The 57,671-nt window shown below is 34.2% G+C and carries 42 protein-coding genes (1 of these 42 running past the window's edge); 19 read left to right on the top strand and 23 right to left on the bottom strand.

Going from position 1 to position 57,671, the window contains the following annotated elements; all coding sequences use genetic code 11:
• Nucleotides 1-63 precede the first annotated feature (63 nt).
• The 9 genes from QLS97_RS06105 to QLS97_RS06145 all read left to right on the top strand — a co-directional run bounded on the left by QLS97_RS06105 (nt 64) and on the right by QLS97_RS06145 (nt 15,536).
• Nucleotides 64-513, top strand: a complete 450-nt coding sequence (locus tag QLS97_RS06105) for a hypothetical protein (RefSeq protein WP_282715009.1) — start codon at nt 64-66, stop codon at nt 511-513.
• A 221-nt stretch (nt 514-734) separates the two neighbouring features.
• The gene (gene asnB / locus QLS97_RS06110) at nt 735-2,411 is read left to right on the top strand and encodes an asparagine synthase B (protein WP_282715011.1); all 1,677 of its coding nucleotides are present in this window, start codon (nt 735-737) and stop codon (nt 2,409-2,411) included.
• 154 nt (nt 2,412-2,565) lie between these two features.
• Nucleotides 2,566-4,191 carry an amidohydrolase gene (locus QLS97_RS06115; RefSeq protein WP_282715013.1) on the top strand — a complete coding sequence of 542 codons (1,626 nt, stop codon included), beginning with the start codon at nt 2,566-2,568 and terminating at the stop codon, nt 4,189-4,191.
• Between the two features lie 193 nt (nt 4,192-4,384).
• Entirely contained in the window at nt 4,385-6,001 is a 1,617-nt protein-coding gene (gene asnB / locus QLS97_RS06120; RefSeq protein ID WP_282715015.1) for an asparagine synthase B, read from the top strand.
• A 181-nt stretch (nt 6,002-6,182) separates the two neighbouring features.
• On the top strand, nt 6,183-8,126 hold the full coding sequence (gene gyrB, locus QLS97_RS06125) for a DNA topoisomerase (ATP-hydrolyzing) subunit B (RefSeq protein ID WP_282715017.1): 1,944 nt from the start codon (nt 6,183-6,185) through the stop codon (nt 8,124-8,126).
• 115 nt (nt 8,127-8,241) lie between these two features.
• Nucleotides 8,242-9,177: a malate dehydrogenase gene (gene mdh / locus QLS97_RS06130; protein ID WP_282715019.1), complete on the top strand. Its 936-nt coding sequence runs from the start codon at nt 8,242-8,244 to the stop codon at nt 9,175-9,177.
• Nucleotides 9,178-9,403: 226 nt separating this feature from the next.
• Nucleotides 9,404-12,376: a protein translocase subunit SecDF gene (gene secDF / locus QLS97_RS06135; protein WP_282715021.1), complete on the top strand. Its 2,973-nt coding sequence runs from the start codon at nt 9,404-9,406 to the stop codon at nt 12,374-12,376.
• A gap of 136 nt (nt 12,377-12,512) precedes the next feature.
• The gene (locus QLS97_RS06140; RefSeq protein WP_282715023.1) at nt 12,513-13,127 is read left to right on the top strand and encodes an acyloxyacyl hydrolase; all 615 of its coding nucleotides are present in this window, start codon (nt 12,513-12,515) and stop codon (nt 13,125-13,127) included.
• A gap of 141 nt (nt 13,128-13,268) precedes the next feature.
• Entirely contained in the window at nt 13,269-15,536 is a 2,268-nt protein-coding gene (locus QLS97_RS06145) for a T9SS type B sorting domain-containing protein (protein ID WP_282715025.1), read from the top strand.
• A gap of 52 nt (nt 15,537-15,588) precedes the next feature.
• On the opposite strand, the gene lgt is transcribed toward QLS97_RS06145, so the two are convergent.
• From lgt to QLS97_RS06170, 5 genes are all read right to left on the bottom strand, one after another.
• Nucleotides 15,589-16,515, bottom strand: a complete 927-nt coding sequence (lgt, locus tag QLS97_RS06150; protein ID WP_282715027.1) for a prolipoprotein diacylglyceryl transferase — start codon at nt 16,513-16,515, stop codon at nt 15,589-15,591.
• A 68-nt stretch (nt 16,516-16,583) separates the two neighbouring features.
• A complete protein-coding gene (gene yidD / locus QLS97_RS06155; RefSeq protein ID WP_282715029.1) occupies nt 16,584-16,832 on the bottom strand; it encodes a membrane protein insertion efficiency factor YidD in 249 nt (82 codons plus the stop codon).
• An 82-nt stretch (nt 16,833-16,914) separates the two neighbouring features.
• The gene (cysS, locus tag QLS97_RS06160) at nt 16,915-18,393 is read right to left on the bottom strand and encodes a cysteine--tRNA ligase (RefSeq protein ID WP_282715030.1); all 1,479 of its coding nucleotides are present in this window, start codon (nt 18,391-18,393) and stop codon (nt 16,915-16,917) included.
• A 123-nt stretch (nt 18,394-18,516) separates the two neighbouring features.
• Nucleotides 18,517-19,188 carry a GTP cyclohydrolase I FolE gene (gene folE / locus QLS97_RS06165; RefSeq protein WP_282715031.1) on the bottom strand — a complete coding sequence of 224 codons (672 nt, stop codon included), beginning with the start codon at nt 19,186-19,188 and terminating at the stop codon, nt 18,517-18,519.
• Nucleotides 19,189-19,419: 231 nt separating this feature from the next.
• A complete protein-coding gene (locus QLS97_RS06170; RefSeq protein ID WP_282715032.1) occupies nt 19,420-20,625 on the bottom strand; it encodes a pyridoxal phosphate-dependent aminotransferase in 1,206 nt (401 codons plus the stop codon).
• A gap of 127 nt (nt 20,626-20,752) precedes the next feature.
• On the opposite strand from QLS97_RS06170, the gene QLS97_RS06175 reads away from it, so the two are divergent.
• Nucleotides 20,753-22,084, top strand: a complete 1,332-nt coding sequence (locus QLS97_RS06175; protein ID WP_282715034.1) for a PDZ domain-containing protein — start codon at nt 20,753-20,755, stop codon at nt 22,082-22,084.
• Nucleotides 22,085-22,145: 61 nt separating this feature from the next.
• Here QLS97_RS06175 and QLS97_RS06180 read toward each other — a convergent pair whose 3' ends face one another.
• Nucleotides 22,146-22,532: a DUF1573 domain-containing protein gene (locus QLS97_RS06180; protein ID WP_282715036.1), complete on the bottom strand. Its 387-nt coding sequence runs from the start codon at nt 22,530-22,532 to the stop codon at nt 22,146-22,148.
• A gap of 160 nt (nt 22,533-22,692) precedes the next feature.
• On the opposite strand from QLS97_RS06180, the gene QLS97_RS06185 reads away from it, so the two are divergent.
• Both QLS97_RS06185 and QLS97_RS06190 read left to right on the top strand, forming a co-directional pair.
• The gene (locus QLS97_RS06185) at nt 22,693-25,326 is read left to right on the top strand and encodes a valine--tRNA ligase (RefSeq protein WP_282715038.1); all 2,634 of its coding nucleotides are present in this window, start codon (nt 22,693-22,695) and stop codon (nt 25,324-25,326) included.
• Nucleotides 25,327-25,585: 259 nt separating this feature from the next.
• Nucleotides 25,586-25,963 carry a hypothetical protein gene (locus tag QLS97_RS06190; RefSeq protein WP_282715040.1) on the top strand — a complete coding sequence of 126 codons (378 nt, stop codon included), beginning with the start codon at nt 25,586-25,588 and terminating at the stop codon, nt 25,961-25,963.
• A 180-nt stretch (nt 25,964-26,143) separates the two neighbouring features.
• Here QLS97_RS06190 and QLS97_RS06195 read toward each other — a convergent pair whose 3' ends face one another.
• From QLS97_RS06195 to QLS97_RS06240, 10 genes are all read right to left on the bottom strand, one after another.
• The gene (locus QLS97_RS06195) at nt 26,144-28,048 is read right to left on the bottom strand and encodes a S9 family peptidase (protein WP_282715043.1); all 1,905 of its coding nucleotides are present in this window, start codon (nt 28,046-28,048) and stop codon (nt 26,144-26,146) included.
• A gap of 339 nt (nt 28,049-28,387) precedes the next feature.
• On the bottom strand, nt 28,388-30,604 hold the full coding sequence (locus QLS97_RS06200) for a TonB-dependent siderophore receptor (protein ID WP_282715045.1): 2,217 nt from the start codon (nt 30,602-30,604) through the stop codon (nt 28,388-28,390).
• Nucleotides 30,605-31,060: 456 nt separating this feature from the next.
• Entirely contained in the window at nt 31,061-32,062 is a 1,002-nt protein-coding gene (locus tag QLS97_RS06205) for an FAD:protein FMN transferase (RefSeq protein ID WP_282715047.1), read from the bottom strand.
• 242 nt (nt 32,063-32,304) lie between these two features.
• Entirely contained in the window at nt 32,305-34,503 is a 2,199-nt protein-coding gene (locus QLS97_RS06210; protein ID WP_282715048.1) for a PepSY domain-containing protein, read from the bottom strand.
• Nucleotides 34,504-34,594: 91 nt separating this feature from the next.
• Nucleotides 34,595-35,077, bottom strand: coding sequence for a DUF2271 domain-containing protein (locus tag QLS97_RS06215; protein WP_282715049.1), 483 nt, complete (start codon nt 35,075-35,077; stop codon nt 34,595-34,597).
• Nucleotides 35,078-35,081: 4 nt separating this feature from the next.
• A complete protein-coding gene (locus QLS97_RS06220) occupies nt 35,082-36,578 on the bottom strand; it encodes an ankyrin repeat domain-containing protein (RefSeq protein ID WP_282715050.1) in 1,497 nt (498 codons plus the stop codon).
• Nucleotides 36,579-36,822: 244 nt separating this feature from the next.
• Nucleotides 36,823-37,968, bottom strand: coding sequence for a PepSY-associated TM helix domain-containing protein (locus QLS97_RS06225; RefSeq protein WP_282715051.1), 1,146 nt, complete (start codon nt 37,966-37,968; stop codon nt 36,823-36,825).
• Between the two features lie 63 nt (nt 37,969-38,031).
• Nucleotides 38,032-40,179: a TonB-dependent siderophore receptor gene (locus tag QLS97_RS06230; RefSeq protein ID WP_282715053.1), complete on the bottom strand. Its 2,148-nt coding sequence runs from the start codon at nt 40,177-40,179 to the stop codon at nt 38,032-38,034.
• A 190-nt stretch (nt 40,180-40,369) separates the two neighbouring features.
• A complete protein-coding gene (locus QLS97_RS06235) occupies nt 40,370-40,849 on the bottom strand; it encodes a DUF6265 family protein (protein ID WP_282715055.1) in 480 nt (159 codons plus the stop codon).
• Between the two features lie 141 nt (nt 40,850-40,990).
• Nucleotides 40,991-43,279, bottom strand: a complete 2,289-nt coding sequence (locus tag QLS97_RS06240) for a DNA topoisomerase 3 (RefSeq protein ID WP_282715057.1) — start codon at nt 43,277-43,279, stop codon at nt 40,991-40,993.
• Nucleotides 43,280-44,100: 821 nt separating this feature from the next.
• Between QLS97_RS06240 and QLS97_RS06245 the strand changes: the two genes are divergently transcribed.
• The gene (locus QLS97_RS06245) at nt 44,101-45,537 is read left to right on the top strand and encodes a glycosyltransferase family 2 protein (protein ID WP_282715058.1); all 1,437 of its coding nucleotides are present in this window, start codon (nt 44,101-44,103) and stop codon (nt 45,535-45,537) included.
• Between the two features lie 302 nt (nt 45,538-45,839).
• Here the strand turns inward: QLS97_RS06245 and QLS97_RS06250 are convergent, their stop codons facing one another.
• The 4 genes from QLS97_RS06250 to QLS97_RS06265 all read right to left on the bottom strand — a co-directional run bounded on the left by QLS97_RS06250 (nt 45,840) and on the right by QLS97_RS06265 (nt 49,524).
• On the bottom strand, nt 45,840-46,268 hold the full coding sequence (locus QLS97_RS06250) for a hypothetical protein (protein WP_282715060.1): 429 nt from the start codon (nt 46,266-46,268) through the stop codon (nt 45,840-45,842).
• A 480-nt stretch (nt 46,269-46,748) separates the two neighbouring features.
• Entirely contained in the window at nt 46,749-48,710 is a 1,962-nt protein-coding gene (locus QLS97_RS06255) for a hypothetical protein (protein ID WP_282715062.1), read from the bottom strand.
• 10 nt (nt 48,711-48,720) lie between these two features.
• On the bottom strand, nt 48,721-48,945 hold the full coding sequence (locus tag QLS97_RS06260; RefSeq protein ID WP_282715064.1) for a hypothetical protein: 225 nt from the start codon (nt 48,943-48,945) through the stop codon (nt 48,721-48,723).
• Nucleotides 48,946-49,002: 57 nt separating this feature from the next.
• The gene (locus QLS97_RS06265; protein ID WP_282715066.1) at nt 49,003-49,524 is read right to left on the bottom strand and encodes a hypothetical protein; all 522 of its coding nucleotides are present in this window, start codon (nt 49,522-49,524) and stop codon (nt 49,003-49,005) included.
• A gap of 430 nt (nt 49,525-49,954) precedes the next feature.
• Between QLS97_RS06265 and prfA the strand changes: the two genes are divergently transcribed.
• Entirely contained in the window at nt 49,955-51,031 is a 1,077-nt protein-coding gene (gene prfA / locus QLS97_RS06270) for a peptide chain release factor 1 (RefSeq protein ID WP_099714674.1), read from the top strand.
• Between the two features lie 107 nt (nt 51,032-51,138).
• Here the strand turns inward: prfA and QLS97_RS06275 are convergent, their stop codons facing one another.
• Complete coding sequence (locus QLS97_RS06275; RefSeq protein WP_282715068.1) at nt 51,139-51,408, bottom strand: hypothetical protein; 270 nt, start codon at nt 51,406-51,408, stop codon at nt 51,139-51,141.
• A 290-nt stretch (nt 51,409-51,698) separates the two neighbouring features.
• Between QLS97_RS06275 and pyrF the strand changes: the two genes are divergently transcribed.
• The 4 genes from pyrF to QLS97_RS06295 all read left to right on the top strand — a co-directional run bounded on the left by pyrF (nt 51,699) and on the right by QLS97_RS06295 (nt 55,384).
• On the top strand, nt 51,699-52,511 hold the full coding sequence (gene pyrF / locus QLS97_RS06280; RefSeq protein ID WP_282715070.1) for an orotidine-5'-phosphate decarboxylase: 813 nt from the start codon (nt 51,699-51,701) through the stop codon (nt 52,509-52,511).
• A 73-nt stretch (nt 52,512-52,584) separates the two neighbouring features.
• The gene (locus QLS97_RS06285) at nt 52,585-53,379 is read left to right on the top strand and encodes an ABC transporter substrate-binding protein (protein ID WP_282715071.1); all 795 of its coding nucleotides are present in this window, start codon (nt 52,585-52,587) and stop codon (nt 53,377-53,379) included.
• 251 nt (nt 53,380-53,630) lie between these two features.
• Nucleotides 53,631-54,416, top strand: a complete 786-nt coding sequence (locus tag QLS97_RS06290; protein WP_099714677.1) for an alpha/beta fold hydrolase — start codon at nt 53,631-53,633, stop codon at nt 54,414-54,416.
• Between the two features lie 311 nt (nt 54,417-54,727).
• Entirely contained in the window at nt 54,728-55,384 is a 657-nt protein-coding gene (locus QLS97_RS06295; RefSeq protein WP_282715073.1) for a VOC family protein, read from the top strand.
• A gap of 104 nt (nt 55,385-55,488) precedes the next feature.
• On the opposite strand, the gene purU is transcribed toward QLS97_RS06295, so the two are convergent.
• Together purU and QLS97_RS06305 are read right to left on the bottom strand one after the other, a co-directional pair.
• Complete coding sequence (gene purU / locus QLS97_RS06300) at nt 55,489-56,343, bottom strand: formyltetrahydrofolate deformylase (RefSeq protein WP_282715075.1); 855 nt, start codon at nt 56,341-56,343, stop codon at nt 55,489-55,491.
• Nucleotides 56,344-56,468: 125 nt separating this feature from the next.
• Nucleotides 56,469-57,176 carry a DUF4197 domain-containing protein gene (locus tag QLS97_RS06305; protein ID WP_282715076.1) on the bottom strand — a complete coding sequence of 236 codons (708 nt, stop codon included), beginning with the start codon at nt 57,174-57,176 and terminating at the stop codon, nt 56,469-56,471.
• A gap of 319 nt (nt 57,177-57,495) precedes the next feature.
• Here QLS97_RS06305 and QLS97_RS06310 point away from each other — a divergent pair, with 319 nt between their 5' ends.
• Nucleotides 57,496-57,671 carry the start of a methylmalonyl-CoA mutase family protein gene (locus QLS97_RS06310; protein ID WP_282715078.1) on the top strand. 3,277 nt of this gene lie beyond the right edge of the window, so 176 of the gene's 3,453 nt are visible here — the first part of the coding sequence; it begins with the start codon at nt 57,496-57,498; its stop codon lies beyond the right edge, outside the window.

Here is a 57,671-nt window from a genome sequence, read left to right on the forward strand (position 1 = left end):
ATTAAAAAAAAACTTCGTGAACATTGTGCTTTCTTTGTGAACTTTGTGGTTAAACTTTAATAAATGACTTTCAAACAAAAAATACATACCCATTATTTACAATTAGTTCAGGACAGAATCGATGTTTTTAAAGACATGATTGCCGCACTTACTGAAGATTCTAAGAACGATGCCAAAGGTTCTGCCGGAGACAAACATGAAACCGCTTTATCAATGATGCACATTGAGCAGGAAAAACTTAATCGTAAATTGACAGAAGTATTGGATCAAAAAACAGTTTTGGATAAAATTGACGCTACTGCAATTGCTGAGACTATTATTGTTGGGAGCTTGGTAAAAGCAAACGGAATCTATTTGTATCTGAGTGTGGCGCTTCCAAAAATTAATGTCGAAGGAATCAATATTATCGCATTATCACCGCAATCTCCTTTGGGAAATAAACTCATTGGAAATCAAGAAGGTTTTACTTTTGAGATTAATGGTACGAAATATTTGGTGGAGACTATTGAATAAAATCCCTTATAATTGCTGATGCTTGCATCCGTCTTATCTGCATCCCATTTTACAATCCTCAACTTCGATTCTGTTTTTATTCTCTTTTAATTACATTTTAAACACAAATGCTATTTTTTGGTTGTTATTTATAACTAAAAATAGTATTTGTGTTTTTCAATTAGAACTATAACTCCATCTTTGCCTTATCAAAATAAACAAAACATTAAAAATATATAGTTATGTGCGGAATAGTATGTGCCTTTGATTTAAAACAAAAAGCGGAAGTTTTAAGACCGCAAGTATTAGAAATGTCTAAAATTATCCGTCATCGTGGACCGGACTGGAGTGGAATTTTTAGTAATGAAAAAGCCATTTTGTCTCACGAACGTTTGGCGATTGTTGATCCTGCTTCAGGAAAACAACCGTTGTTCAGTGAAGACAAACAACTTGTTTTAGCGGCAAATGGTGAAATCTATAACCACAGAGAATTGCGTAAACAATTTGAAGGTAAATACAACTTTCAAACAGAAAGTGACTGTGAAGTAATTCTAGCACTTTACAAAGAAAAAGGACCTCATTTTATAGATGAAATGAACGGAATTTTTGGATTTGCCATTTATGATGTAGAAAAAGATGAGTATTTTGTTGCTCGTGATCACATGGGAATTATTCCATTATACATTGGTTGGGATGAGCACGGAACTTTTTATGTAGCTTCAGAATTGAAAGCATTAGAAGGATATTGTACCAAAATCCAATTGTTTCCTCCAGGACATTACATGACGAGCAAAGACGGTGAATTTGTACAATGGTACAAAAGAGAATGGATAGATTACGATGCCGTAAAAGATAACGTGACCAGCATTGACGAAATTAAAGTGGCTTTAGAAGCTGCGGTTCACAGACAATTGATGAGTGATGTGCCTTATGGTGTTTTGCTTTCGGGAGGTTTAGATTCTTCTATTACTTCGGCTGTAGCCAAAAAATATGCGCAAAAACGAATCGAATCTGGGGATGTTGCCGATGCTTGGTATCCGCAATTGCACTCTTTCTCAGTAGGATTAGAAGGTTCTCCAGATTTAGCAGCGGCTCAAATTGTGGCGGATCATATTGGAACTATTCACCATGAAATAAAATTCACTATTCAAGAAGGTTTGGATGCGGTTAAAGATGTAATTTACAACTTAGAAACGTATGATGTGACTACGATTAGAGCATCGACACCAATGTGGTTAATGGCGAGAGTTATTAAATCAATGGGGATCAAAATGGTATTGTCAGGTGAAGGAGCAGATGAACTTTTTGGAGGATATTTGTATTTCCATAAAGCGCCAAACGCAAGAGAATTCCACGAGGAAAACGTACGTAAATTAGGTAAATTGCACATGTATGACTGTTTGCGTGCGAACAAAAGTTTAGCAGCGTGGGGAATTGAAGGACGTGTGCCATTTTTAGATAAAGAATTTATGGATGTGGCAATGAGAGTTAATCCACAAGATAAAATGATCAATGCAGAACATCCAATGGAAAAATGGGTCGTTCGTAAAGCTTTTGAAGAGATGTTGCCGCCAAGTGTTGCTTGGAGACAAAAAGAACAGTTTAGTGATGGTGTAGGATACGGTTGGATTGATACTTTGAAAGAAGTGGTAGCTGTTGAAATTTCGGATGAACAATTAGCAAATGCTAAATATAAGTTCCCTTTACAAACGCCAACTTCAAAAGAGGAATATTATTATCGTTCTATTTTTCATGAGCATTTTCCAAGTGATGCAGCTGCTTTGTGTGTTCCGCAAGAAGCAAGTGTGGCGTGTAGTACAAAAATTGCCTTGGAATGGGATGAAGCATTCAAGAACATGAATGATCCATCCGGAAGAGCGGTAGCTAGTGTACATGATGATGCATATGTAAAAGCATAAACACTATTAAAATAAGATTTTAGAAATAGATTAAAACGCTCTCCATTTCGAGAGCGTTTTTTTATGGAAATTATTTTTATGGAGAAGGATACAATTTGAAAAAACGTTATAATTACGCAGAGTTTTTTATATTAGCATAACTAAATTGTTTACTATGAAATTTATTACATTATTTCTTGCTTTATTTTTATTGATTTCCTGTGATCAAAAAAATAAGATTTCCGTTGATACCATTATTACAGATGCCACTATTTACTCGGTCAATAACTCTTTTGCGGAGGCTTCGGCTATGGCAATAGATAAGGGAAAAATTGTGGCTATTGGTACAAATCGTGAAATTGCAAAACAATATGAATCCAAAAATACGATAGAAGCGGAAGGAAAATTTATTTATCCTGGTTTGATTGACGCGCATTGCCATTTTTACAGCTATGGATTGAGTTTGCAGGAAGCTGATTTGCGCGGTACCAAAAGTATGGGCGAAATAATTACTCGTTTAAAGGCTTTTCAAAAAGATAAAAATCCAACGTTTATTGTAGGTAACGGTTGGGATCAAAACGATTGGAAAGTCAAAAAGTATCCTACAAAAGCAGATTTAGATGCTGCATTTCCTGATATTCCAGTAGTATTGAATAGAGTAGACGGGCATGCAATTATCGTAAATAGTAAAGCATTAAAATTAGCTGGAATTACAAAAGATACGAAAGCTGTTGGTGGTCAGATTGAAATAGCAAATGGGGAACCAACAGGGATTTTAGTAGATAATCCGATGGAATTAGTGTTTAAAATAATTCCAAAACCGACTCGTAAAATACAAATAGCCGCTTTGCTGGATGCTGAAAAAGTGATGTTTGATTATGGATTGACAACCGTAAATGATGCAGGATTGGATCCGGACATTATTCATTTGATGGATAGTTTGCAAAAAGCAAAAGTGATGAAGCTTAATGTGTATGCTATGGTTACTGCCAATCAAAAAAATATCGATTTGTATCTAAAAAAAGGAATTTATAAAACGGATAATCTAAATGTACGGTCTTTTAAAATGTATGGAGATGGTGCTTTGGGTTCCCGTGGCGCTTGCATGCATAAACCGTATTCTGATAAGCCCGACCAATATGGTGCTTTGTTGGCACCAGTTCCAGAATTAAAAGAAGTAGCCAGACAAATTGCAGCTTCAAAGTTTCAGCTGAATACACATGCCATTGGTGATTCAGCAAATACGGTGATTTTGAAAATTTACGGAGAAGTTTTGGCAGGCACAAAAGACCGAAGATGGAAAATTGAGCACGCACAAGTTCTGCGTGAAGCTGATTTTGACTATTTCAAATTTGGAATTATTCCTTCGGTTCAACCCACGCATGCGACATCTGATATGTATTGGGCTGAAGACAGATTGGGAAAAGAAAGACTGAAAAATGCCTATGCCTATAAAAAATTGCTTCAAAAAGCGGGAATGGTAGCTCTTGGAACTGATTTTCCTGTGGAGGAAGTGAATCCGATGCTAACTTTTCATGCTGCAGTTGCGAGAAAAGACAGTAAGGAATATCCAAAAGGTGGTTTCCAAATGGAAAATGCGTTGACTAGAGCCGAAACTTTAAGAGGAATGACTATTTGGGCTGCTTTTTCTAATTTCGAAGAAAAAGAAAAAGGAAGTCTGGAAGTAGGAAAATGGGCTGATTTTGTAATGTACGATCAGGATTTAATGAAAGTGGAAGAAAATAAAATAGTGAAAATGAAACCAACGAGCACGTATTTAAAAGGTCAGAAAGTCAAATAAGTTTGTGAAATAACTTTGATGATTTACAGTTGTAACAAGATGTTTTGATTCGGTGGTATTTGAATTACATTTTTAATGTAAAATTTAATTTTTTGTTTTAAATATAAACTAAATAGTGTGTTTGTGTTTTGTATTTGTAACTGCTATCGCATATTTGTCGAGTTGAATTGGTAAAAAATAAAAATATAGTGTTATGTGCGGAATATTAGTCATTATTGGAAGAGCAAAAGATGAACAATTAGTTGGAGAACTTTCGAAAAGAATGTCGCATCGTGGCCCGGATGAAAGTGATTTGCATGTTACCGAAAAAGGACATATTTTAAGTCATGAACGGTTGTCTATAATCGATTTGCATTCCGGAAAACAACCGATACAAGGAACAAAAACGGCCTATATGGTTCATAATGGCGAAATATACAATCACCAGGAATTAAGAGATGGTGTTTTGAAGGACCATACTTTTAGAACGAAATCTGATTCAGAGGTTATTGTGCATTTGTACGAAGAGTTTGGCTACGATTTTTGTAATATGTTAGATGGAGATTGGGCTTTTGTAGTAGTCGATGGAGATGATTTTATTGCCGGTAGAGATCCAATGGGAGTAAAACCGTTGTATTATGGTTTGGACGAAAGAGGAAGAATCTATTTCTCCTCTGAAATGAAACCTATTGCGGATCAATGTAAAACATTTTCTACTTTTCCTCCGGGACATTTTTATACTCAAAAAACAGGTTTTGTAAAATATTACAAGCCGGAATATGAAGATTATTTAAAAGCAGATCAAGAATTAGATTTGGAATTAATCAGAGAGACTTTGACCGAAGCGACTCGTAAACGATTAATGAGTGATGTACCTATTGGGGTATTGCTTTCGGGAGGATTGGATTCTTCCTTGACTTCGGCAATTGCTTCCAGATTATTGGCGGAAACCGGTAAAAAATTACATTCATTTTCTATCGGTTTAGATGCGGATGCTCCGGATGCGTCAGCTGCCAGAAAAGTAGCGGAGTATTTAGGAACAGAACATCATGAAGTTCACTTTACTATCGAGGAAGGAATTAAAATCTTGGATAAATTAATCTGGCATTTAGAAACCTATGATGTTACTTCAGTAAGAGCAAGTACTCCAATGTATTTCTTATCTAAAGCGATTACGGATTTGGGAATAAAAGTGGTGCTTTCTGGAGAAGGAGCCGATGAGATTTTTGGCGGATATTTGTATTTTAGAAATGCACCTTCGATAGAAGATTTTCAAAAAGAAACAATCGAAAGAGTACAGAAATTATTCACTGCCGATTTATTAAGAGCTGATAAATCAACCATGGCTCATGGATTAGAGGCCAGAGTTCCGTTTTTAGACAAAGCTTTCTTAGATATGGCAGTTCGTATCAAAGCAGAAGAAAAGATGCCTAAAACGTACGAAGGAAAAGAAAAATACATTTTAAGAAAAGCATTTGATACTCCAGACAACCCGTATCTTCCAGAAGAAGTTTTGTGGAGGCAAAAAGAACAGTTTTCTGATGGTGTTGGGTACAACTGGATCGATAAATTAATTGATTATTGTGCTACTCAAGTTACTGATGAGCAATTAGCCGGAGCTGCAGCTGAATTTCCATATAATTTTCCCGCAACTAAAGAAGCTTATTTTTACAGATCAATATTTAATAAATATTATCCGCAAGTAAGTGCAGCTCAAACGGTTAGAAAGTGGATCCCAAAATGGCAGGAAAACCAAGATCCAAGCGGAAGAGCCAATGCAGCACACGTTCAGGCAGATACTGAAATTGCTAAAACAGGAGCTACGGTCTAAAATAATAATTTGATTTTACATAAATAGAAAACGCTCTCGATTTTGAGAGCGTTTTTTTTGCGGTTATATGAACAAATGTTAATAACTTAAGAGCTTAAAAAGGGAATTTAACGGTTATATAATTTGCGTTTTTATATATTTGCGTGTTAGACAAAAATTACATTTTTTTAGAATAAAATATATGAGCGAAGAAATCAAGAAGGACAATTATTCAGCGGATAGTATTCAGGCATTAGAGGGAATGGAGCACGTAAGAATGCGTCCATCGATGTATATTGGAGATGTAGGTGTTCGAGGACTACACCATTTAGTTTATGAAGTTGTAGATAACTCTATTGATGAGGCAATGGGAGGTCATTGTGATACGATTATAGTGGATATAAATGCGGATGGTTCTATTTCTGTTGAAGATAATGGACGTGGTATTCCGGTTGGTATTCATAAAAAAGAAGGTGTTTCGGCATTGGAGGTTGTAATGACCAAGATTGGTGCCGGAGGTAAATTTGATAAAGATTCGTATAAAGTTTCTGGAGGACTTCACGGTGTTGGGGTTTCTGTAGTAAATGCTTTGTCCAATCATTTGAGAGCTACCGTTCACAGTAGTGATGGAAAAGTATATGAGCAAGAATATGAAAAAGGAAAGGCGTTGTATCCGGTTAAACAAATTGGGGAAACGACTAAGAGAGGTACTATTGTAACTTTTTATCCTGATCCAAGCATATTTACGCAAACAATAGAGTATTCTTATGATACTTTGTCAGCTCGTATGCGTGAATTGTCATACTTGAATAAAGGAATTACAATCACCTTTACAGATAAAAGAGAATTAGATAAAGATGGGAATTTTGTTTCTGAAATCTTTCATTCTGATGAAGGTTTAAAAGAATACATCCGTTATTTAGATGGAAATCGTGAGCCAATTATTGCGCACGTTATTTCTATGGATCATGAAAAAGGAGAAATTCCAGTTGAGGTTGCGTTAATTTATAACACAAGTTACACCGAAAATATTTTCTCTTATGTAAATAATATCAATACACACGAAGGAGGAACACACTTGCAAGGTTTTAGAACTGGTCTGACCAGATCTTTAAAGAAATATGCAGATGCTTCTGGAATGTTAGACAAACTGAAATTTGATATTTCAGGAGATGATTTCCGTGAAGGATTGACAGCTATTATTTCTGTAAAAGTAGCAGAACCACAATTTGAAGGGCAAACCAAAACGAAACTAGGAAACAGAGAAGTTGTTTCTCCAGTAAGTCAAGCGGTGAGTGAGATGATTGAGAATTATTTGGAAGAAAATCCAAATGATGCTCGCATCATTGTTCAAAAAGTAATTCTTGCAGCACAAGCGCGTCATGCAGCTAAAAAAGCGCGTGAAATGGTACAACGCAAAACCGTAATGGGTGGCGGTGGATTGCCAGGGAAACTTTCGGATTGTTCAGAGCAAGATCCTGCAAAATGCGAAGTATATCTTGTCGAGGGAGATTCGGCAGGTGGAACCGCGAAACAAGGTCGTGACCGTGCGTTTCAAGCGATTTTGCCTTTGCGTGGTAAGATTTTGAACGTAGAAAAAGCAATGCATCACAAAGTTTTTGAAAACGAAGAGATTAGAAATATATTTACGGCTCTTGGAGTAACTATTGGAACTGAAGAAGACAGTAAAGCGTTGAATATTTCAAAATTACGTTACCATAAAGTAATTATTATGTGTGATGCCGATGTCGATGGTAGTCACATTTCTACTTTAATCTTAACATTCTTCTTTAGATTTATGAAAGAATTAATCGAAGAAGGGCACGTATATATTGCAGCACCACCTTTATATTTAGTCAAAAAAGGAAATAAGAAAGAATACGCTTGGAATGACGTACAGCGTGATCAGGCGAATGAAAGAATGGGCGGAAGCGCAGGAATTCAACGTTATAAAGGTCTTGGAGAGATGAATGCGGAGCAATTATGGGAAACTACAATGGATCCAAGTTTCAGAACGTTGCGTCAGGTAACTATTGATAGTTTGGCGGAAGCCGACAGAGTATTCTCCATGTTAATGGGTGATGAAGTACCGCCTAGAAGAGAATTTATTGAGAAGAATGCAGTTTACGCAAATATTGATGCTTAGTAAAGTTTAATTGTTTATTCCGTTCATTGTTTAGTGATAAACGAAGCGATTAACGGAATAAACAATTAAGCGATTAACCATAAAAATTAACTAATAACCGAATAAACTTTAAAATATGAAAGTTACCATTGTAGGAGCAGGAAATGTAGGTGCAACTTGTGCGGATGTAATTTCTTATAGAGGAATTGCCAGCGAAGTAGTGTTGTTAGATATCAGAGAAGGTTTTGCCGAAGGTAAAGCTTTGGATATTATGCAATGCGCTACCAATACGGGTTTTAATACCAAAGTGTCAGGCGTTACCAATGATTATTCTAAAACTGCTGGAAGTGATGTAGTTGTTATTACATCAGGAATTCCAAGAAAACCAGGAATGACTCGTGAAGAATTAATAGGTATAAATGCAGGAATTGTGAAAACGGTTGCTGAAAACGTATTGAAACATTCACCGGACACTATTATAGTGGTAGTTTCTAATCCTATGGATACCATGACTTATTTAGCATTGAAATCTACTGGATTACCAAAAAACAGAATTATAGGTATGGGAGGAGCATTAGATAGTTCTCGTTTCAGAACGTATTTGTCTTTGGCTTTAGATAAACCTGCAAATGATATTTCAGCAATGGTTATTGGCGGACACGGTGATACTACTATGATTCCTTTAACAAGATTGGCTTCTTATAATGGAATTCCGGTTTCTCAATTTCTATCGGAAGAAGAATTGCAAAAAGTAGCTGCAGATACTATGGTTGGTGGAGCTACACTTACGGGTCTTTTGGGAACATCAGCTTGGTATGCTCCAGGAGCTTCAGTTGCTTTCTTGGTTGATAGTATTTTGAATGACCAAAAGAAAATGATTGCTTGTTCTGTTTTTGTTGAAGGAGAATACGGTCAAGAAGATATCTGTATTGGAGTTCCTTGTATTATTGGTAAAAATGGAGTGGAAGAAATCCTTGACATTAACCTCAATGAACAAGAAAAAGCTTTATTTGCTAAAAGTGCTGATGCTGTTAGACAAATGAATGATGCCTTAAAATCGATTTTAGCATAAAAAAATACATATATAATAAGGAAGACTGCTAATATGCAGTCTTTTTCTTGAGATTAATTAATAAATAAATTGGTTAATCTTAACGTTAATTATATATTTGCTCGGTTTAAAAAAATGATGTAGTTCGAGATGTTCTTTTTTAAATTTAAAAAATCGATGTCAAGTCTTATTCTATAAGGTTTAAAGCAAAAATAAATAAATAAAAAATAATTAATTTTTAGTAATAATGCAGAATAAAGGACTTATTAAATTTTTCGCAATTCTATTTGCATTGGTAAGTATTTACCAACTTTCTTTCACTTTTGTTGCAAGCAAAGTAAAAAGTGATGCAAAATCTTTTGCTGGTGGAAATCCTGAAAAAGAAGTAAAATATTTAGATTCTATTGGTAAAGAAAAAGTATTTAATCTTGGTTTTACCGATTTTACATTCAATGAAGTTAGTGACAAACAAATCAATAAAGGTCTTGACTTAGAAGGTGGTATCAATGTTATACTTCAAATATCTGTAAAAGACATTTTAAAAGGATTATCGAATAATTCTAAAAACCCAGTTTTCAATAAGTCTTTGGCTGATGCCACTGCAGATTTACAAGGGAATAAATCGTATTTAGATAAGTTTTTTGATGCTTTTGAAGCTAATTCAAAAGGAACTGTAAAATTAGCGTCTCCTGATATTTTCGCAAACAGAAGTTTGCAAGGTGAAGGTGGTGTTGATTTTCAAATGACAGATTCAGAAGTTAAAAAAGTAATCAAAAGAAAAGTTGATGAATCTGTAGAAAGTGCTTTTGGCGTTTTAAGAAAACGTATCGATCAATTTGGTGTAACGCAACCTAATATTCAAAAATTAGGAAATTCAGGTCAAATTCTTGTTGAACTTCCTGGTGCAAAAGATGTGGATCGTGCTAAAAAATTATTATCAAGTACAGCTCAATTGCAGTTTTGGGAAACATATAAAATTGAAGAAATTGGTAACTTTTTAATGGCTGCTAATGAGTCATTGAAAAAAACTGAAATCAAAATTACTGAAGTAAAACCAGTTGTAAAAGATTCTTTAAGTGCTTTGCTTACGGATACTAAAGATTCAACGGCTACTAAAAAAGGAGAAAATCCTTTGTTTGATAAAATTATTGGTCAAGGTGGAGGTCCAGTCTTAGGGCTTTTCTCTCCAAAAGATACTGCTGTTGTAAACGGATATTTAAAAAGAGCTGATATTAGAATTTTATTGTCAGGTGACCAACGTTATGCAAAATTTGTTTGGGGTAAACCAATGATAATTAAAGATGCTAAAGCAAAAGATATTGATGCTGTAGAATTATATGCTTTAAAAGGAAACAGAGACAATGTGCCTTCAATGAGTGGTGGTGTGGTTACAGATGCTAGCGATACATTTGACCAATCAGGTAAACCGGCTGTTTCTATGCAAATGAACGGTCAAGGTGCAAAAGCTTGGGAAGAATTAACAGGTAGAGCGTATACTCAAAAAAGTAATATAGCTATAGTTCTTGATGATGTGGTTTATTCTGCACCGGGAGTTTCTACAGGTCCTATTTCAGGTGGTAGATCTGAAATTTCTGGAGCTTTTGATATTACAGAAACTAAAGATTTAGCGAATGTGTTAAGAGCAGGTAAACTTCCTGCTGCTGCAGATATTGTTCAATCAGAAGTGGTAGGTCCATCCTTAGGTCAAGAAGCAATTGATAATGGTACTAATTCTGCTTTGATAGGATTACTTTTAGTATCACTTTGGATGATGATTTATTATGGTAAAGCAGGTTGGTATGCTAATCTAGCATTAGCGGTTAACTTACTTTTCTTGTTCGGAATTTTAGCAAGTATAGGAGCAGTTCTTACATTGCCAGGTATTGCCGGTATCGTTTTAACAATGGGAACAGCAGTTGATGCGAATATCATTATTTACGAAAGAGCAAAAGAAGAATTACGTGCGGGTAAAACACTAGAAGAAGCGATTAAAACTTCATACAGTTGGAGGGGTGCGATGTCATCTATCACGGATGCTAACGTAACGCATATTTTGACTGGAGCTGTATTGTTTATTTTTGGTTCAGGACCAATTAAAGGTTTTGCTACTACATTATTGATTGGTATCGTAACATCATTATTCACTTCAATCTTTATTGCAAGAATCTTCATTGATTGGAACATAAGCAAAAAGAATAATTTGACGTTTGTTACAAATTTTTCTAAGAATATGTTTAATAACTTTCATTTTGATTTCTTAGGAATGAAAAAATGGACGTATTTATTCTCAAGTATAGTAGTTGTTATAAGTGTTATTTCTTTAGCAACAAACGGTCTGGATGAAGGGGTTGATTTTGTAGGAGGAAGAACATTTCAAGTACGTTTTGAAAAACCAATTGAAACTGAAACAGTAAAGGCAGAATTATCTAAAGTTTTTGATGGTAGTGCTGAAGTGAAAATTTTTGGTAGTAATAATCAATTAAAAATCACAACAAAATACAAAGTTCAAGAGCCAGGAATTAAAGCAGATGAAGAAGTGAATAAATTGTTATTTGCTACTTTAAAACAGCATTTTTCAGCTGATATGACTTATGATAAGTTTGTAAATTCTTATGATGGTAAAAAATTAGGAGTTTTACAAGCATCTAAAGTTGGTCCAACCGTAGCAGAAGACATTAAGACTAATGCATATTGGGCTGTTCTTGGAGCGATGGCTATCGTATTTTTATACTTGATGATCAGTTACAGAAAATGGCAATATAGTTTAGGTGCAATTGCAGCTATCGCGCATGATGTTATTTTTGTATTAGGAATTTACTCTTTATGCTATAAATTTATGCCTTTTGGTATGGAAATCGATCAGCACTTTATCGCTGCAATTCTTACCGTTATTGGGTATTCTATGAATGATACTGTTATTGTATTTGACAGGGTTAGAGAGTATTTAGCTGGTAAGACAAAAGGAACTTTTGCTGAGATTGTAAATCAATCTATTAATACAACGATGTCTAGAACAATCAATACTTCATTAACAATGATTGTGGTTTTATTAATCATGTTCGTTTTTGGTGGGGAATCTATCAGAGGATTTATATTCGCAATGTTAGTAGGTATTATCGTAGGAACTTATTCTTCATTGTTTATTGCAACTCCAGTACTTGTGGATACAATATCTAAAGAAGATAAAAACAAGGTAGAAAAAGCACATCAAGAAAGTTAAAAAAGCTTTTTACATAATTTTTTTAAAAGAGATTCAGCGAAAGTTGAATCTCTTTTTTTTTAATCTATAATGACAATTTTAAGTTTTTATTTGTAATTTAATGGTAAGGAAATCGATTGGTTTTAAAATAAATTTCATGTGTAAAAAAATATTTTTTATTTTGATTATTGTCTTTAGTTCTAAGACATTTTATGCTCAAGATAAATTGAGTAAAGTAAAATTAGGCTTTGATTATGGCTTTGGCAATGAATTGAAAAATACCGATTATACCTATACCAATAGTTATTATAAACTACAATTATACTATACAATAAAACAAACAAAAAACTTTGAGTATGAGATCTTGGTGCAACCAGAGCTAAACTTTGCAAAACATCAACTATTGAATTTTTATTTTGTTAAGCCTGATGACCCCAATTATATTGAAAAAAGGGAAAGATATACCAAGTTAAAAGATATAAAAGAATATGTCTTGAATATTGGATTTTTGATGCGAAAACCAATTTCTAAAACTGCAAGTATTTATGTTTTAGGTAGTGTTGGACCTCTGTTTACTGATACAGAAACAGAGCGATTATCAAAAGGTTTTGCTTTTTCGGATGTGCTAGCTATAGGCTTCACTTTTAAAATAAATAAAATTACATTTGACATAAGGCCTAATTTTCGTCATGTGTCCAATGCTGGATTACAAAGTTCGAATTCAGGCTACAATACTAAAAATATTGATTTTGGTTTTTCATTTCCTTTATAGAATTACTTCTGAATTTTCTATGTTATGTATAATCTATTAATATCTATGAACTTATAGATTATGAAAGTATAAAATTTATATATTTACTAAATATTTGTTAAAGCTCGCTGTTTTTTTGATGAAATTAAAACCTAACTAATAATGGAAAAATTTATTAAGTCTTTCGTTTTTATTTTTTTGATAACAATTTTATGTAATGCAATTCTTTTTGCGAAAAATGGTATTATTGGTCTTGAAAACAAGAGCCTTGGATTAGTTAAAAGTGGCTCGATTTTTACTTTAAAAACAAGTTCTAATTCTAAGGATGCTTTACTATTTCTTATATCCAGAAATGAAAATTCAGATATTTTAGCTTCCCCGCCAACAGTTACTACTCCTGTTTATTATTGCCAAAATGCTGTAGCAACTTCATTGACGGCCACAGTATCTTCCGGAGGAACATTAAATTGGTATGGTACAAACGCAACTGGGGGAACGGCATCAGCTACCGCGCCAACTCCTTCAACAGCTACCGTAGGAACTACTTCTTATTATGTTAGTGAAACTGTAGGAGGTGTTGAAAGTACTCGTTCAAAAATTGATGTTATTGTAGTTGCTAATAATGGCGCCACTATTCTTAATTTCAGATGTGACGCTTCGCAGATTTTACCAGCTGATAGAGCTTCTTCCGTATTTTTTGATTGGTCAAATAATCCTCTGATATCTAATTCTTATAATTACACCTATACAGTTCAAAGTGGTTCTCCTGTCACAGGAAATACTGGTGTTTCTCATGTTCAGGTATTTAATATGTTGCCTGGGCAATCGGCTACATTAACGTTGTCTTCTGCCACACATCCTTGTGTGCCTCCACAAACTATTACTTGTAGTGTACCTTGTGGAACTTCAACAGTAACTCCTAATTTTTCCGCTATAGCTCCTTTTTGTACCGGAACACCAGCACCAATATTAGGTCCAACATCTCCAAATGGAATCTCAGGAACTTGGATGCCAGCAATAATAAGTAATACGACTAGCGGAAGTTATGTATTTACTCCAAATTCAACTTTGTTTCCATGTGCTACCACACAAACTTTGAATGTGATTGTTACCCCATTGGTAACACCAACTTTTACGGGTATTCCCACCAATGTTTGCCAAAATGCGACTGCGCCAATTTTACCAATAACTTCAAATAATACACCGGCTATTTCAGGTTTTTGGAGTCCAGCTTCAGTTAATACGGCAGTTTTAGGTCCAGTTACATATACTTTTACACCTAATACAGGACAATGTACTTCAGCAACACCTACAAGAGTCACTATAGATATTGTACCTGTTGTTACGCCAAATTTCGCAAGTATACCACCGTTTTGTTCTGGAACTACTGCCCCTCTTTTGACTAATACTTCTCCAAATGGTATTGTTGGAACATGGGCTCCGTCAACAGTTAGTAATACAGTTAGCAGAAATTATGTTTTTACACCAAATCCAAATCAATGTGCGACTACACAAACATTAAGTGTGACGATTATACCAAAAGGAACACCTAATTTCCCCGCAATTGCTCCGTTTTGTTCAGGCTCTGCTGCGCCAATATTAGCAACAACATCTCCTAATGGAATCACAGGAATCTGGTCGCCATCAACAATTAGTAATACAACTAGCGGAAGCTATGTTTTTACACCAAATACATCTGAATGTGCAAATAACCAGATATTAACAGTAACGGTTACACCTCTTGTTCAACCTAATTTTTCTAATTTTTCAATCTGTATGGGAGGTTTGACACCTATTTTGAATACTACTTCTCCAAATGGAATTTCAGGAACTTGGTCACCTGCAATTGTAAACAATATGGCAAGTGGTGCTTATGTTTTTTCTCCAAATTCAAATCAATGTGCCACTTCACAAACAATTAATGTTACTGTGAATCCTTCAAATACTCTTTTAGATGTGGATTGGACAGTTTCAGAGGCTTTTGCAAAAAATCAAGTGGTGACTGTAATCGCTACAGGAACTGGAGATTATTTGTATCAATTAGACGATGGACCATTTCAGGAAAGTCCAGTTTTTGAATATGTTTCTTTAGGAACTCATTCCATTACGGTTAAAGATAAAAATGGCTGTAGTCTGCCAATAACTAGAACTAATGTTTTAGTAATTAATTATCCTAAGTTTTTCACGCCAAATGCTGATGGGTATAATGATACTTGGAATATTTTTACTTTAGAAGACCAATTAAATTTTAGAATTCTAATATTTGATCGTCATGGCAAATTTTTAAAAGAAATTTTTCCAAATGGTACTGGATGGGACGGAACATATATTGGACAGCCTATGCCAGCCAATGATTATTGGTTCAGTATTGAATACACAGAACAAGATATTCCTAAAAAATTCAAATCCCATTTTTCATTAAAAAGATAAAATAAAAAAGCTCCCACAATGCGGGAGCTTTTTTTATTAAATAAATAGGATGTTATATTTTAAGCGGTTTTTCGGCAGTAAAAATAAAATACAGTCCTATAAGTATAAAAGGAATACTTAGCCATTGTCCTGTAGAAAATAATCCTAAAGCACTTTCAAAGCCGCCTTGGCTTTCCTTAACCGATTCCACCACAAAACGAACAGAAAATAACAACACTAGAAACATACCGAATATATATCCTGTTTTATTTCTTTTTTCGGTTTTCCAATACAAGAAAAATAAAATAGCAAAAACAAAAACGTAACAAAATGCTTCGTACAATTGCGTAGGATGCCTTACTGGAACCTGCTCCAGCAATGATGCAAATTTTGGATCGGTTGCTATTGCTGTATAGGCATCTTTAGGATTGGCTATTTGAGTAGCATTGACCGCATCCATTGGGCTGAAATGATCTTTGATGAATTTTATTCCAAAAGGAGATGTGGTTTCATGACCTATAATTTCTGAATTGAAAAAATTTCCTAATCTCACAAAAATGGCTCCGCTGGCAACTGGAATTACCACTCGGTCTAAAATCCACATTTGTGGTTTTTTAAGCACATTTTTACTGTAAAAATACATCGCAATTATGATAGAAATAGCTGCGCCATGACTTGCTAAACCTTGGTAACCGGTAAATTCAAAATTTGGAGAAAAACGGAAAGGTAAAATGATTTCCAATAAATGATTTCGGTAATATTCCCAATCATAAAAGAAAACGTGTCCTAAACGAGCACCAATCAAAGTGGCAAGTACAGTCCAGATAAACAATGAATCTAATTTTTCTATAGATTCTCCTTCACGTTCAAATATATGTTTCATTATGTACCAGCCTAATCCAAAAGCAATTACAAACATTAAGCTGTAATATCGAATTATAAAAAAGCCTAAATCGATTCCTTCTGATGGATTCCAAACGATGTTTAAAGCGTGTGTCATTTAGTGTTAAATTTGTTTATTAGCCGTAAAAATAAAGATTTAAAGTAAAATTTCGTATTTAAAAAAAGTTAATGTTTATGATTACATACTTTTTTGGGAACAGGATCGTAACCTGTTTTCCCCCAAGGATGGCAACTCAAAATACGTTTCATTCCTAAAAATCCACCATAAAATAAGCCATGGGTTTGTAATGCTTCAATCATATAGGAAGAGCAGGTAGGCTCAAATCTACAAGCTGCTGGAGTAAAAGGGGAAATGGCAACTTGATAAAATCGAACCAATAGCAAAAATGGGTAAACAACTATTTTTGACAACATGACTTTAGTATTAGAATTTAAAACTTCACTTTTGTTAATCAAAATTATTTTACGGTATTAATCTGCGACTTGATATAGAAAACTAAATGCTAAAAGTAGTTCCTTCTTTTCCATCTTTCAATTGAATTCCCAATGCAATCAATTGATCTCTAATTTGGTCTGATAAAGCAAAATTTTTATTGTCACGAGCTTGTTTTCTCATTTCAATAAGCATGTTTACCGTTCCTTCTAATTTGTCATTACTGCTATCCGAAACTTTTTCATCTTCCAGTCCAAGGACTTCAAAAACAAAATTGTTCATTGCTTTTTCAAAAGATTTTAAATCCTCGTTATTCAATGTTTCTTTTCCATCTTTCAACAAATTGATAAAACGAACGCCTTCAAATAACTGCGCAATTAAAATTGGCGTATTAAAATCGTCATTCATGGCATCATAACAGAATTGTTTCCAAGCTGGAATGTCAATCGTACTTTTTGTGTCAGCAGTGATATCTTTTAACGAATTCATTGCTTCCATCAATCGTTTGTATCCTTTTTCTGCAGCTACAATTGCATCGTCAGAAAAATCAAGAATGCTTCTATAATGCGCTTGTAACATAAAAAATCGGGCGACCGATGCTGAAAAGGCTTTACTTAAAATGGTGTTGTCTCCAGTCAATATCTCTCGTGGTAAAATGTTATTACCGGTAGATTTCGCCATTTTTTTACCGTTTAATGTAAGCATATTGGCATGCATCCAGTAATTAACAGGAGTTTGACCAGTACATGCTTCATTTTGAGCAATTTCACATTCATGATGCGGGAATTTCAAATCCATTCCGCCTCCGTGAATATCAAAATGATTGCCTAAATATTTCGTACTCATTGCAGTACATTCAAGATGCCAGCCCGGAAATCCATCGCTCCATGGCGAAGGCCAACGCATGATATGTTGTGGTTCGGCTTTTTTCCAAAGCGCAAAATCCTGTGGATTTCTCTTGTCACTTTGACCGTCAAGATCACGGGTATTGGCAAGCATATCCTCAATATTTCTGCCGCTTAATCTTCCGTAATGATTAGTTTCATTGAACTTTACTACATCAAAATAAACAGATCCATTGGCTTCATAACCAATTCCTTTGTCAATAATGGTTTTAATAATTTCAATTTGTTCAATAATATGACCTGTCGCAGTAGGTTCAATGCTTGGTGGTAAAAAATTAAATTCATTCAAAATATCATGGAAATCTACCGTATAGCGCTGCACCACTTCCATAGGTTCCAGTTGCTCTAAACGCGCTTTTTTTGCAATTTTATCTTCACCTTCGTCCACATCATCTACAATATGCCCCACATCAGTAATGTTTCTTACGTAACGCACTTTGTAATCCAAATGCAAAAAATACCTGAAAATCACATCAAAGGACATGAATGTTCGCACATTTCCAAGATGCACATTGCTGTAAACCGTAGGTCCACAAACGTACATTCCAACATTTCCTTCATGTATTGGTGTGAAAATTTCTTTTTCTCCGGAAAGAGAATTGTATATTTTTAGATTTTGGCTACTATATAATGGCATTTTTTATTTTTTAGGAGCTTATTCCTGCTGTACGCTTAATCTTTTTATGGCAAAAAAGCCATAAAAAGGATACCGCTTCCATCAGGGCTAGGGCTTATCGGTACTATGAAATTTATTTATATTTTAGAACTTTGTTTCTAATTTGATATAATCCAAAAACTCTCTGCGAGTTACATTGTCTTTAAATTTTCCACCAAATTCTGATGTCACAGTACTACTCTCGATATCACTGATTCCTCTAGAATTAACGCAAAGGTGTTTGGCATCAATCACACAAGCTACATCTTCAGTACCCAAAGCAATTTGTAATTCCTGAACAATTTGCATCGTCAAACGCTCCTGAACCTGAGGTCTTTTGGCATAATATTCTACGATACGGTTCATTTTAGATAAGCCAATAACGGTCCCGTTAGAAATATAAGCGACATGCGCTCTTCCAATAATTGGCAATAAATGATGTTCGCAGGTAGAGTAAACGATAATGTTCTTTTCAACCAACATTTCGCCATATTTGTAATTATTGTCAAATGTAGATGCTTTTGGTTTCTTTGCAGGATTTAAACCTCCAAAAATTTCTTTTACAAACATTTTTGCAACACGATTGGGCGTGCCTTTCAAACTATCATCAGTCAAGTCCATTCCAAGTGTAATTAGAATGCTCTCAACGTCTTTTTTTATTTTCTCAATTTTTTCATCATCAGTAATGTCAAATGCATCATCTCTTACTGGATTTTTTGCGGATAAACTAACATGATTATCTCCTATTTCGTCTTGAAACTCTTCGTTTTTTATCATTAAAAGCAACTATTATTGTGGGTGTAAATATTTAAGCCGTAAAGATAAATAATAAAAATTAAAGAATTTCTAAAGCTCATACTATTTAATGATGACTTTATAGGCTACAAAGTCAATGGCTTGTTTCTATTGGATATAAAAATCAAAAGGCAATAACTCAATAGTTACTGCCTTTTGATACAATATGAATATTTTATAGCGTTAGTTTAGCACTAAAAAGCAAAGTTTAAATTAGCTTTTTGATTGGGTAGCATTATAAACTGGAATTGCTGCTTTCAAAATTGATACAGCACTAATTAAATCTTCTTTCTTTAGCACATAAGCTATTCGAACCTGATTCAATCCCATTCCTGGAGTCGAATAAAACCCTGCAGCAGGAGCTACCATAACGGTTTCACCATTTAAATCATAGGTTTCTAAAAGCCATTGTGCAAAATTATCAGCATTATCAACAGGAAGTTGTGCAATACAATAAAAAGCGCCTTTTGGTTTTGATACTATAACACCTTCAATTTTATTCAACTCACTTATTAAAGTATCTCTTCGCTCTCTATATTCTGAAATTACTTCATCAAAATAACTTTTTGGAGTATCAAGGGCAGCTTCACTTGCAATTTGTTCAATAGTTGGAGGGCTTAATCTTGCTTGTGCAAATTTCATAGCAGTCGCCATGACTTCTTTATTTTTAGAAACAATACATCCTATTCTTGCACCGCACATACTGTATCTCTTAGAAACAGAATCAATCATAATAGCATGCTCTTCAAGTCCGGGAACATTCATTACTGAATAATGGATGTCACCATCATAGGTAAACTCACGATATACTTCGTCAGAAATCAAGAATAAATCATTTTTTTTGACCAAAGCTGCCAGTTGCATAATTTCTTCTTTCGAATATAAATATCCCGTTGGATTTCCAGGGTTACAAATAAGGATAGCTTTCGTTTTTGGAGTAATCAGTTTTTCAAAATCTTCTACAGCTGGTAAAGCAAAACCAGTTTCAATAGTCGAAATTACAGGAACAACTGTAACGCCTGACGCTGTTGAAAATCCATTGTAATTAGCATAAAATGGTTCTGGGATAATGATTTCATCTCCTTGGTCCATAGTGCTTCCCATCGCAAACATAAGCGCTTCTGATCCACCAGTTGTGATAATGATGTCTTCAATATTTACTGAAATCCCTTGATTGATATAATAGGCAGATAATTTTTTTCTATAGCTTTCATTTCCAGCAGAATGACTGTATTCCAGGATAGTTAAATCAATATTTTTAACTGCATTCATGGCAACTTCAGGAGTTTTAATATCCGGTTGACCAATGTTTAAATGGTATACTTTATGTCCTTTTTTCTTCGCTATTTCTGAGTATGGAACTAATTTTCGTATTGGCGATTCTGGCATTTGTTTGCCTTTGTTTGATATTTTTGGCATAGTCTTAATTATTGAATTGCAAATTTGCAATTTTTTTTTCGAATTTATTATAATCAATGAGCGTATATATTGTTAAATCTGCATTTTTGATATGATTTATTTAGTATTTTTATGTAAAAGATTAACAATGAAAAAAACAATAGTTATTATTCTCATTTACCTGTTTGTTTGCCCTGTTTTTGCACAACAAGGATTTCAGTTTGAAAAAGACGTGAATAAAATTAGCGTTCCTTTTAAACTGATCAATAATTTAGTCTTTGTGCCTATAAAAGTAAATGGAGTAGAATTGAATTTTTTATTGGATACCGGTGTTGCCGAAACGATATTATTTAGTTTAGAAGATAAAAAGGAAGTTCGTTTTTTTAATACCGAAAAAATATTACTGAAAGGATTAGGAAGTCAAGAGGCTGTTGAAGGATTGAAATCAACGAATAATATTTTAGAATTCAACAGTATGAAGTATAGTAATCATATGCTTTATATTATTTTGGACCCTGAATTTAATTTATCGTCACATATTGGAATTCCGGTCAATGGAATTATTGGGTATCATTTTTTTCAAAATAATTTAGTTGAAGTCAATTACAGGAAAAAAAGAGTTATAGTTTATAAAGACAATGATGAAAACCGAAAAAAAATCGAAAAAAGTTACAAAACAATCCCTATTACTGTCGAAAAATCTAAACCCTATTTAAAAAGCACAATAATTCAGGATAATAAAGAAATTCCTGTAAAGTTATTGATAGATATAGGGAACAGCGATGCAATATGGTTGTTTCAAGATCGTTCAGAATTGATTAAAGTTCCTGCAAAAAATTTCGAAGACTTTTTAGGAAGAGGTTTTAGTGGAGATGTAAAAGGCAGAAGGGCCATAATTAAAAAATTTGAGATGGGAGATTTTGAATTTAATAATCCAGTAGTTGCCTTTCCTGATTCTGTATCTATTAGGAATGTAAATATGGTGCCAGATCGAAAAGGCTCAGTAGGAGGAGAAATTATGAAGCGGTTTACAGTTGTTTTTGATTACGAAAAGAACCAAATGTATTTAAAAAAGAATAGAGATTACAGCGCTCCTTTCAGCTACAATAAAAGTGGGGTTGAGATACAACAAAATGGATTACAGTGGGTTCAAGAGACCGTACGAATGGAAACGGTTCCGTTGCTTACAAAATATAATGAGTCCGGAGGTGCTAAGGTATTTACTAATGACTTTAAATATAAATTCCGATTAAAGCCTATTTATGAGATTGCCTATGTCAGACAAAATTCTCTGGCAGCTAATACAGGATTGCAAAAAGGGGATATAATCATTTCGATTAATAATCATCCCATTCATAAACATTCATTACAAGAAATCAATGCTCTTTTTAAGGCAGAAGAAGAAAAATGGATTACTTTAGAAGTGGAACGTAAAAGCGAAATCTTAAAATTCAGGTTTCAATTGTATAATATATTATAGACAAAAAACACTTTTGGAAATAGTATCCAAAAGCGTTTTTTTATTTATTTTAATTCTGAAATTAATTAGAAATAACTTCTCCTTTAATTTTCAGAGCCACTCTTCCACCTTCATAGTTCACTGCATTTGACTCAACAGTTAGTGTTTTTCTGATAGGACCGGGAGCCATATTGTATTTCACAGTTATTTTTCCTGTTTTTCCTGGCATAATTGGTTGGTCTGGTTTTGTAGGGACCGTGCAGCCACAAGTAGACAGTACATTAGTGATAATTAATGGAGCATTACCAGTATTTGTAAAGATAAAATCACGAGAGCCATTTTCATTCTTAGTAACCTTTCCATAATCAATTGTATTGTCTTTGGCTGCAAATTCAATTTTTGGGCCATTCTGAGCAAAACCGATACTGCTGATTAGTGCAAATGCGAATAAAGCTATTGTTTTTTTCATTTTCTTATATTTAAATTCATTTAGTAAATTTACTTTCTTTTAATTAACGTACAAATTTTTATTTCTCTTTTTATAGTGTACTTAATTATTTACTTTTGTTCCCAATTAGAATTACAAATATCAGACCAAAGTTTAATTTTGGTTTTAACAGTTGCTTTTTATGACAATTCCTGCACAATTTGACGCTAAAACCATTGAAAATAAGTGGTATGACTACTGGATGAAGAACAATTATTTTCACTCAGAACCAGACCATAGAACACCATACACCATAGTAATTCCTCCGCCTAATGTTACTGGAGTTTTGCACATGGGACACATGTTGAATAATACCATTCAGGATGTATTAATCAGAAGAGCGCGTCTTAAAGGATTCAACGCTTGTTGGGTTCCAGGAACGGATCATGCTTCCATAGCTACTGAAGCTAAAGTAGTTGCGAAATTAAAAGCCGAAGGAATCAATAAAAATGATTTAACACGCGAAGAATTTTTAGCTCATGCTTGGGAATGGACTGATAAATACGGGGGTGTAATTCTAGACCAATTGAAAAAGCTGGGTGCTTCTTGTGATTGGGAAAGAACCAAGTTTACAATGGATCCTGATATGTCAGCTTCGGTAATTCGTTCTTTTGTGGATTTATACAACAAAGGACTGATTTATCGCGGATACCGAATGGTAAACTGGGATCCCGAGGCGAAAACTACTTTGTCTGACGAAGAAGTAATTTATGAAGAACAACAAGGAAAATTATATTTCCTAAAATATAAAATTGAAGGAAGTGAAGACTTTCTGACGATTGCGACAACGCGTCCGGAAACTATTTTTGGAGACACTGCAATTTGTATTAATCCAAATGACGAACGTTTTGCTCATTTGAAAGGTAAAAAAGCAATTGTCCCAATTTGCGGAAGAGTAATTCCAATAATCGAAGATGAATATGTTGATATCGAATTTGGTACTGGTTGTTTAAAAGTGACTCCGGCGCACGATATGAATGACAAGGCATTGGGAGAAAAGCACAATTTGGAGATTATTGATATTTTCAACGAAGATGCAACTTTGAATAGTTTTGGATTGCACTATCAAGGACAAGATCGTTTTGTAGTTCGCGAGGCAATTGCAAAAGAATTAGAAACAACTGGCGCTTTAGCCAAAACAGAAACACACTTGAATAAAGTAGGAACTTCTGAAAGAACCAGAGCGGTTATCGAGCCTCGTTTATCAGACCAATGGTTCTTGAAAATGGAAGATTTGGTAAAACCAGCTATTAAATCGGTTTTGGAAGACGGCGAAATCAAATTGCATCCAGCACGTTTTAATAATACGTATGCTCATTGGTTAAATAACATTCGCGACTGGAATATCTCCCGTCAATTATGGTGGGGACAACAAATTCCTGCCTATTTCTATGGCGATGGAAAAGAAGATTTCGTAGTTGCTGAATCTATCGAAGAAGCTTTAATTTTAGCTAAAGAAAGAACCAACAACTTACAACTTACAACTTCAGACTTAACTCAGGATGTTGATGCATTAGATACTTGGTTTTCTTCTTGGCTGTGGCCAATGTCTGTTTTTGGAGGAATTATGGATCCCGAAAGTGAAGATTTTAAATACTATTATCCAACCAATGATTTAGTGACCGGTCCGGATATTTTGTTTTTCTGGGTAGCGAGAATGATTATTGCGGGTTATGAATACACAGGCAAAAAACCATTTACAAATGTATATTTGACTGGTTTGGTTCGTGATAAACAAAGACGAAAAATGTCTAAATCATTAGGAAATTCTCCGGATCCTTTAGATTTAATTGAAAAATTTGGTGCTGATGGGGTTCGTGTAGGATTGCTTTTGAGCGCTTCTGCAGGAAATGACATTATGTTTGATGAAGAATTGTGTAACCAAGGAAAAGCGTTTACCAATAAAATCTGGAATGCCTTTAAACTGATAAAAGGTTGGGAAGTTTCGGATACAATTCCGCAACCAGAATCTTCAAAAGTGGCAATTGAATGGTACGAGGCCAAATTGCAACAAACGCTTTTAGAAATCGAAGATAATTTTGAGAAATATAGAATTTCCGATGCGTTGATGGGAATTTATAAATTGGTATGGGACGATTTCTGTTCTTGGTTTTTGGAAATGATAAAACCGGCGTACCAACAGCCAATTGACAGCGTAACTTTGGCGAAAGCCATAGAAATGCTGGAAAATAACATGAAATTATTGCATCCTTTTATGCCGTTCTTGACAGAGGAAATTTGGCAAATTCTTGCCGAAAGAACTACAGAAGAAGCATTAATCGTTTCGACTTGGCCAGAAATGAAACCTTTTAACGCAGGTATAATTGCTGATTTTGAAAATACAATTGAAGTGATTTCTGGAATTAGAACGATTCGTAAAGACAAGAATATTCCGTTTAAAGATACAATCGAATTGAAAGCGGTGAACAATGACAAAGCATCGACTTATTTTGATTCGGTAGTGGCCAAATTAGGAAACATCACTTCGTTAGAATATGTTTCGGATAAAGTAGACGGAGCATTATCTTTTCGTGTAAAATCGAATGAATATTTCATCCCTATTACCGGAAATATAAATGTGGAGGAAGAAATTGCAAAACTGACCGCTGAGTTGATTTACACGCAAGGTTTCTTGAAATCGGTTCAAAACAAACTGGCTAATGAGAAATTTGTGGCGGGTGCGCCAGAAAAAGTTTTGGCAAACGAAAGACAAAAAGAAGCGGATGCTTTATCTAAAATTGAAACTATCGAACACAGTTTGGCCGGATTAAAATAAGATTTAGCTTTTATAGCAATCAAGATCCCATTCACCGCGGTGAATGGGATTTTTTTGTTGAAAAATTAAATACATAATTTTTTTTTTGGTAAAGAGCAGAATAGTTGTGTTTCATTGTAATTTGACAATTTTTCATCGATAAACGTCACTTGTATTGTGATTTAAAGAGTATTTTCTCCTTTAAACGATTTTTGTGCACTTACTGAAATATTGTTAATATGTTTGTAATGAGATTTTCAATTAATGCTTTAGTATAGAAATGAAGAAAATATTTAGTCCAGGGTATAGACAACATTATTTTGAAGGGTATTCAATTGGTTTGAATCCATTTTTGGAATTTAATTATGCAAAAAGGAATGAAGCTTTTATTGCTGGATTTGATTCTGGAAGATCAGATTATGAGAGGATGAACGGATGTATTAGTGATGGGATTCCACAATGTATTGTCACTAATAAAATTCTCGAAGATTTTCTTATGGCTGGTTTATTGGGCTTAAGTATAGATACCGAAGGCTATACTTCACATCAGATGAATTTGATAGCAAAATGGTATCAAAGCGGTGTAGAAAAATATGAACCAAATCAAAGTATCGCTCTTTTTGAATTACTTGAAAAGAACGGCATTCAAATAAATTAAACTTTTTATTAAATTATTCGCCGCTTCAATATATCCTTAATGTAAATGGGTTGCAATTCACGAAATTTCCCTTAGATATAAGTATTGAACTAATAATGATAGACTCAGAAGGTTTACATAAAAAAAAATCCATCTCATTTATAACGAGATGGATTTTTTTTTGAACTTACTTAATTATTTCTATTTCTTAGATTTTAGGTATTTATCCAAGAAGAGTAAGGTGGTTTTTGTTGTCGCAATTTGGTTTTCCTTTTTTTGAAATCCATGCCCTTCATCTGGATATACTACATATTGAACCGGCACTCCATTTTTCTTTACTCCTTCTACAATTTCATCACTTTCTACAGGCAATACTCTTACATCATTAGCGCCTTGGAAAACAAGTAATGGTTTGTTTATTTTATCGTAATTGTATAATGGCGATATTTTTTTCAATCGAATACTATCAGCAGTATACGGATCACCCATTTCATCATAGAGCGCTTTGCGGAATGATTCCCAATAAGGAGGAATACTTTTTAATGTTCTGGGCCAATTGGCAACACCAAATAAATCTACACCTACTTTAAATTCTTCGGGATGAAATGCTAATGCGCCTAAAACCATACAGCCACCATAGCTTCCACCATAAATACCAATAGCATTCGGGTCAATATAATCCTGTTCTGTTAGCCACTTTTTGCCCCAAATACAGTCTTTCAGATCTCCGTTACTGTGATCTTTATTATCCATTTTGTAAAATGTTTTTCCATACCCACTACTGCCACGATTGTTTACCGCCAAAACTGCATATCCTTTATTAACAAGGTATTGTATGGTGTTTGAATATCCAATACGACTTTGTCCGCCTGGTCCGCCGTGTACCCAGATTAACGCCGGAACTTTATTGCTTTTAGAAGCTTGTAAAGGCTTATAATAAATAGCCGGAATTTCTTTCCCATCAAAAGATTTGAATCGAATCACTTCGGCTTTTGCAAGGTCGTCCTGATTAATTTTTTTACTTAGAGTGGAAGTCAGTTGTTTTAGTTTTTTGGAAGGAATATCATAAAGATATAGGTTTGGCGAGCTGGTACTGCTTCCTACTGTCAGCAATAATTTATTTTCGCTGTTGGAAATGATTACATTTATGACATCACCATCGTCAAAGTCAGGTAATTTCAGCGGTTTTCCGGTAGCATGTTCAAAAAGGAGTACTTTATTTTTTCCGTCATTGTTCACAAAAATAATATGGTATTTTTCCTTTTCGCTTAAAGACATGTACATTACATCCCATTTATCTTTGAATATTTCTTCTGATTTCCCAGTATTGATATTATATTTGAGTAACGAACTGAATTCTTTATCCTCATTACTGGTATAATAAAAAATGCTGTCATTTTTTTCAAAAGCCATCGGACTCCAGTTGGCTTCTTTGTCGTTACTGAGACGTTTAGTAGTTTTGGTTTTGCTATCGTATAAATACATTTCGTTTTTATCCGTAGTAATTTCTTTGGTAAGTGCTATATAGCGTTCCGTTTTACTGATTACTGATGGGGTTAAACCGGATTCATTTTGGTACAAAATTGTTGGTTTCCAAGTTAGAGAGTCTAATTTTAAAATATCAAAATACTTTACGTCTCGCTTATTACTATTTATATACATGCTCTTTTTGTCTTGGCTCCAGCCAATAAAGCTATTGGCACTATTTGTCCAAGGAGTAATATCTTTTGGAGTATTACTTTTTCGATCCATTAGAAATAAATGATAATTTTCATTTCCTCCTTCATCTGCCGAATAAATGAATTTAGAACTTCCAGGTAAATAATCTACAGTATAAATACTTTCTTTAATTGACTTTGTCAATGCTATAGAGGTAGTATCAGCAATGGATAACTCATACGCATTGTAGATTCCGGTTGTGTTGTTGTTTATTAGAATTTTAGTTTCATCGTTATTAAACCCTGATGCACTTATCGATTTGGTGTTGTAAAAATCTTCCAAATCATACTGTTCAGGCAAACGTGCTTCTTCCTTTTTTTTCTCATCCTTACATGATGAAAGTACCATGATTAATAAAGCCCCAAATAAAATAGATGTTTTTTTCATAATTTAAAATTTGTTAAGTCATTATATATCAGTTATTACTATCAAATATATGAAAAAAATAGTGGTTTGATGAAAAATAGAAAACCCTGTCCATTTCTAAACGAGGTTTTTGAATTTTATTTCTTAATTTAAATTTTACCCCAATAAAAACAGCCTAAATCGCGGTGTAAATTTCTCAATTTTATTTTTTTATGATTTTTAATTCAATGAGGGAATCGTGTTTTTATTCTTTTATAAACACACTTTTTAGTTTGTTAAAATAACAAAAACTTTTTCTGCTTTTCAAAAAAATGAAATTGGCAGAAAAAGTTTTCAATGAAATAAAACCAAACTTAAGTTTTAGAATTTATATTTTAAACTTGTCAATATTTGACGCGGTGCAATTGGATTGATACTGTAGTTTTCGTGTACCGTATAATTCAACTCATTTGTAATATTTGACAACCTACATAAGATTGAGATTTTTTTCCAAGTATAACCTGCAGAAACATCGATTGTAGTATAACCACTCATTGGAATTTCTCTGTCATTGATTGTTTGAGCTCCAGTATTAGGATTAATTACTACTAGATTATTCCAACCTCCAAGACGGTCACCAATGTAGTTCCCGATTGCTCCAAAAGAAACACCTTTTAATGCTCCGGCTGGCAAGGTATAGAAAAAGCTTAAATTAGCGGTATTAGCTGGAGTTCTTACCACACGATCTCCTTCAATAGTACTTCCGTTTAATCCTGATGTTTTGGTATAACGCATATCGTTGTAGCTGTAACCGGCAATAATGTTTAAGCCTTCAGTAGGTCTGGCAGTAATATCAATTTCAATTCCTTTGCTAGTAGTTTCTCCGTTCAAGACTTTTATAGTAGTATCAGTATTGTTTGATCCATCAGCTTTAAATTCTGCTGTTTGTGCCAAATTGCTGTTTGTGATTTGGTACGCAGTAATATTTGTACTCAAAATACCTCTCCAGAAATCTTTTTTAATACCTGCTTCATATTGGTCTATGATTGAGGGTTTTATTGGTTTTAAATCAACTGTTGTTCCAGTATTTGGTGTAAATGAGTTAGAGTAGCTGGCAAACAAAGACATCTCTTTTGTTGGTTGATACACTAATCCAAATTTTGGAGAGAATGCCTCATCTTTACGTATTGGAGCTTGAGTTGTCAAGCTGTTGTTGATTACTTCTGCTTCTTGCCAAGACCAACGAATACCCGCTAAAAGCTTAATTTTTTCTGTAAATGAAATCAAATCTTGTGCATAAACCCCAAAACGGTTTGTATCAGTGCTTACTATTCGGGTAAGTGTAGAATTTGGCTCATCCATTCGCTGTGTTGCAGGGTCGAAAGTAAAGATATTTACTGTATCATAATTGGCAGGACTAAAAGCAAACGTATACGCTTGTGCGAAAGAGTTTTCAAAATCTACACCTGTAAATAATTGATGTTTTATTTTTCCGGTGTTGAAGTTTCCTTGTATGCTTAATTGATCTCCAAAAATTTGTTCGGTACCTTTATTCTGTCCTAATGGTCTATTGAAATTTCCATAAGGATTAGCTGTTGGAGATATTACAATACGTTCTGTAGCTTTTGATTCTCTATCGAAATTTTGAAAAGAAGCATTGAAATTTAATTTCCAGTTGTCATTGAAACTGTGATTAAGTAATGCGGAAGCACTTGCTGATTTTGTTTCTCCATTTGACCAAAGTGCACCATAATAGTTACTACGAGGTACCTCTACAATTTCTTTTCCAATTACTCCAGTTCCAAAATCTGGTGTCCAATTGCTTTTCAAGTAATCTCCTTGTACCGTAATTTGAGTTTTATCACTTACATTAAAAAGGAAAGAGGGGTTGATGTATAAACGTTCGTTTTTTACAACATCTCTAAAGCTTTCTGAATTTTCATATGAACCTGTAAAACGATATGCAATATGTTTATTTAATGGTCCGTAAAAATCAACCGATGGTTTATAATAAGCAAAACTCCCTGCTTGCATAGAAATTTCTCCCCCACTTTTGAAAGAAGGTGTTTTGGTAACTAAATTTAAAATTCCTCCAGGTGCTACGTTTCCAAATAATAAAGCCGCACTACCTTTTAAGAATTCTACTTTATCTAAAGAAGAAACTTCAGGCATTGACCCTCCATTGTAACGAAAACCATTTTTAAACATGTTGTTAGCTGACATATCATATCCTCTTGAATAAAAGGATTCTTGAGCGCCACCACGTGCGGAACCTACATATACACCATTTGCATTTTTCAGTACCTCACTCAAACGAATACTTTGTTGTTGCGCTATAATTTCAGATCCAATAACTTGTACACTTTGTGGAGTATCCATTGGTTTTAAACCTGATCTCAATGCAGAAACTGGCTTTTTCTCTTTATTGGCTGTAATAATAACTTCTTTAAGTATTCCTCCTTTTTTGTTTTTTATAGTATCAAATTCTGAAGAAATAGTTTCATCATAATTTTTATCACCAGAAGCATTTGCTGATTCTTGTGCTAAACACGATAGGCTAAATAAAAGTGTTAAAGTTGGAAGTAAAATATATTTCATGATTGTTTATTTGGAATAATTAAAAATAACGATGCAAATATAAAACTGAAGTATTGATTTGCAAAATTTATTTAGATTAAATATTAATGAAAATTAAAAATATATTTAACTATTTGTTTTTTAGATTTTTATGTTTTTTAAAATTGATTTTTTTTGTAGATAATTTCCTTTTTTTGACCTTTGTCTGGTTAAAATTGGTTTTTTGAGCCTATTAATTATCTGATTTTATCTCCAAAAGTAGTTTGAAGATCTTTTATGTTAAATTTTGTTAAAGGAGTAATCCAAATACTAGCGCTGAGGAGGGCATTTTTTGTGCTGCGGATTTTTAATAGAAATGCTTGATTTGTGAAATTTGTATTAAAGTAGGGGTATTCTAATTAACCATTTCTGACCACAAATACGAAATTTGTTTTTGTAGAAATAGTATTTAATTTCGGAAGTTTAAGCTTAGAAGAATTAAAGTCGTGCCTTAAATTTCTTCATTCGGAAGTTTTTTGATTGCACAACTTTTCCATTATCAGTAATCATGACGCAACTATAATCAGGGTATTTGTTGAGCAGAAGCAGTCCTGCTGTTTTTCCTAAAACCATTAAGGAAGTACTCAAGCCATTCGCCGTTTCAGCATTTGGTCCAAAAACCGTCACACTACATAATCCTGTAGCGGGATAACCCGTTGCCGGATTGATAATGTGTGAATAGCGTTTGCTATCAAACACAACAAATTTCTCATAGCTGCCTGAAGTGGTTACCGCATCTTGTTTTAATGGAACAACAGCCAGAAGTTTTTCAGGATGAAAAGGATTCGTAATGCCGATATTCCAATTCTTTCCATTGGGCTGTTTTCCCCACGTACTCATATCACCCGATCCGTTTATAATCCCGGCTTTGATACCTTTTGCAAGCATCATATCCCGGCATTTATCGGTGGCATATCCTTCTCCCAAAGCGCCAAAACCAATTTTCATCCCTTTTAGTTTTAGAAAAATGGTGGATTGAACACTATCCAAAATTATGTTTTTATAGCCCACTTTTTCAACCGATTTCCGAATGGCTTCCGCCGAAGGCATCGCTGTCATGGAACCGTCAAATTTCCAGATTTTATCCATTGCTGCAAAGCTGATATCAAAACCGCCATTAGTAATTTCAGAAAACCGAATCGCTCTTTGCGTTAATTCAAAAACTTCTCTATCTACTTTCACAGGACGAATACCCGCATTTTGGTTCACTTCAGATAGCTGTGAGTCCGGTTTCCAGTCGGATATCAAATTTTCGATTCGTGTAATTTCTGCAATAACAGCATCTATGTTTTGTTCTGCCAATAATGAATCTTTGGCAACGATGGTAATGTCAAATCGACCGCCCATAAGTAAGGTGGTTCTTTTTCGTACGATTTGTGCATAACTTCCTTGACTCACAAAAAGTATCGCAATCAGCAAAAAGAAGTATTTTCTAGACATAAAATTCAGTGTTAAAATAATTTGGGCGTGACCCTCCGTCTCGTCCCAAAAGACGAGACTACGGGTCGTGCTGTACGTTCCCGCTTTTTTATGAGAGGCAAAAAAAGCCTCTCATAAAAAGAGCTCCACTGCCATCACTCACGCATAGCAATATGCAATTCATTAATATTTACACAAAAAGTATTATTATAATTTTATCCAGTTTCGCCTCCCTCTCCTTTGGAGAGGGCTGGGGAGAGGACTTAATAACAATCCGTCAGCACTTGTCCATTAGCTTTATAGTCTGCAATTCCCATAGTTGCTCTTGCAAGACAGAGCGCATCAAGAGCCGCTTCCACGTCCTTTTGCATCGCAAGCGAACCGCAAATCATTACAACGCCTCCTTGTGACAGTAAATCCATAAAAAAACCAGCATCTCGTTTGATTAGATCCATTACATAGTGATGGTTCGCTTCGCGAGATAATGCTACATGAAAACTTTTAAGATGCTGTTTTTGGATCATTTCAGCAGCAAATTTTTCATACCCTAAAACAGTTTCAGTTGCTTTTCGAAAGCCACAATACAAATGAATTTCGGTTTTTTTCTTATTTTGTTCCATCATTCCCAGGAAGGGAGCAATACCGGTTCCATTTGAAATCAACGCTACTTTAGATGCTTTTTTCGGGAAGTGAAAAGAGAGATTTTTAATAATTCGCGCTTTGAAAACAGAGCCTTTTTCAACAGCATATAAATAGCCTGAACCCAAACCAGAAGGATGCAGTTTTACCACTAATTGTATGTTGCCGTTATGATTTCCGATGGAGTAGAGGCGTTCTTGGTTGTCGTTTGCAGGATAAATAGCCAAGAGGTCACCCGACGTAAATTTAGCGCTCATACTAGCTCGTAATGTGAGTAAAAAAGTATGTTCCGTATCAGAAATGGCAGTTTTATCGAGTACCGTCAGCTTTTGTAAACCTTTTGGAACTTCATTGTATAAGGATGGAGTAGCCGAAAGTGGAATTCCTGTTTTGGCACTCCATAATTTCACCCAACCTACAAATTCTTCTGCTGATTTGTCATTTACGGTTTGTAATTCTAACAAGCGTTCTGCCCAACTCTGTTTTTCCAATACGGTATCAATTTCACGGGCAAAACCGCAAAAATCTGGATACGCTTTCGACCCAAAACCGACTACAGAAATATTGATTTTTTGCTGTTGTTTAGTTTTGTTGACCAATGCTGTAAATTTACTTCCATTAGAAGGGGCATCGCCTAACCCGTGGGTTGAAGTAAATACGATAAGATGTTCTGCTTTTGGATAAACCGAATAATTATTCAATTCGGTAAGAAAGACTTTTTTTCCGTTGGCAAGCAATTGTTTCTGAATAGCATTGGCAAATAGTAATGAACTTCCATTTTCGGAACCAACCAACAATATGAATGCGCTGTCTTCGGCTTTGTACTTGTTTTTAATGCGACTCGCTCTTCGTTTTAACGTCATGGCAAAACCCGAGTAGATAAAAAAGAGAATATTTAAACTCGCGATTCCTAAAATTATGGCCCATAAAATACTTGCTCTCCCAGTATGCAAATCAAGACTCCAGTCCGATACTAAAGTTTGCAACGGAAAAGGAGTTTCGCTTACAATTGCTCCGGTAATCTGGTTGACTTCGATTTCTCGATCTTTTAATGTAATGATATAATATTCCTCGGGATCATCCGAAAAAGGGAATTCAATTTTTTGAACATCAGCCAGAAGCGTATTTTTAAAAAAAGAAGTAGCAGCACCTTTTTTTGCAATAGGCGCAGTTACAGTCATTTCAGTTTTTTCTTCAGAATCTGTTTTTTCAAGGAAAAAATTAAACTTTTCCAGGGTTAAATAGGTTCCGGAAAGTGCAATAATCAGAATCGGAATCAGCGATAATCGTCCTAAAAAAATATGGTAATATTGGGCAAAATTTTCTTTTACAATTTTAGAAAATAAACTGCGAAGACTTCTTTGGCGGTTTAGTATCAAAGCAAAACCCGAAATGGAAATCAATGCTAACAAAAAGGAAATAAAACCAACAAAAAAACGCCCTGTTTCTTTAAGGAATAAAGAACGATGGAGCGCTGTTGTCCATTGGATAAACTCACTTTTTTTGATGGGTTCTCCTAATGTTTTTCCAGTTCTTGGGTCGATGTAAGCGTTGACATCATTGTCTTCCTGATCAATACCTTGCAGCGTCACAAATTGATTGTGGTCAACACTCAATTCCGTTATTTCAGGATACGCTTTTTTTAGTACAGGTAAAGTTTTTTCAAATGTTATTTTTTCGAAATTTTCTACTCGGTAGGGCGGTGTTTTCTCCTGTATTGCATCGACTGCAAGTATAACGCCAGTTACCGATGCCAATACTAAAAATGCTGTAGAAAATACAGCCAAGGCCAAGTGTGAGTAACGCCAAAAAGAAAGAGTCATTGATAATAAATTTTAACATATAAGTCATATAAGTTTTACGTTTTGTAAAAGCTTATATGACTTATTTGGTTTAATGTGAAAGCTGTTTATTTTATATTTTGTTTAATCTTACGTAGCGAATATAGCCTTTACCTTCTGTTTTTGCAGCAATTCCTTCGGTTGTGAGCGGAATTTCTAAATCAGCGGTATAATATTTATGATCTTCTACCGCTGTTTCAAAGCGCAATTTAAATCCCTTGTTGATTTTAGCATCTTCAATTTCAATTGTGGTGATGCTGCGGTCGCCGCCAGTTACGGAAGCTCCCGTTTTTGCACTTATGTTTTCTGGTTTTTTAGAGTAGAATTTGTGCCATTCTTTTATGGTTTTGTACCATTTTTTATCGTCACCCATTACATATAGTGTTTTCACATATTCGCCTTTTGCGTTTACAAGTGAAACTACAATATAAGCGCCTTCTCCCATGTAATTTGACATTTGGAGCATGCATTTATATTTACTGGTTTGTGCGGCAGCTTGAAACGATAAAAAGCATAGTAGCACAGCTATCAGACCGAATTTTAGTATTGATTTCATACGATTATTTTAAAAATTCTAGAGATACGTTATTTTTTGTTAAAGATTCATTTTCTTTTGCTAAGGCGTAGGCACTTTCGTAAAAATCAGTGGTAATTTCTTTTTTGGCACCAATAGACACTAGGTATTTCAAAATAGCATCGTCTTTAGAAATCATAGCTGCTTTGTGCAACGCTGTTAAACCATCTTTGTTTTTGGTATTGATATCGATGTTTAAAGCGGCGATTTTTTTCAATAAAGCCAAGTCGTTTTTAATTATAGCGAAATGATATAATGTATTCCCGTCTTTTTGAGGAGTGCCCAAGTTTAAACCTTTATCCTGAAGTAATTTTATTTTAGTCTCAAAAGGATCTTGAGTGGTTGCCTCTGGTCCGCGACCTGATGGTCTGTAGGATTGAATCAGGTAATACCCTAAATTGTTTCCTTCTTTGTCCAGTACTTTTGCATCAGCTCCTTTGTTTAAAAGTACTTTTATAGCCTCAGGAATTCCTGCTTTTACAGCTATTGTCAATGCCGATTCTCCTTTTAGATTTTGAACATTGTTGTTTTTTACTATTGGTAATAACAGTTCTAATACTGCAATATCTCTAGCTGAAGCAGCCGCCATTAATGCCGTATTTCCCTCGTTACTGGCTTTATTAGCATCTACGCCTTTGGACAAAAAATAGTTGATAATTTCGGTTTGGTTGGCTTTGCTTGCCAATAAATGAAGCACCGTTTCACCCGATTTGCTCGTAGCAGTTGGTTTGATTTTTAAATCTTCAACTAAATATTTGTAGGTTTCAAGAGAAGTCACATCTCTACGGGAACCTTGTGCTGCAAACAGCAGTGCATTGTCAGTATATTTTACTCCTTTTTCTAATAGGGATTTTAATAATGGTAGGTTGCCTGATTTTGCAGCGTAATTAAAAGCTGTGTTGCCGTCACTATCAGTATCCTTAATTGACATTCCTTTAGTGGTGAAATAGGTAGTAAGCGCTAGGTTTTTGTCGGATGCGATCGCCATTAATAACAGGTTGACACCGTCTTTGTATTTTTTCTTAGGATCAGTTCCAGCTTTAAAAAAGGCATCATACAGTGCGGTATTGCTTTGACTTCCAACAGCTGCAAAGGTTAGCGGAGTTTCTCCTTTGCTGTCTTCTAGATTAAGATCAGCCCCTTTGCTAATAAGGTATTCTACAATTGCTACATTTCCTTTATTGGCGGCCCAGTGTAAATAAATACGATTGTCGTGTGTCAATTTGCTGACTTCATTCCCGGGTTGCTCCAGTAAGAATTGTATTGTTGCTGTAGGCGCATCATTATTAATTGCCATAACGGTTACATCAAAAGCATTTGGGGTTGATGCTGATGGGCTGTTTCCTTTTGCTATTTCTGCTTTAACCGCATTTACATCTGGTGTTGTTTTCCAAAAAGATTGCTCCAAAAGGGTGTTTTTTTGCTGCGCACTAACAAATAAAGTAGCGACTAAAGCAAAAGAAATAAAAAGATTCTTTTTCATAAATTTTTTATCAAGGTTCTTATTAATAGAGGATGTGTGTTTGTTTAATTTAGTTATTTAGAATAAATAAAAATAACGCAAATGTAAAAATAAATAGCATAATACCAATTATTATTTATGCCATTAAATAAAATTTTTATTGTTTTTTTATGCTTGTTTGCACTATTTAGATATAAAAAGAATTGAAAGGTTTAATGCAATTGCTTTAAATTATTCAACTTTGCTTTTTTATATCGATTTATGCCTAAGCTTTTGTTGTGTTTGTCTTTTTTTTATTTCGTCCCCACCAAATGTAGCATCCGGATATTGGTAGACTTGCAATGAGTAAACTAAATAAACAGGCGAATATTTTTCCGGGTAATCCTAATATGGCTCCCGTGTGAATGTCATAATTCATTTTCATGAGGTTATCGGCAACTTTATCCGCTGTTTTTCTGCCCCAAATATGGGAAACAGGCATCTCTTTCAAACTGTATTGATCAAAATACCGATAGTCAATTTTCCAATACGTTCCTTTGTCGCTATTCGCATTTGCGGCTATCGGTGATAGATTCGTTTCAGGCGGATGAATTTCAATTGATTTAGCCAATGGATATTCTTTTTGCATTTGAAGCCAAACGGCATCTAATGGTTTTACGGTTGAAGTAGTTGCGGTTTTCTGGTTTTTTTTCGAAAGCGGTTCTTCATATAATAATGATTTTTCACCACCGGATACTTTATAATACGAATACGCAAACCATTGAAATCCCCATACTAATCCTGTAATGGCGAAAATAATTCCGATTATCAAGATGTAAAAACCGGTGACATTATGTAAGTCATAATTTTTTCTTTTCCATTTCGTTCCTTTTTTCCATTTGAACCAAAAGCGTTGTTTTGCTGCACTTTTATTTTTTGGATACCAAAGAATTAATCCCGAAATCAACATTATCAGAAATACTATTGTCGCTGATGCCACAACAGTTTGCCCAATTTGATGTGGCAGCCAAAGATAGAAATGCCCTTCGAGTATAAATGGAAAAAAACCTTCCTCATTATTGATCGTTTTCAGCACTTTTCCCGTGTAAGGATTAAGGTAAGTCGTATAATGATAACTGGGTTCGTAATGAAAAAATATAGCCTCAACAGAATTATTTTTTTCGTTGTATTTGATGGCGTGAAGCACCTTATTAGGAACTTCTTTTCTGGCGATGGTTTCCAACTGAGATGGAGGTAGAAAAGATTTATTTTGTGTTTCCACAAAACGATATTCTTCTGTGATGTTTTGTATTTCCTCTTGAAAGGCATACAAACATCCCGTGATGGCGATTATAAAAACAATTAAACCAGAGGACAAACCAAGCCAAAGATGGATTTTTCGAGTTGCTTTTTTGAAGTTATTATTTTTCATTTAAAAAGGATAAAACTCCCCACCGAAATGAGGAGTTTAGTGAAACAAAACCAATTATGAAACTTAAAATTTATAGGTTAAACCTGCTGTTACACTTCTCAAACGCTGAGGTGTTACAGTAGACCATCCTGAATAATATTTTTCGTTTAAAGCATTATTTAATTTCAATGAGATGTTGAATTTATCACTCGAATACGATAATGCTGAATTTAAAACGGTATAACTTGGTAAGGCAAAGGTTCCTATATTCGCTCTGTTCAATGTTTTGTATTCGCTGGCATAATTTCCACCAAATCCTATTCCGAAACCTTTTAATTTTCCTGAAGTCAACGTGTAATTAGCCCAGAAATTAACTAAGGTTTCCGGTCCTGCTTCTTCAGGTCTTAATCCTAAATAACCATCTCCGGGATTGTCTTTTGTGACTTCACTTTTATTGTTACTGAATCCTGCAATGATGTTAAATCCTTTGACTGGATTTGCCGTAAAACTCACCTCGACTCCTTTACTGTTTACTTCGCCGCCTTGAATGGAGTTGTTGATATTATTGGGATCAGTCATTATTCTATTTTTTACATCAATGTTGTAATAGCTAATCGATGCCGAAATAATATCCTTGTATAAGTTTGTTTTTAATCCAACTTCATATTGATTGGCTTGCTCCGGGTCAAAAGATTCCATTCTCGGATTAGAACCATCCACTTCAGAAACTTGTCTTGGAGTTACATTTACAAAGCCATTCATATAATTTGAAAAGACAGAAACTTTATCTTTAATAAGCATATAAACCAGGCCAAATTTTGGAGAAACGGCCGCTTGACTGTTTTCTTCGTCTGCCGTTGTAGATTTGAAATGATCAATTCTCAAACTCGCCATGGCAGATAATTTATCGGTAATATTCAGCACATCCGAAGCATAAGCACTAATTACTTCAACTTCAGCAGTTGAATTTCCTTCAAACGAACCTACTAAAAGATTATCAACTCCCGCTTGGGTCAAATCTCCGGTATCAGATCCATCGACTAAGGAAACTATTCCATTTCCAACCCAACCAGTACCTCCGTTTATAATATTTGATTTATAATAATCGACACCTGCGACCAATCGGTTTCTTAAACTTCCAATTTTAAAGTCTCCAATGAAATTCTGCTGAATATCAGTCGCCAAAGTTTCTCCGTTTCTTTTAGAAATGGATCTTGAAAAATCATTTCCGTTTGAAGCATCAAATAAATACGAATAATACCCGCTGGTTTTGCTGTTACTTCTGGACAATACTGTTTGAGAAGTCCATTGATCAGAAAGCTTATAAAACATTTGAGCCTGTAAACTATAGGTTGGATTGCTGATTGATAATTCGTTGGAAGTAAACGATTTTTTATAATTTCTTTCGAATAATTCGATTGAATTAAACGATAGAGCAGAATATCTGCTCAAGAAAAGCATGGGCGCATTAGCAGAATTTCTGTTAGTAAATTCTGTATTGATTAAGAACGAAAGTTTATCGTTTACTTTATAACTCAACGAAGGCGCAAAGAAAAATGATTTGCCAAAACCTGCATCTTGAAACGAATTCTCTTTTTGATATGCAGTATTTATTCGTACGGCAACATCTTTATTTAAAGGTAGGTTTACATCGGCTGTAATTCGGTCTAATCCATAGGATCCTGATAGGTAACTTATTTCTCCACCAAATGTTGAGTATGGTTTTTTAGTCACAGTGTTTATTAAACCTCCGTAAGAAATCAAACTGCTTCCAAATAATGTTCCTGATGGCCCTTTTATTACTTCAATATTATCCACATTTGCAGGATCGATACTTCCATTATTGATTCCCGGAAGTCCATTAATCATTGTGGGCTGAACGGCAAAACCTCTCATAGAAAAATATTCTGCTCCATCGCCGCCACGTCCGGTTGATTCCCAAAGACGCGTTATACCAGTTGCATTTTTTAAAGCATCATTAAAATTGGTTACCAATTGCTCTTTCAATAATTCGCTGGTAACAGTATTGTACACTTGAGGATTTTCAATATTGTTCAAAGGCATTTTAGAAACTGTAGTGCTTTTTTCTCTTTTGTACTTGAATTTGTTGGTGTTAACAATAACTTCTTTCAGGGTTTTAACAGAATCTTTTTCTTGCTCTTTTTTTTCTTGAGCGCTAGCTGTTATACCAATTAATAAAACGGACAGGTAAAATGTATGTATCGACTTCATTTATTTAGATTAATTAAAAATAATAATTGCAAATATAATAGTGCTTTTTGTTTTAACAAAACTTATTTAGACTAAATATAAATAATATTAAAAAATAATTTTCAGTAATTTGAAAGTCAGTATTTTAACAGCATAAAAAAACCTTACTTATTTAGAGCAAGGTTTTGATTATAACAGAAATGTTAAAGTTTTATTTGATTTTTTTCATCGAAAACTGTTCTGAACTGGGTTTTCCTTGTTGGATTCCCGAAATTTTAGCTGCCAAACTGTCTGGAGTAATTTGGGTATAACTAATTTTTTGAGGATAGTCGTGTTTCAGATTTTCAAAAGCCAATTGTTTCTCTGTTCCGATTGTTAATTTGAAAGCAACTGGTTTGTCATTATTTTGACCTTTTACGGTTGCAGTATACGTTAAGTTTTCTCCTTTTTGTTGTAATGTGATTGATTCAAAATGTAACGTATCTTTTTCTTTAATGTAATAGGATTGTGCTTGATAGGTGCTGTCGTTCACTTTCTCCCAATTTTCCGTTAGATTACCATCGGCTGATTTGTTTTCCCAATTCCCCAAAAGCCAACTTGCCGCCTTGATTTTTTCGTTTTTATTTGAATCAGAATTTTTGCAGGAAACAATGGCTAACAAAAGTAGTATAAGAGTTGTTTTTTGAAACATTAGTGTAAATATTAAGTTTTATTTTGAATAAGCTAAAGTATGAAAAAATAAAATAGAAAGATTTTTGATTTCAGATATTGTAGACCTCTTAAATCGAAAATCTAATATTTATTGACCTCAAATCAGAAATCAGCAATTATTTTAGCTTTCTTTCAAAATAGTATAAACCAATTCTTTCGTGGGTTTTTGATCTTTTAGTTTCGCTCGAACCACATCAAAAGTCACTTTAAAATCACAACCCAATTTATAATCGCTGCAACCATAAGCGGTTTTCCCCTTGAGAACAGTTCCTTTTTGACATTTCGGACAGATTAATTCGTCCGGAATGGCTTTCGCCAAAGTTTTCTTAGGCTCTAATTTAAGCTTGAAATTTTCATCAAAGCGAAGTAAACCTTCCACAATACCGGCATCGGTTTTAAAGTCTTTCAAATTTACAGTAGATCCTTTTTGTAGTAATCGTAAGTATTGGTTCTCTGATATTTTTTTCTCTGCAAAACTATAGGGCAATAAAAACGTGCAACCCGTTTTATAATCTGCACAACCATACGAAGATTTTCCTTTGATAAGTGTCGCTTTTTTGCATTTAGGGCAGGCTTCCGCCAAAATTCCTGCTGCTTTCTTTTTCTCCACTTTAGCGACTTCTTTCTGAATGCTTCCTGCATGCGAGATATTGGCGCGTCTGGTTTCACTGCGTACTTCATACACCAAAACTTCTACCATATTTTTCATGTTCTTAATAAACGCGGCGGCGGTAAAGGTTCCTTTTTCAATATCTTTCAATTGCTTTTCCCAGGAACCCGTCAATTCTGCCGACTTTACCAAGTCATTTTGAATCGTATCAATAAGCTGAATCCCAGTTGGTGTTGGCAAAACCTGTTTTTTGTTTCTTACGATGTATTGCCGTCTGAAAAGAGTTTCAATAATATTGGCTCGTGTTGAAGGACGACCAATGCCGTTTTCTTTCATCAATTCGCGTAAATCTTCATCATCGACCTGCTTGCCCGCAGTTTCCATTGCGCGTAATAAGGTGGCTTCCGTAAATTGATTGGGTGGTTTGGTTTCCTTTTCTAAAAACGAAGGTTCGTGTGGGCCTTTTTCACCTACAACAAAACTCGGTAATATATCGGCTTCTTTTTCTTTGGCGTTTGGGTCTTCAAAAACTATTCTAAAGCCTTTTTTTAAGATTTCTTTTCCGGTGGTTTTGAAAGCTACATCGGCAGCTTTCCCGATAACGGTAGTATTGGCAACCAAACAATCGTCATAAAATACGGCAATAAATCGCTTGGTAATTATGTCATACACTTGCTGCTGATTGTATTGCAAGTTGGTTTGAATCCCCGTTGGAATAATCGCGTGGTGATCCGTAACTTTTTTATCATTGAAAACTTTGGTCGATTTTTTAATCTTTTTTTCCAAAAGTGGTTGCGTCAACGCCGCATAATTCGTCAAGTTTTTCAGAATTCCGGGTACTTTTGGATAAATATCATTCGGCAAAAACGTGGTGTCGACTCTGGGATACGTGACTACTTTTTGTTCGTACAAAGTCTGGACAATTTTAAGCGTTTCATCTGCCGTAAAGCCAAATTTGGTATTGCAATACACTTGTAATCCTGTTAAATCAAATAGTTTTGGTGCAAACTCATTACCATTCTTTTTTTCGACAGAGACAATTTCGAATTCACTTTCCTTGACTTTATTGGCTAAAATCTCTCCATCTTCCTTTTTCAAAAAGCGTCCTTCCTCATAACTAAAAAGCGTCTCTCGATATAAAGTTTGTAATTCCCAATACGGTTGCGGCTTGAAATTCTCAATCTCTTTGAATCGGTCCACGACCATGGCCAAAGTTGGGGTTTGTACTCGACCGATAGACAATACTTGTTTGTATCCGCCGTGTTTTACGGTGTACAAACGGGTAGCATTCATACCGAGTAACCAGTCGCCAATGGCTCTGGAAAATCCTGCATAGTATAAATTATCGTAATTGGCGGATGGTTTCAAGTTCTCAAAACCTTCTTTGATGGCTTCTGTGGTCAGGGATGAAATCCATAAGCGTTGTACCTCGCCTTTGTACTGGGCTTCGTTCATGACCCAGCGCTGAATGAGTTCTCCCTCTTGCCCGGCATCCCCGCAGTTGATGACCAAGGTCGCTTTGTCGAATAGGCTTTTTATGATTTTGAATTGCTTTTGAATACCCGAATTTTCCACCACTTTGGTCTCAAATTTGTCGGGAAGCATGGGCAGGTTGTTCAAATCCCAACTTTTCCAGTGGGGCTTATAATCGTTCGGTTCTTTCAAGGTGCATAAATGCCCAAAAGTGTACGTTACCTGATAACCATTGCCTTCGTAATACCCGTCGTGCTTGGTATTGGCTCCTAAAACGGATGCGATTTCGCGTGCTACACTTGGTTTCTCGGCAATACAGACCTTCATTTTCTCCTACTGATTTTGAAGCCGCAAATTAGGAATTTAGAAATTGGTATTAAAAAGAAATCTTTAGGAGTTATGAACGGGTAGGGTTTGCTGTTTTTTAGGAGCAGAACGAATAGTTTTTCAAGGATGAAACTTCCTGCTGTCCGCTGTATCTCTACGCTACGCTACGAGGATGCCACTTCCATCAGGGCTAAAGATTTCGTTTTGGTTTCATAATAACGAAAGAAAAAAATCTTTAAATATTAGAAACAGATTTTTCTAGTAAACGCTCTTGATAGCTGGGATTGGCAGGATGAGACCGGTTAATTCATTGCCAGGCACAAAGTCTATTGTTTTACTCGTTCCTCTTTCTGTGAGGAACGTTATTTACAGGTAAAGTACACACTTTATACACGCTGCGGTTATGCTCTAAATTACAATTGAAACTCGTTGCAAACGAGCGCCCAATGTCATTAAGTTAAGCTGTTTTGAAGGCTTCTCGATACAATTTTAAATAGTAAAGCTTTCGCATTAATGTTCAAAATTACTCGAAGTGACGGTTAAAACAGCTTAACTTAATAACATTGAACGAGCGCCAGTGGGGAAATGGTTGTGTAAATAAATTTCAATTGTGTAATAATTACTCACTTTTTTTTTCTGAGTTTTTCGTAATGAGCTGATTATCATTTTAAAGGGATCTTGGAACAAGTATTGCTAAATCGAACTGTATAATTCTCCTGTTCATTGTATAGTAATATTTATTGGTGTAAGCTATAAGTAAATTAAAAATGAATAATGAGATTTTAATAAACCAATAGCCTATAATTTTTAGTAGTACAATTATGAAAAGTGAAACGAGTATTTTAAAACAATTTTATTCCCCCAGCCCTGATATCAGTTCTATTTTTCGAATTAATTTCAGGTCATTAAAAATAGGATTTAAGAGAAACAGTAGTCCATTAGCTGCTTTAGTGCTGATTGGTACTTTTTTATTACTGATAGCGGGAGCGTTTTTAGTTTATAATTTACAATCTGATTTTGAAGCCTTACATATTGACAGAGTCAATTCTGCGTGGGGAATTTCATTTTTGATTCTAACCACTGTATTATTTTTCTTTTATGGAAGTGTTTTTATATACAACCTATATCACTATCTAGCCTATAAACCTATCAAATCCGTTACGGACGAATTATTGCCTACTTGTACCGTAATTGTTCCTGCCTATAATGAGGGAAAATTGGTTTGGAATACCTTGATTAGCTTAGCTGCTAGCGACTATCCGGAACATAAATTGCAGTTATTAGCCATTGATGATGGTAGTAAAGATGATACGTGGTATTGGATGCAGGAAGCAAAATTGAGATTAGGAGACCGTTTGTCCATTTATCAGCAACCTAAAAATCAAGGAAAACGTCAGGCATTAAATCGTGGATTTGAAATGGGTACTGGAGAGATTTTTGTAACAGTAGATAGTGATTCGATTGTCAAAGTAGATACCTTGCGAAATCTTGTGAGTCCGTTTGTTACCAATAAAGAATGTGGTGCTGTTGCTGGAAATGTTCAGGTATTGAATAATCAAAAGGCTATATTGCCTAAAATGTTGAATATCAGCTTTGTAATGAGTTTTGAATTCATACGTTCAGCAGAAAGTAGTTTAGGTTCTGTTTTATGTACTCCAGGAGCCGCAGCGGCTTATCGTAAATCAGCAGTTCTTGCTTGCCTTCCGGAATGGATTAACCAAACCTTTATGGGAAAACCTTCGGATATTGGTGAAGATCGAGCGATGACAAATATGATCCTGAAACAAGGGTCTCAGGTATTATTTCAAAGCAATGCATTGGTTTTGACTAACGTACCGGAAGAATATACCGGTTTGTATAAAATGTTTATCCGATGGGGCAGAAGTAATGTTCGCGAAAATATTATGATGGCTAAATATGTGTTCAAGGATTTTAGAAATGGATCTAAATTTGGAACCAGGCTTTTGTTTTTAAATCAGTCGCTAAAGATCATTATGGCTATTCCATTTCTGCTATTTATGGTGTTTCTTGTCCTCACACATCCCCTTTTATTGATTAGTTCTACGCTATTAGGAATATTGATTTTATCCAGTTTTCCTGTTTTATTTTATGCTAAGCGATATTCAATTCTGGAATCCTTTTGGGCGTATTCGTACAGTGTTTTTTATACTTTTAGTCTGTTTTGGATCATGCCTTATGCTATTTTTACGGCTAATAAAAGTGGGTGGTTAACGCGAGGTTTATCTCAAAAAGAATAAGCCATTGTTCAGGGATTAAATATAAAACGACTTGAAATATTGTAGCGGATATTTCAAGTCGTTTTTTTGCTTAGTCATTTTTGTCAGAGTAATCGGATTGACAATTTATTCCTGTAAAGTTGATTTTCTGTTTATAAAAAAAATCACATCAAGTGCGTCATTACGAGGATCGAAGCAATCCCATCCAGTTGGTCTATTATTTTATTTGCTCATTGTTGCGGGCACAGTTTGTAAAACTGCGCTATCGATTATGGATAATCGGGTTGTAAACGAACACCAGTGAGCGGGGCTATAATGCGAATTTATATCTTAAAAACATCCAGTCTTTGCATCCAGGGAATTTCGGACTCTACAAACGTAAGTTTGGTCTTGATTATTCGCTCCGTTTTATCTCTAGGATTTTTAGTGACAAATCTCGCCTTGGAATTATTAAAATCCAATGTATATTTTTCATCAAAGTCTTCTTGTTTGTTGGAAGAAAAAGTAATCACATTGTCTTTCGCGCTCCATTTCCCTTTTCCGTATTTATTTACTTCGGGTGGAATTCCGTTTTTAATATTCGAATGATAATAAAATAGGAATGTTCCATCTTGATTTAAAGTTAATTTATAGTCGAACATATCATTTCCTGGCGTATTAAGTGTACGATTATAATCACCAGCAAATGAATTTGATTGCGCGAATACTGTCAAGTTGGAAATTAAAAGGAATGTGGCAAGTAGTAGTTTCATCGGTATGTTTTATACCTTTTTTGCTGCTTGGGATTGGTTGCGTTGGGTCGAGCAGGTGTTTACAAAGTCTCTCGACTTCATCTTGCTGTGCGAAGTCTCCTGACTTCGTACCCATTGCTATATGCCGTTCTAACTTTAGCAACCTTTATTTTCCTGTGTTTATTGATTATTGGAATTGCTATGAAGTCGTGAGACTTCGCAGAGCAATCACAATTATATTTTGCTGTTACGACTTATATATACTTCGTGGAGCGGGCGGCAGTGAGATATGCAGTCTTCTCGAAAATGAAAATAGTATTATTAGCATGCTGAGCGAAGTCTCCTGACTTCGTACCCATTGCTATATGCCGTTCTAACTTTAGCAACCTTTAATTTCCTGTGTTTGTTGATTATTGGAATTGCTACGAAGTCGTGAGACTTCGCAGAGCAATCACGATTATATTTTGTTGTTGCGACTTATTTATACTTCGCAGAGCTGGGTTATTCATTTGGTCTAATAGTTTTGTCTTCTATTAATTCGGTGTAGATTATAATTTTTTGGAAAACATTATTAATTTCATTTGTATACCAAGTAATTTTTTTGTAATTTTTATCAAATGTTATAGTTTGTCTATAGTTATCTAAATAAAAATGTCTTTGTGAACTTTCATCATAATTTTGATAAGTCCAAGGTGAATGTAGCCAATTATTTTCGCCTCTTTTAAAAGCATAATTATCTAAATCAAAATATAACTTCGATTGAACATTCAATTCGTTTGTTAAATCATATTCTTTGGTTAAAGAATTGTAAGTGTATTCTAAAATTTTGTTGGTTTTATAACCGCCAGTTATATGATTAGAACTTTTTAATTTAACTTTTTGAATTGTTTTATTTTTTAATTTTTCTATTAGTTCGCACCCTTCATTTGATCCTAAATCACAACTCTTTAAAAAATCACTTTTTGCATTTTCTAAATTGTTTTTGTAATAATTATTCAAACCTCTAGTTATGTATGAATTTGGTAATTTTGGTTTTCTCTCAATTAATGTGTTTATGTATTTTGTAGATAAATCATAGTCTTCTTTTTGTTGATAAAGATTTGCTAGTGATAAATAAACGTCATTGGCTTTGTCATAATTAATGTCATACATAAAGTAATTTTGTTCACTTTTATTAATTTCTATAAAAGCCAAATATTGTTCTAAAGCCTTTTCGTAATTATGTTTCTTTTCAAAAATTCTACCTAAATAAAAATATGGTAAAGCTAATCTTGGATATTCTTTTGGGAATAATTTTTTTGCTTCTTCAAAGTATTTTTCTGAATATTCTAAATCGTTAGTTTCATAATATGATAATGCTTTGTAAAAAAAAGCATCTCCGATAGAAAATTTTTCTAATTCGGAATTATTAATATCATCATCGGTTAATTGAAATTCATAAGCTAATTTTGCAGACTGATAATTTCTATTTAAAGTTTGGCTTTCAGCAAATCTCATTAAAGCAATTTTGTCTTTTTTGTTTAGTTCATAAGCCTTATAAAAGTCTTTTGAAGCTTTTGAAAAATCTTCCATTTTTGCAAATGTAACTCCTCGATTAAAATATAAAAAATCTCCTATAGCTAAACTGTCATTGATCTTTATATTTTCTAACTTTTTGTAATCATTTATTGCTTGAGGATATAATTTAGCTTTTGAATAAGCTATTGCTCTTAATGCAATAGGAAAGAAATTATTTTCTTTATTTAATGTTATTGATGTTGTAAAGTTGTCTATTGCATCTTCAATATTATTATTTCTTAAATCTTCTTGTCCTTTCATATAATATTGAACAAAAAGAGTATTTAATAATTCTGATTTTATTTTAGAAATGAAATAATTTTGCTTTTTAGTAGTAATTTCGTAGCCTTCTTTAATCGCTAATAACCTTTTTAATTTGTCTGGATGTGTTTTGCTAAATGTTTGTGGCAAACTATTTATTGCTTCTTGAGCTTCCATTAATGAATAACCAAATTTTGCCATAACAAAACCAGAAAATTTATCCGCTTCAATTTCACTTAATTTATTATCATTTTCTGAAATGTTTTTTAGAGTATGTCCTTGAAGGTGATGACCAATTTCGTGAGCCAAAACAGAAATATAGACAGATTGCTTTATGTTTTTATTTTGTGAAAGCTTATTTAAAAAAGACTTGTCATACAAGATATATCTGAAACCTTCATAATTCAATGCTACACAATTATTAATTCCTGGACTATTAACGTAAACAAAATTTTTTTCTAAACCAATCAATGTTGTGATATCAAATATGATTTTATCAATTTGATTGTCATTTTCAAAATTACCTTGTAAATATCTATAATAATTATTTGGAAGTTTTTCTGTATTGTAACTACAATGATCTGATTGACAATAGCAAAAAAAAGAAATAAAAAAAACGATAACTGTTTTGAAAGATGATTTCATAAAAAATATTTTATTTTAAATATGTAGTTTCAATAAGTAGAGTTGTTTCCCAAGGGAAATTAGGAATGTATGGTTGGTTTTGATCATAGTGCTTAATTAGGCTATTCATATAATCTTCAGCGGATTTTAAATTTTTGGCTAAAAATTCAAATTTAATTAAGGTATGTGGTGAGCTTTTGTCTTCTATGCTTCTAAGAGTTCTAATTTCAAAATTGTATTTTTTAAGATTTACCATATGTTTTTTCTTTTGTTAATGTTGTTGCGATTATTGTGTAACTTTTTAGATTATTTACTAAAACATAATTTTGTCAAATTCTTCGTAATTATATTTTTTTAAATTATGTTTTAGTAAATGATTAAAAACATCATTAATAGAATTCGTAAAAAAATACTTTTCCTTAATATTATGAATCGTAGAATTAAAATCTATTTCATGAAAATCTTTTTTAAATTCTTTCAATTCGTTTTTATTCAATACAGCGAAACCAAGAAATTTAGATTCATATTCATATAAATAATAAGGTTCATTTATTTTTTTTATTTCTCCAATTAAACATTCCCAAATCGTAATATTTCCAAGAGTATAGATGAATCCTTCCTTTTTAAAACCCAATTTATTAAGTAAATTTTCAGAAATCCATTTTTTTTTGTAACCATAATTTAGATGGTAGTCATAAATTTTAATTTCTTTAGAGTTTGGAAGTAGTATAGCATTGTAACCATTTTCATTTTTATTCAAGATTCTAATTTGTACATAATTGTTTTTCACAGGATTGTAAATTTCAATATACTCGTTATTTTTAAATTCTATCATGGTTTTGTTATATTTTGTTCTTTGTTACATATAATTTTATATGCCTGAAAATATATGGATATCGTTAGTTTAGTCAGAAAAATCAATGTTTATTTCCTTCAAATATATACCTTTCTTCCGAAAATACGGACAAAAAAATATTAAGTTATCTTTCGTTTTCAAAACTAACTCCTTTTGATTCAGCAATTTTACGGAAAACCGTAAACGCTGTCTTTTTAGCACAAATGCCCTAGCCCTGATAGCAGCGGCATCCTTTTTCTGGTCTCGTTTTTTCTAACGAGACCAGAAAAAGATACAGCGAATAGCAGGAAATAGCTCCTGATTGTCACACAATTCGTTCCTTATTGTTCGCAATGACAATCTCAATTAGGAGCCTTGCAAACTGAATAGTTTTTTCGTATTTTTGCACTCCAATAAAAGGAATAAGAAAATGTTAGATAGACTTCAAATAGTAAAACAACGTTTCGATGAGATATCGGATTTAATCATCCAGCCGGATGTTATCTCTGATCAGAAACGTTATGTGCAATTGAATCAAGAGTACAAAAGTTTAAAAGCTTTGGCCGAAAAGCGCGATGAATACGTGCTGATTATGGCGAATATTGAAGAAGCAAACGAAATAATAGCCGATAACAGTGATGCAGATATGACCGAAATGGCCAAAATGCAACTGGAAGAAGCAAAGGAAAGATTACCGGAACTGGAGGATGAAATCAAATTTATGTTGATTCCTAAAGACCCGGAAGATGCCAAAAATGTCATGGTGGAGATTCGTGCCGGAACGGGTGGGGATGAAGCGAGTATTTTTGCAGGGGATTTATTCCGTATGTACACGAAATATTGTGAGAACCGTGGTTGGAGAACTTCAGTTGTGGATATGAATGAAGGAACTTCGGGTGGTTTCAAAGAGGTGATTTTTGAAGTTACCGGTGAAGATGTGTACGGAACCTTGAAGTTTGAAGCGGGTGTTCACCGTGTGCAACGTGTACCGCAAACAGAAACGCAAGGACGTGTTCATACATCAGCAGCGACTGTTATGGTATTGCCGGAAGCAGAGGAATTTGATGTACAAATTGATATGAATGATGTACGTGTGGATTTCTTCTGTTCGTCAGGACCAGGTGGACAATCTGTAAATACAACAAAATCAGCGGTTCGTTTGACGCACATTCCAACTGGATTGGTGGCGCAATGTCAGGATCAAAAATCACAACATAAAAATAAAGACAAGGCATTTGGCGTTTTGCGTTCCCGTCTATACGAACAGGAATTAGCTAAAAAACAAGCGGAAGATGCTACCAAACGTACGTCTCAGGTAAGTTCTGGTGACCGTTCTGCTAAAATCCGTACCTATAATTATGCACAAGGTCGTGTAACGGATCACCGTGTAGGTTTGACTTTGTACGATTTAGGAAATATCATGAATGGTGACATTCAGAAAATTGTTGACGAGCTAGCGTTAGTCAACAACATGGAAAAATTGAAAGAAGCCAGCGAGGTATTCTAAATAAAAAAAAGTGAAATTCGTTTCACTTTTTTTGTGTTCTTCGGGACCTCAAAAGGAAATAATTTTTATAAAAATAAGCTATTGAAGCCTATATTTAGTTTTAAAAACTATTTATAGGCTTCAACGATTCTATACGTCACTATATCATTTGTAGCCATCAATTTTATCGTTTTTAATGCTTTGGCTTCAGAAAGCGTATAACCACTTGCATAACCAGTTGGGGTGTTTACTTCCCAGAAATATACCGTTTTATCTGTTGTTTTGCTAATTGCAATTTTTTGTTGTTTTGAAATTGCATTTTGATCAATTTTTTCTTTTGCGTTTGCAAACAAAATTGTTGTTGCAAGTAAAGATGCTGATAAGATAAAGTTTTTCATGTTTTTTTTGTTTTTACATTGTTAGATTATTACTGCAAATATAACATACTTTTGGATTTTGTTTGTTATATAAATTTTATTTTCCTTATATAATTGACTCTTATTTAATTGAAAATCAATTTCTTTTAAAATAAAAATATAGTTTTAGTGCAGTCTTGACAATCTATTATACTGACAATTTTAAAAAAAGATCAGCATTAAAATAGAGCGTATTCATTGAATTTTTAAGTTATAAAACGGCCAATCCTTTTGCGGTTTTTTTCATAAATTTGCAGCACACAATTTAAACAATGACTACACAACAACTTATTGACCAAATCAGAATCAAGAAATCATTCCTAGCAGTAGGATTAGATGTTGATTTGAATAAAATTCCACAACATTTATTAGCACTGGAAGATCCTATTTTCGAATTCAATAAAGCGATAATTGACGCGACCCATGATTTAGCGGTGGCTTACAAGCCCAATACTGCTTTTTATGAAGCTTACGGAATAAAAGGTTGGTTGTCGTTGCAAAAGACAATTCATTACATCAACTCAACTTATCCGGATATCTTCACGATTGCGGATGCCAAACGTGGTGATATTGGAAACACGTCTTCGATGTATGCCAAAGCTTTTTTTGAAGACTTGAATTTCGACAGCGTTACTGTTGCTCCTTATATGGGGAAAGATTCGGTAGAGCCGTTTTTAGCTTTCGAAAATAAACATACCATTATGTTGGCTTTGACTTCTAATGAAGGTGCGTTCGATTTCCAGACTTTAAACGTTGATGGAAAAGAATTGTACAAGCAAGTATTAGAAACGTCTAAAACGTGGAAAAACAGTGAAAACCTGATGTATGTTGTTGGCGCTACCAAGGCCGAATATTTTACTGAAATTCGTAAAATTGTTCCTGACAGTTTCTTGCTTGTTCCAGGTGTTGGCGCACAAGGCGGAAGTTTATCTGAAGTTTGTAAATACGGTATGAATGCCAATGTTGGGTTGCTTATTAATTCTTCCAGAGCGATTATTTATGCGTCAAACGGAACTGATTTTGTTGAAAAAGCAAGAGAAGAAGCGTTGAAAATGCAACAGGAAATGGCAGCGATATTAGCTTAATGATTGTTTAAAGTCTAATGTTTAAAGTTGCTACACTTTGAACGTTAAACCTTTTAAACTTTAAACAAAAAACATGAAAACTCTAACTGATCAGCTCGGGACTTCCCATTCTTTTGAAACATCGCCCAAGCGCATTATTTCACTGGTTCCTTCTCAAACGGAATTACTGTATGATTTGGGCTTGGAAGACCGAATTGTTGGTATTACCAAATTCTGTGTGCATCCGTATCATTTTAAGTCCGTCAAGAAAATCGTTGGCGGAACGAAAAAAGTGCATTATGAGAAAATCAGGTTGTTGGAACCGGATATCATCATTTGTAATAAAGAGGAAAATACGGAAGAAATAGTAGCAGAATTGCGTAAAATTTGCCCGGTTTGGGTGACGAATATCATCACGATTGAAGACAATTTTCAAATGATTACCGACTTTGGTCAGCTCTTCAATTGCAGAACCGAATCACAGAAATGGAACGACAAATTGGCTTTTGCCTTGAGCGATTTTAAAAACTTCATCAAAGATAAACCGGTTAAAAAAGCAGCGTATTTCATTTGGAAAAACCCGTTTATGGTCGCTGGTTCGGATAATTTTATCAATGAATTACTGAAAATGAACCACTTTCAGAATATTTATGATAACAAATCACGTTATCCGGAAATCGAACTCAAAAAAATGCGATTGGAAGGAGATCCGGATTTGGTTTTTCTGTCTTCAGAGCCATATCCTTTCAAAGAAGAAGATGCATTCGAAATAGGAAGACACACGCATCATGCAAAAACGGTGTTTGTTGATGGCGAAATGTTTTCTTGGTATGGAAGCAGGCTGCTAAAAGCGTTTGACTATTTTAAAAAAATGCATCAAAAATTATAATTCGCATTCCTCTAAAATTAATTCTTCTGTTGTTACGGTAGACTTAACAGTGGTCTTGTCGAAGTTGAAATTTAGTTCTGAGAGCATTTGGTATTCTCTTTTAAGCTTTTCTATTTCACTTTTCTCTTTCAATAATCCTTTCATGGGTGTAAATTTTTTGCAAATTTAAGGTATACAATTATAAAACCAGCATTATTTTTTGTTAAGATTGGGATTTAAAATTAAAGTCCTATTTTTACAAAAAAAACCAAGTGATTAATTATACCATTTACGAAAATAAAAACACCGATCAGTGGGTAACTTTTGTTCATGGTGCCGGTGGAAGTTCTTCTATCTGGTTTAAGCAAATTCGGGATTTTAAAAAACAGTATAATGTATTGTTATTGGATTTGCGGGGTCACGGCGAATCAAAACCTACTTTAAAGACGGCTTTCAAACAGAAATATACCTTTTCGGCTTTGGCCAATGATATTCTGGAAGTCTTAGATTTTCTTAAAATTAAAAAATCACATTTTGTTGGCATTTCTTTGGGTACCATACTCATCAGACAATTGGCAGAAATGTATCCGGAGCGCGTGCAAAGCATGATTCTTGGCGGCGCAATCCTGAAAATGAATTTCCGTTCTCAAGTATTGATGCGATTGGGGAATATGTTTAAATATGTATTGCCATATTTGGTTTTATATAAGTTTTTTGCCTTTGTCATCATGCCTAAAAAAAGTCACAAGCAATCTCGTGTTCTTTTTATCAATGAAGCTAAAAAATTATATCAAAAAGAATTCATCAAATGGTTTAAACTCACTGCCGAAATAAATCCGGTGCTGAAATGGTTCCGTCAGGTCGAATTGAATATTCCAACGCTTTATGTTATGGGCGAAGAGGATTATATGTTTTTGCCATCGGTTAGGAAAGTAGTGGAGAATCATTATAAATCGTCAAAACTCTTTGTAATAGAAAAATGTGGACATGTAGTTAATGTGGAGCAACCTAATGCTTTTAACGATGCGGTTCTTTCCTTTATAAATACGGCTAAATAAAAAAATGCCTGCATTATAAATGCAGGCAATTCTTTAACTAACCAAAACCAAAATAATAAATAACCAGTTTATTACTCTGCAAAGATCACACATAAGGAAGCGTTTTGCTGTTAAGATTTTGTTATTACTTTGTTGTACATAAGTTAAGTTTTTTAACTTTATTTCTGGAGCATTTATTTAAGGATTTTGACGCCATCTAAGGCTATAGAATTTCAGTAGGTTTAAAGAGCACCATTAGAAATTCATAGTGATTTAGTTGCTGGGCGTTGAGGTGTATTTGTTAAAAAGATAAATTACTTTATTTAAACACGATGAATATTCTCGAACTGGAATTATTGACGGATAGCATTACTGAAACGGAGTTGTTTTACACTGACGTTATCGGATTGAAAACTATTTCGAAAACTAATTCGAGTGTTTCATTTGCCGCTGGTTCCACAAAACTAACTTTTCGATTTTCTGAGAATTTAAAACCGGTATATCATTTTGCTTTTGACATACCCAATAATAAAGTATTGGAAGCCTTTGCTTGGATAGAAAAGAAAACTGAAATTATGGAGGTTGTTCCACCAGAAAAAATTGCCGATTTCTATAACTGGAACGCAAAGTCTTTTTATTTCTATGACAATAATGGAAATATTTTAGAATTTATTGCCCGTTTCAGCCTTGATAATACTTCAGAAAAACCATTTAATGGATTGTCAATTCTTTCTGTAAGCGAAATAGGTTTTGTGACCAAAAATGTTTCAAAGCTTAGTGATGAAATGTTTAATAAATACGGTCTTTCGGTCTTTTCAAAACAACCAAAACTAGAAAAGTTTATCGTTTTAGGAACCGATACTGGACTTTTTATTCTTGTGGAAGAAAACCGGGATTGGTATCCAACGCATCAAAAAGCAAAATCGTTTTGGACCAAAGTAGTATTTGACAATAATGGAAAAACGAGGGAAATTGAAATTTCAGGTTAAAAAAAATGCTCACCAATAAGCGAGCATTTTATATAAAATAGACAATATCCTTTAATTCTATGGGGTTTGGTTCTCTTTTCTTTGGAGAGGGTTGGGGTGAGGATTTATAAAAACACTACCGTTTTATTGTCATAAACCATTGTTTTTCTCTCGGCATGCAGTTTTATGGCTCTGGCCAAAACCATGCGTTCCAGATCGCGCCCTTTCATAATAAAATCTTCTATAGAATGACTGTGTGAAACTCGGGCAATATCCTGCTCGATAATCGGACCTTCATCCAATCCTTCGGTCACATAATGACTGGTGGCACCAATGATTTTTACACCGCGTTTAAAAGCGGAATGATAGGGTTTTGCCCCGGGAAATGCCGGAAGAAAGGAATGATGAATATTGATAATTTGATTCTTGTATTGCGCAATCAAATTGGGTGTGATAATTTGCATGTAGCGTGCCAAAACAATAAAGTCAATATTATACTGCTTCAGTAAATCCAGTTGTTTTTGCTCGCCTTCGCTTTTAATGTCTTTCGTGAAAGGAACATAATGAAACGGTACAGAAAAACGTTCCGCCACTGCTTTCAAATCCTCATGATTGCTTATAATCAAAGGAATTTCAAGAGGCAATTCGCCAGCGCTGTAGCGCCCTAAAATATCATACAAACAATGGTCGTATTTAGAAACAAACAAAGCCATTCTTGGTTTTTCGTTTTGGGTATACATTTCCCACGACATATTGAACGGAGCAGCTAACTTAGCTTGAAAATCAGTTTTAATAGCTTCAATATTCCAATTTTTGGCACTGAATTCACATTCTAAACGCATGAAAAATACATTTTCATCGGCATCGACATGTTGATCTAAATAAATAATATTACCATCAATAGAGGAAATATAATTCGTAACGGAAGCAATAATTGCTTTTTGATCTTCGCAATGGATTAGGATTGTAATTTTCTGCATTAGCGTTCTGTTTTCATCTTTGTTCTTAGTAATGAATAGTGTTTTTCAAAACTAAACGTATTTGTTTTTATAAAAAAGTTGGATTGGGCTGTTTTATGTTTGAAAAAAAACAGCCAAATTTCAATCTATTTGTTATCCTGTAAGGCAAAAACTTTCTGTAACAAAACAGAAGTTCTGGAACTCAAATTCGTTCTGATGTTTTTTTCTTCAACTGCTACCATCTTAAAAACGCCATTCAGCGCTTGATTGGTCACATAATCCGTCAAATCAGGATTCACTTTATTTACAAGAGGAATGCTGTTGTATTTAGTAATAATGTTGGCCCATACTTTATCGGCACCAACTTTGGTAAACGAACTTTTAATCACCGGATTGAATTTTCCGTACAAAGCGGTCGAAGTGCTGTTTTGTAAATAAGTGGTAGCTGAACTTTCATTTCCCATCAATATTGTTTTGGCATCCATAAAAGTCATGTTTCTAACGGCATCAACAAATATTGGAGTCGCTTCTTTCACCGCGTCTTCAGCAGCACGATTCAATACTTTCAAACCTTCGTCAGCCAAAGAATTTAATCCAATTCTTCTCAAACCCGCGTCCACTTTTCTCAATTCTTCCGGCAATAAAATTTTAACAGCTTCATTTCTGTAAAAACCATCGGTAGCTGTCAATTTTGTTACTTGTTTTGAAATTCCATTGTTCAATGCTTCCTTCAATCCGCCGGCAATATCAACACCACCAATTCCTTGCGTTTGTGGAAATTGATTCATAACCTGTTGCATTTCGGCACAACTGGAAAGCGAAACCGCCATCATTATTATTAAAATTTTCTTCATCGTAATTATTGTATTAGTTTACTTCGTCTGTTTGCCCTTTGGCTTTTGTAAAAATACTACTTATTCAAAAACAAAGCCAACTATTCTTTAGGAGCACAAACTTTAGTTTTATTAATCAGGATTTGTCCCGCTTTCCGCTGTATTCCCGATAAATAAAAACTACGGCTGATAAAAGCCTTGTTTTTCTAAATCGGGAGATGCCGCTTCAATCGGGGCTAAATAACAAAATTCTTCCTTATTTATTAACAACGAGCAGCAACATCAAATAATTTTTAAAATAAAATCGTAAATTGCAGGCTTAAATTATCATATTCATAAAATGGAACAACAAAAACCATATATCCCTAACAATAAAGTAAGAATTGTAACCGCTGCAGCTCTTTTTGACGGTCACGATGCCGCAATCAACATCATGCGTAGGATTATTCAGTCTACAGGTGTTGAGGTAATCCATTTGGGCCACGATAGAAGTGTGGAAGAAGTTGTCAATACAGC

The sequence above is a fragment of the Flavobacterium yafengii genome, assembly GCF_030010375.1.
Lineage (GTDB): Bacteria > Bacteroidota > Bacteroidia > Flavobacteriales > Flavobacteriaceae > Flavobacterium > Flavobacterium yafengii.

Excerpts from the sequence above, each read along its gene's own strand:
- QLS97_RS06305 (WP_282715076.1), bottom strand. The coding sequence starts at position 57,176 with ATGAAGAAAATTTTAATAATAATGATGGCGGTTTCGCTTTCCAGTTGT.
- cysS (WP_282715030.1), bottom strand. The coding sequence starts at position 18,393 with ATGCCATTATATAGTAGCCAAAATCTAAAAATATACAATTCTCTTTCC.
- gyrB (WP_282715017.1), top strand. The coding sequence starts at position 6,183 with ATGAGCGAAGAAATCAAGAAGGACAATTATTCAGCGGATAGTATTCAG.
- QLS97_RS06245 (WP_282715058.1), top strand. The coding sequence starts at position 44,101 with ATGAAAAGTGAAACGAGTATTTTAAAACAATTTTATTCCCCCAGCCCT.
- QLS97_RS06115 (WP_282715013.1), top strand. The coding sequence starts at position 2,566 with ATGAAATTTATTACATTATTTCTTGCTTTATTTTTATTGATTTCCTGT.
- QLS97_RS06140 (WP_282715023.1), top strand. The coding sequence starts at position 12,513 with ATGTGTAAAAAAATATTTTTTATTTTGATTATTGTCTTTAGTTCTAAG.
- asnB (WP_282715011.1), top strand. The coding sequence starts at position 735 with ATGTGCGGAATAGTATGTGCCTTTGATTTAAAACAAAAAGCGGAAGTT.
- QLS97_RS06235 (WP_282715055.1), bottom strand. The coding sequence starts at position 40,849 with ATGTTTCAAAAAACAACTCTTATACTACTTTTGTTAGCCATTGTTTCC.
- QLS97_RS06185 (WP_282715038.1), top strand. The coding sequence starts at position 22,693 with ATGACAATTCCTGCACAATTTGACGCTAAAACCATTGAAAATAAGTGG.
- QLS97_RS06205 (WP_282715047.1), bottom strand. The coding sequence starts at position 32,062 with ATGTCTAGAAAATACTTCTTTTTGCTGATTGCGATACTTTTTGTGAGT.
- QLS97_RS06275 (WP_282715068.1), bottom strand. The coding sequence starts at position 51,408 with ATGAAAAACTTTATCTTATCAGCATCTTTACTTGCAACAACAATTTTG.
- purU (WP_282715075.1), bottom strand. The coding sequence starts at position 56,343 with ATGCAGAAAATTACAATCCTAATCCATTGCGAAGATCAAAAAGCAATT.
- folE (WP_282715031.1), bottom strand. The coding sequence starts at position 19,188 with ATGATAAAAAACGAAGAGTTTCAAGACGAAATAGGAGATAATCATGTT.
- QLS97_RS06180 (WP_282715036.1), bottom strand. The coding sequence starts at position 22,532 with ATGAAAAAAACAATAGCTTTATTCGCATTTGCACTAATCAGCAGTATC.
- lgt (WP_282715027.1), bottom strand. The coding sequence starts at position 16,515 with ATGACACACGCTTTAAACATCGTTTGGAATCCATCAGAAGGAATCGAT.
- QLS97_RS06240 (WP_282715057.1), bottom strand. The coding sequence starts at position 43,279 with ATGAAGGTCTGTATTGCCGAGAAACCAAGTGTAGCACGCGAAATCGCA.
- QLS97_RS06170 (WP_282715032.1), bottom strand. The coding sequence starts at position 20,625 with ATGCCAAAAATATCAAACAAAGGCAAACAAATGCCAGAATCGCCAATA.
- QLS97_RS06175 (WP_282715034.1), top strand. The coding sequence starts at position 20,753 with ATGAAAAAAACAATAGTTATTATTCTCATTTACCTGTTTGTTTGCCCT.
- QLS97_RS06220 (WP_282715050.1), bottom strand. The coding sequence starts at position 36,578 with ATGAAAAAGAATCTTTTTATTTCTTTTGCTTTAGTCGCTACTTTATTT.
- asnB (WP_282715015.1), top strand. The coding sequence starts at position 4,385 with ATGTGCGGAATATTAGTCATTATTGGAAGAGCAAAAGATGAACAATTA.
- QLS97_RS06145 (WP_282715025.1), top strand. The coding sequence starts at position 13,269 with ATGGAAAAATTTATTAAGTCTTTCGTTTTTATTTTTTTGATAACAATT.
- QLS97_RS06225 (WP_282715051.1), bottom strand. The coding sequence starts at position 37,968 with ATGAAAAATAATAACTTCAAAAAAGCAACTCGAAAAATCCATCTTTGG.
- secDF (WP_282715021.1), top strand. The coding sequence starts at position 9,404 with ATGCAGAATAAAGGACTTATTAAATTTTTCGCAATTCTATTTGCATTG.
- pyrF (WP_282715070.1), top strand. The coding sequence starts at position 51,699 with ATGACTACACAACAACTTATTGACCAAATCAGAATCAAGAAATCATTC.
- QLS97_RS06200 (WP_282715045.1), bottom strand. The coding sequence starts at position 30,604 with ATGAAATATATTTTACTTCCAACTTTAACACTTTTATTTAGCCTATCG.
- QLS97_RS06215 (WP_282715049.1), bottom strand. The coding sequence starts at position 35,077 with ATGAAATCAATACTAAAATTCGGTCTGATAGCTGTGCTACTATGCTTT.
- QLS97_RS06285 (WP_282715071.1), top strand. The coding sequence starts at position 52,585 with ATGAAAACTCTAACTGATCAGCTCGGGACTTCCCATTCTTTTGAAACA.
- QLS97_RS06250 (WP_282715060.1), bottom strand. The coding sequence starts at position 46,268 with ATGAAACTACTACTTGCCACATTCCTTTTAATTTCCAACTTGACAGTA.
- QLS97_RS06265 (WP_282715066.1), bottom strand. The coding sequence starts at position 49,524 with ATGATAGAATTTAAAAATAACGAGTATATTGAAATTTACAATCCTGTG.
- yidD (WP_282715029.1), bottom strand. The coding sequence starts at position 16,832 with ATGTTGTCAAAAATAGTTGTTTACCCATTTTTGCTATTGGTTCGATTT.
- mdh (WP_282715019.1), top strand. The coding sequence starts at position 8,242 with ATGAAAGTTACCATTGTAGGAGCAGGAAATGTAGGTGCAACTTGTGCG.
- QLS97_RS06295 (WP_282715073.1), top strand. The coding sequence starts at position 54,728 with ATGAATATTCTCGAACTGGAATTATTGACGGATAGCATTACTGAAACG.
- prfA (WP_099714674.1), top strand. The coding sequence starts at position 49,955 with ATGTTAGATAGACTTCAAATAGTAAAACAACGTTTCGATGAGATATCG.
- QLS97_RS06255 (WP_282715062.1), bottom strand. The coding sequence starts at position 48,710 with ATGAAATCATCTTTCAAAACAGTTATCGTTTTTTTTATTTCTTTTTTT.
- QLS97_RS06195 (WP_282715043.1), bottom strand. The coding sequence starts at position 28,048 with ATGAAAAAAACATCTATTTTATTTGGGGCTTTATTAATCATGGTACTT.
- QLS97_RS06260 (WP_282715064.1), bottom strand. The coding sequence starts at position 48,945 with ATGGTAAATCTTAAAAAATACAATTTTGAAATTAGAACTCTTAGAAGC.
- QLS97_RS06210 (WP_282715048.1), bottom strand. The coding sequence starts at position 34,503 with ATGACTCTTTCTTTTTGGCGTTACTCACACTTGGCCTTGGCTGTATTT.
- QLS97_RS06230 (WP_282715053.1), bottom strand. The coding sequence starts at position 40,179 with ATGAAGTCGATACATACATTTTACCTGTCCGTTTTATTAATTGGTATA.
- QLS97_RS06105 (WP_282715009.1), top strand. The coding sequence starts at position 64 with ATGACTTTCAAACAAAAAATACATACCCATTATTTACAATTAGTTCAG.
- QLS97_RS06190 (WP_282715040.1), top strand. The coding sequence starts at position 25,586 with ATGAAGAAAATATTTAGTCCAGGGTATAGACAACATTATTTTGAAGGG.